Below are 44,273 nucleotides of genomic sequence, written 5' to 3'. Positions count from 1 at the left end.
TACAAACAAAAAACCTCATAATCCGCGGGCGGCGCCCCCTGCTCAACGCGCCCCGGGGGGGGGGGGGGGGGGGGGGGGCGCCCCCCCCCCCGGAGGTGGTCAGCCCCACTCGTCGTCATCCGTCGTGAACTTCGTTGCTCGGAAACCATCTCGGTCCGCGCCGCGTCCGTCACCCGTACGTAAACTCGCCTGACAGCAAGTCCTCACCGCACGGGGGAGTATCGCGGGATGTCTGAAAGCGCCCTCTCTGTTCCTGGTTTCGCCGAATTGGACGACGGCAGCGCCATGGCCTACCGCAAAGCCGTCCTGCTGGGCCGCTTTGTCCGAGAGGAGATCGCCACATCCCTGGGCACCGACACGGCCACCGTGGCGGGCATCGAGCAGGTCCTGTCCGCGCTCAGCCTGCTGCGCCCCATGCCGGGCGAGCCCGACCTGCTGGTGGCGGTGAGCCCGGACGCCGCCGCGACCGACCTGGTAGGGGCGACCGAGAGCCACATCCGTGAGCTCCAGCAGGCGGTCACGGACGTGCGCACCCAGATGCGTTCCCTGCTGCCCGCCTACTTCGAGAGCCGCCAGCAGCGCAACCAGACCGAGGCCATCGACGTGATCAGCGACCTCTCGGTGCTCCAGGCGATGCTCGACGAGTGTGGCGAGCGCTGCCGCACCGAGGTGCTCAGCGCCCAGCCCGGTGGGTCGCGGCCTTCCCCCCTGCTGACCAACGCCCGCCGCAAGACTCTGGAGCGCCTGGAGCGGGGGGTCCGGATCCGTCACCTCTACCAGCACACCGTGCGCCGGGATCTGGCCACCACCGCGTACGTACGGGCGGTCACCTCCAGCGGGGCCGAGGTGCGCACCACCGACGAACTCATCGACCGGATCGTCGTCTACGACCGGGAGGTGGCCTTCCTGCCCGAGCAGCACGTGGTGGGCCGGAGGCCCGGCGCGGTCGTGGTGCGGGAGCCGACGCTGGTGGCGTTCGTGTGCAAGGTGTACGACCACCTGTGGGCGGGGGCCACGCAGTTCAGCGCGGACGCCGAGGACACCCCCGAGGTCACCGACGACCTCAAGCGCTCGATCGTCAAGCTGATGGCGCAGGGGTACAAGGACGAGCTGGTGGCCCGGCGCCTGGGCATGTCGGTGCGCACCTGCCGGCGCTACATATCGCAGATCATGCTGGACGTGGAGGCCCACAGCCGGTTCCAGGCCGGGGTCAACGTCGCGCAGACCGGGCTGCTCGACCAGGGGTGAGACGGCCTGGGTGGGACCGCCTGTGGGACGGCGCGGGTGGGACAGCCCGGGCGGGACGGCCGGGGAGCGGGTGACAGTAGGTGTCAGAGAGCAAGTTGCCAACAGCACGGCCTGGATTCGGCCATGCGGTCGGCGCCACCCTGTCCTGGCGGGTCGCGAGGGACGCGGCCCTCTGAGGGAGGCGGCGATGAAGAGCACCGCGGTGGCTCCCTGGCCGCCGGCCGCCACCGCCGCGCGCCATCTGGTGCACCGGCGCCGTCCTCCTCCTCTACGGCCGTCGCGCCGGCTGTAGAGGAGGAGTTCGTCCTCACCGGCCTCCTCACCGGCCTCCTCACCGGTCTCCCCGGCGGTTTCCCCGGCGACGGGCCCGGCCGCTTCCACAACCGATGGTGCGGACGGCGCACCGGGCCGGGCTGTGGGCGCAGACGGTGGAACTGGCCGACGGCATGACGCGGTTCGTGGAGGCCCGGGCCTCCTGGGAGCTGTGGGAGGCGGCACACGGGCTGGCGCTGGACGCGGCCAGGCGGCTGGGCGACCTGGAGGCGGAGGCGCGGCTGCTGCGGTCGCTGGGCGATCTGTCCTGGCAGCGGCGGCGGCTGTCGACGGCCGGCGACTACTACGAGCGGGCGCTGCTGACGGCGGACGCGGCCCCGGCGGCCTGCGAGCGCGGCCGGGCGCTGGTCGGGCTGGCCGACCTCCAGCTGGACGCGGGCGCGGTGGAGGGCGCGGCGGCGCTGCTCTCCCCCGCGCTGGACGCGGTCGCCGACGATCCGCGCGGGCGCTACGAGGCCCGCCGCGTGCAGGGCCTGGTCGCCCTGGAAACGGACGGGCCGGCGGCCGCGCTCGCCCACTTCACCGCCTGCCTCGACCTGGCCGGCACGCTGGGCGACGCCCGCCTGGAGTCCTACGCCCGGCGCTGGCCGGACCGCGTCACCACCCCGGCCGCGGCGGGCGCGCCGGGCTGGTGCGAGGTCCGCCCGGGCATCTGGCGCACGGCGGCGTGACGGGGCGGGGCGAGGCGGGGCGAGGCGGGGCGAGGCGGGGCGGGGCGAGCCCTACGGCCGTCGCCGGCTGGAGGGCGTCGCCGCCTCCCCGGGCGCCTGCTGCCAGGCCCGGGGCCAGTTGCCGGAGGGCGGGGGTGGGCCCGCGATCCCGAGGTCGCGGCGCGCGCACACGTAGAACGCGTCGCGGGCCCGGCTCACCTCCTTCTCCGCGCTCGTCCACCCGGCGGGGTCGTCCCTGAGCCCGCGCGCGTACAACTCGACGTTCCACACGGCTTCGTGCCAGGCGCGAGCCGCCGCGATGGCTTCGGCATCACCCACGAGCAGCACCGACTCCCACTCGGCCGCGCGCCTCGACTCCGCCTCGGCCAGCTGCGCGAGGCCTTCGCCCGGGTCCAGAGGATCCGCCACGTTCTCGAAACCCCTGGCCGCCCCGATGCGCTGCGCGATGCGTATCTGTTCCTTCAGGGTGCTCGCGTAGTTCGCGTAGGTGAGGAACCTCTTCTCGTCCCAGCGCTCCGCCCGCGCCCGCCGCCAGCGGCTCCGCTCGGTGAGGCTGGCCACCGCGTACGAGCCGACGGCTCCGACGACCACGCCGATCAGCGCCGGAAACTGATCCCATGTCCCCATCGATCCCCCGTCCAAGAGCGCGGCCAGACGAAAGCACAATGCACCATGCCGTGCCCGCGGGCTCTGGGGAAACACCCCCTCCCGCATGAACCCGGGGGAGGCGACGCACGGCCCGGCTGCGAGACCGGCTCAACCGCGCTCTGTGGCCCGGGGGTGGCCCGTGCCCGCGAATGTGATCCAGCAGGTGTCATGGGCGGTGTCCACGAGGTACCAGATGCGGCCGCCGCCGGTTACTTCGATCTGCCACTGCTCGCAGGTCTGTCCGCGGTGGGTTCCGTGCGCCAGTTGGCCCTACAGCTGGTGGTGGCGAGGCGTTCCGGTGGAGGGCCTCGGTCCCGTGCGCATGGTGACCGGCGCAGGGGGTGCGGCGCGGTCGCCGCGGCCCGGCGTCATGCGACCGTGCGCGGATCGGCCGCCGGGCCGTAGTCCGTGTCGTTGTCACGGGTCAGCGCCGCCAGCAGCTCGGGGTCGGAGTGGACCTCGGCGGTGTGCTGCCATGCAATGAGCATGTGAGCGATGGACGCGTTGTTGCCGATGGAGTCGGCGGCGCGCATGGTGTCGACGAGTTCGACGGCGAAGGCGTGGACATCGGGCTCGGGGAGGAAGCTGACCCAGGGAAAGGCGTCCGGCAGCACGTCGAGGAGCAGTTCCATGCTGCCGGGCTCCCGCCGCGCCATCGCAGCCAGTATCCGCGTCGCGGCCGACACCACGCTCTGGTCTTGCTCAGCCCGTGCCACGGTGGTGAGGACCAGGTCCTCGCCGTCCCTGCGGTGCAGCAGCAGCCGTGGTGACTCTTTGAGCCGGGCGAGCGTTTGCTTGTTCTTGTTCACCAGCTCGGAGAAGTTCACGGCAGCGTTCTCAGTGCTCATGACTTTGAAACTATTTCGAAATTGATGGGGCGGCCATCACCCGCACGAGGGACACGGGCGAGGCCGGGGGTACCACGGTTCCTCCAGCGGGACGGCGGCGTTGCGAAGTGATTTTCGCCAGAACGTGCAGCCGATTGCTTGGGAGGGCTGAAGCGGGCGCGTGGCGGCGGCCCAGGCCGGGCGGCCGAGCCGGGGCGCCCGGGCGGTAGGGGGCGGGTCCCCTTTAGCGGCGTCTTAGGACGGGCTGACGCAATGGGCGGTAAGAAAGGAGCTTTTCCATGACCCGATACCTGATCAGCTTCGCTCCCTGGATCGCGTACGCCTGCATCGCCACGAGCGATGAGTGGCGCAGCGGCGCCCAGTGGGGCCTGGCGATCGCCTGCATCGTGCTCTTCCGAGGCCGCCGCTCGGGCAAGAAGTGGGACGAGATGGTGATCGAGTTGAGCGCGGCCGTGTTCTTCGCCGGAATCACCTTGCTGTCCTACAAGCAGCCCGATTCCTCCCTCATCCCGTACGGCCCGGCCTTGGTCGACGTGTGGCTGGCGGCGACCGCGTTCGGCTCGCTGCTGATCGCCAGGCCCTTCACTCTGGGCATCGCCCGCACGATGGTGCCCAAGGAGGTCTGGAAGTCCAAGGTCTTCGTCCGTACCAACACCGTGATCACGCTGGTGTGGGGGCTGTCGTTCGCGGCCGCGGCCGCGCTGCTGTGGGTCCTGATCCACAACGATCCGAAGGCGACCGCGGTGGCCATCGCGATCAAGGTCGTCACCTTCGTCATCCCGGTGATGTTCACGATCAAGTACCCGGCCGTGGTCCGCGCCCGGCAGGGCCAGGCCCAGCCGACCCGGTGAGCGCCGTGCGTCCGGCGCCGCGACGACGCCGCTGTCCTCGCCGAGGACGGCGGCGTCGTGGTGCTGCTGCGGGGCCGGTCCGAGGAAGGTTAGGTGGGGTCGAGCGGGTGGATGCCCGTGCCCTCGTACGCCTCGGGGGTGAGGGAGAGAACGGTGACGGGCTCACCCGTCTTCGCCGCCTGCCAGGCGATTGCCGCCGGGTGGGTGAGGGCCCAGTCGGTGGTGGGCCAGGCGGGCGGCGTCCGGGGCGTGCGTGGCGGTGAAAGGGATGGTCTCGGCGAAGCGCAGGCGTGCGGTGGGCCGCCGGCGCCGGGCGTCGCCCGCTCTGCGGCAAGGACTGACAGGGCCGGGATCAGGACCCGGCCGGTGCCCCTTGACGACTCGATGTAGAGGCGATCGAGCAGGTCTGCCCGGGCCCGCTGGCCCGCTGTCCGGCTGCTGACGTCGGCCATGCCCGCTCCTTGAAGGTTCGCTGGAGGTGCCGGCGCGGGCCGGGACGGATGGGAGGTCTCGGACCGCGCGGGCCGAGCGTAGGCATCGGGCGGGTGCGTGCAGTCCCCCTGCCCGGACCCCTACCGGCCGCGCGGGACCCGCGCCCGCACGGGTCCGCGTACGCCGTCGGCGGCCCTCGCACCACCGCCGACCAGGGCGGTTGGGCCCGGCGGCGCAAGCCGTAACTATCTGCCGTGCAGCTTGCTGCCACCGTTCTGCGCTGGCAGGAAGGAGACACGGCTCCGCACGCTTGGACGTGCAAGGGGCCCGGCCCGGGGAAACAGGTGACCCGTGCCCGGGCGCACATGGCCGCGGCCCCGGGGGACCGCCTGTCGCCGCACGACGTCGCCGGCCCGAGGAGACACCATGACGGTCGCATCCACCACCGCCCCCGAACTGGGGCACGGCACGGCCACGCGCCACCTCATCCACTGCCCGCCCTCCTGGGACCGGTACCTGCTGGAGGCGCCGGGCAGCAGCGAGGAGCACTTCGTGCTCGCCGGGGACATTCCGGCGGCCCACCCGCTGTTCAGCGACGGCCCGGGGCGTTTCCACGACCCTCAGCTGCTGACCGACACGGTGCGGGAGATCGGCGAGTTCGTCGGGCACCAGTACTTCGGGGTGCCCGGGGACCGGGTGGGGCTCTTCCACCGGTTCGCACTGGAGCTCACGGACCTGGCCGGCTGGCGGACCGGAGCGGACCGGGCGCGGCTGCTGACCCGGATCGCGGTGGCGCCCGTGAACGTGGTGGGCGGGGTGCCGCGCGGGCTGGAGTTCCGCCTGGAGGCGGCCATCGACGACGTGGTGTGCGCGGCGGGCAGCGCGGGCCTGGTCTTCCTGATGCCGGTGCTGTACCGCAACCACGTGGCGCAGAGCCGGCGGGCCCCGGACGGCCCGGCCGCGCCCGGCCCTTCGTGGCCGGTGGCCCCGGCCGAGGTGGGCCGGCGCAGCCCCGGCAACGTGGTGGTGCGCGAGGCCGCGCCCGTGGCGCCCGGACCCCGCGCCGACTACGGGCCGGGGCCCGGCCGGCTGGACACGTGGATCGTGCCGCGCCCCTGCGATCCGGTGTTCGCCGGGCCGGGCGGGGGCGGGCTGTCGGGTCTGCTGCTGCTGGAGGGCATGCGCCAGAGCGCCCTGCTGGCCGCCGCGCGCACCGGCGGGATCGAGGCGGGCCGGGCCGTGCAGGACTCCTTCGAGGTCCGCTTCAGCGGGTACGCGGCGGACGACGTGGCACTGCGGTGCGCGGCGGTGGTGCGGGCGGGACGGACCGCCGCGGAGGTCGCCCTGACGGTGACGCAGAACGGCCGGCCGGTCGCGGACGCACGCGCACGCGTGGTCCAGGACTACTAGGAACGGCCGGTCTGATGGAGTTCGGGCTGCTCGGCCCGGTGGAGGTCACCGGCGAACCCACGACCGCGGGGCGGGCGCACGCCCCGAAGGCCGCGAAACTGCGGGTGGTACTGGCCGCCCTGCTGATGCGCGCCGGCGAGGTGGTCTCGGCGCCCGCGCTGATCGACGAGCTGTGGCCGACCGATCCGCCGCGCACGGCGACGACCACCTTGCAGGTGTACGTGTCCCAGTTGCGCAAGATGCTGTGCGCGGCCGACGCCGAGCACGGTCCGCGGACCCTGCTGACCCGGCCGCCCGGCTACACCCTGCAGCTGGGGCCGGCCCGCCTGGACGTCGCGGAGTTCGAGCAGTTGCACGCTCTGGGGCGGGCCGCGCTGGCCGCCGGCGATCCGGAGCGGGCCGCCGCGCTGCAGCGCCGGGCGCTGGCGCTGTGGCGGGGGCCGCTGGCAGCCGACACCCCGCACGGGCCGCTGCTGGAGGCCGCGGCCGTGCGGCTGGCGGAGACCCGGGCCGCGGCGCTGGACACCCGGCTGCGGGCCGAGCTGGCCCTGGGGCGCCACCACGAACTGGTCGGCGAGCTGGGGGAACTGGCCGCGGGGCAGCCGCTGCGGGAGGAGCTGCACGGGCAGTTGATGCTCGCGCTGTTCCGCTGCGGCCGCCAGGCGGAGGCCCTGGAGACGTTCGCCCGCCTGCGCCGCACCCTGGTCGCGGACCTGGCCATCGAACCCGGCCCCGCCCTGCAACGCCTCCACCACCGCATCCTCACCGGCGACCCGGCCCTCCTGCCCACCTCCCTGCGGACACCCCCCTGCACCTGCCACGGCTCTCCGGCGCCGGCCAACTCGTCACACCCGCGGCCCGCACCGTCCGGCGGCGAACCGCACGACCCGGCGGAGGCAGCACCCGCCCGGCTCCGGGAGCCGACACCGGCCCCGTCGGCGCGGCCCCGCGTCGGGGCGCCCCGACGCGGGACCCCGGCGTGGGAACGCCCCGGCCACTGGCTCGGCCCAGAAAACGAACCGGATGCCCTGGTTCCCCCCAACTCGCCGCAGCCCCACAGCCCGGCGCAACGCCACAGCCCGGCCTCGCGGCACAACTCGCCGCAGCAACACGTCACGGTGCAGCCGCACAGCCCGGCACAGCCGCTCGGCCCGGCCTCGCCGCAGCCCCACAGCCCGGCACAGCCGACCCGCACGGCCCCACTGGACAGCACGTCGCCGCCGCTCCCCTCGGCCCCGCCGCACGGCCCGGCGCAGCCGACCGGTACGGCCTCGCTGCACAGCACGCCGCATCTGCTCGGCCCGGCGCAGCCGCACGCGGGTCCGCCCGCCCCGCCGGGAGGCCCCTGGCGGGCGGCGGAGCCCGGGACCGCCGCGCTCGCCGGCGCGGTGGCCGAGGCGCACGCCGCCGGGCTGTGGGCCAGCGTCATCCGGCTCGCCGACGCGCTGACCGCGCCGGTGGAGGCGGGCGCGGCCTGGCCGGAGTGGGCCCACACCCACACCCTGGCCCTGGACGCGGCCCGCCGCTGCGGCGACCGCCCGGGCGAAGCCCGGATGCTGCGCTCGCTCGGCGATCTGGCCTGGCAGCAGGGCCGGTCGGCGGCCGCCCACGCGCACTACGAGGAGGCCCGGCTGACGGCCCACCACTGCGGGGCGTACGAGGAACACGGCCGCACCCTGGCCGCACTGGCCGACCTCCGCCTGGAGGAGGGCGCCCGCGAACGGGCCCGCGAACTCCTCGACCAGGCCCTGACCCAGTGCCCCGGCCCCGGCCGGGCCCGCTTCGACGCGCTGCGTGCCACCGCGCTCCTGGCCCTGGACGAGGGGGACGGCCCGGCCGCCGCCCGTTGCTTCGCCCAGGCCCAGGACGTGGCCCGGGCGCTGGGCGAACAGCGGCTGGAGGCCTACGCCCGACGTGCCGGCCGGGCGGTGTCCGACGAGGCCCGCCACCGGGAGGTCCGCCCGGGCATCTGGCGCCTGCACGCCCCCGCCCCGCGCCCGGCGGCCGTCCAGGTCGGTGAAACCTCCGCGTAGCGTTCGCCGCCGCATGCACACCACCCTTACCGAGCACGCCCGGTGCGTCTGGGGCGACGAGTACGGCCCGACGCCCCCGTGCGAAGCCCGCGAGCACCACTGGATGTACTTCGCGGAAGAGCTGACCTTCGCCGACGCCGAGACGATCCTCGCCATGCTGCGCGAACTGTGCCCGCACGTGATCGACGGCTTCCTGCCCGTGTGGGTGCGCAACCTCGTCTACCGGCTGATCCTGTTCCAGCGGCCCGACGACCCGGCGATGATGCGGGAGGCGTCCCTCAACCTCGTGGCGCACGGCCCTTCCTGGGACGGCATCGCCGACGACCTCCGCGCCCGCGCGGACGCCCTCGACCCGGAGGGAAGCAAGCCGGGGCGGATCCCGGGGTAGGCATGCGTCCGCCCGGCCCGGCTTCGGCCGCGCTTCGGCCGCGCTTCGGCCGCGCTTCGGCCGCGCTTCGGCCGCGCTTTGGCCGCGCTTTGGCCGCGCTTTGGCCGGCCGCGGGAGGGTGGCGGGCCCGTGCCCGGCTCCGGAGCCGGCCGGGTGGGCGGAACCGCGGAGCACGAGGGGGCGCCTGATGACGGTGGAGACGTACGGGGGGACGGTAGCGGAGACAGCCGCCCGGGCGCCGGCGGGTCCCCCCACCGCCCTGGTGGGACGGGAGGCCGACGCGCGGACGCTGTCCGGCCGGCTGGCCGCCGGGCGGCTGCTGACCGTGACCGGGCCCGGCGGCGTCGGCAAGAGCGCGCTGGTGCGGGCCCGGCTCCCGGAGCTGACCGCACGCTTCGGCGCCGTCGCGCACGTCGACCTGGCCGCCGTCGGCACGGAGGCCGAGGCCGCCGCGCTGGTGCGCTCCGCGCCGCCCGGCGGCCTGCTGGGCTGGACGACTGCACGGTGGGCGGGCCCGTACTGGCCCGCGAGCTGGCGCACTCGGCCGCCACCGTACTGGTCACCGCGCGCCGCCCGCTGCGGGTGTCGGGCGAGCAACTGCTGGCGCTGGCCCCCCTCGACGTACCGCCGCCGGGTGCGGGCGCGGCGTGGGATCCGGCCGAGCTGGAACAGGTCGCCTCCGTCGCCCTGTTGGTCGCGCGGGCCGCCGAGGTGCGGTCCGGTTTCGCCCTGACGGAGGAGAACGCCCCGGCCCTGGCCGGGCTGTGCACCCTGCTGGAGGGGCTGCCGCTCGCCCTGGTCCTGGCGGCGGAGCGGCTGCGGCTGTTCACCCCGCAGGTGCTGCTGGCCCGCCTCGCCCAGGGCGGCAGCGCGCTGACCGGCCTGGCGGGCGGGCCCGCCGACGCGCCCGCGCGGCACCGCGCGCTGGGCGCGCTGGCCGCATCCCAGCTGGCCGGGCTGGAGCCGGCCGAACGGCACCTGCTGGAGCGGCTGGCGCCGTTCGCTCCCGGATTCGGGATGCGGATGGCCGGCCGGGTCCGGCCCGCGGGGCACGCCCCGTTCGAGCCGGTGCTCGACACCCTGCTGGACGCGCACCTGGTGACCGGGGCCGACGGCGGCCCCGAGCCGCGCCTGACGGTGCCCGAGCCGGTCCGCTCCCACCTGCTGGAGCAGCTCGGCCAGGACCGGCGCCTGGAGGACGTACGGGACCGGCACGCGGAGGCGTACCAGCAGCTCGTACTGGCCGCCGAACCGCGTCTGACCGGCCCCGAGGAGGTCCGCTGGCTGCGGATCCTGGACGCCGAACACGCCAACGTGGCCGGCGCGCTGGACCGGCTGGAGGCGCGCGGGGACCGGGAGTCGGCGGCCTCGGTGCTGCTGGCGCTGTGGACCCCGTGGCTGGCGTACGGGCACCTCGCCGAGGGGCTGCGCCGGTGCGAGCGGCTGCTCGCCGAGCAGCCCGGGCGCCCGGCTCCCGCCGAGTCCGTACAGGCCCGGCTGATCGACCTGTCGGCCTCCTTCACCCTCGCCCCGGGCGATGCGGACCTCGCGGTACGCCGGCACCGGCGCGCCCTGGCGCTGTGCAAGCGGCTCGGGGACCGGCGCCAGAGCGCGCTGGTCACCGCCCGCCTCGGGATCGCCCTGCTGCACCTGCCCGACGCCGAGGCCGCGGAGGCGGCGCTGCGGCCCGCCCTGACCGCGCTGGAGTCGCTGGGCGCCGCCGCCCCGGCGGCCGAGGCGGCCACCGCGCTGGCCCGGGCCCTGCGGCTCGGCGGCGGGGCGGGGCTGCGCAGGGCCGCCGAGCTGCGGGAACAGGCGCTGGACACGCACCGCCGGATCCGGGGCGCCTGCGGGCTCGCCCATGCGCTGACCGAGGCGGCCGCCGCGGCGCTGGACCCCGGCGCCGGGGAAGAGCCGGACGACCTGGGGGCGTTGAGGGCCCTGCGGGAGGTGCTGGAGCTGTACGCGGGGCTCGGGGAACGCACCCGGCTGCCGGCCGCCTTGGAGACGTACGCGCTGGTCATGCTGCGCGCATCACCCCGCACCGGTCCACGGCGCACCCGACCACGCTCACCGGGCACTACACCACCGAGAACGGGATCATCCTGACCACGCTGACCATCCCGAACAACGGCAGCTGAGCCTCAAGCGTTCTCAACCGTTCTCAAGCGGTCGCAGGCGTTCTCAAGCGGTCTCGGGCGTGTAGAGCGCGGCACCGATCCGGAAGCCGCCGGGCAGTTCCGCCGAGTGGAACAGCCATTCCTCGCCCCGGCCCACCGAGCCGTCCGGCCGCTGGACCCGTACCGGCCGGCCGTCGGGACCGAAGCCGAACTGTCCGAACGGGAATCCCGCGCCCCAGCCGACGGCCTTGCGGTACGCCTCCTTGAGCGTCCACAGCCGCACCAGTTCGCCGTCCCGCTCGCGCGGCGCCAGCCGGGCCAGCGACACCAGCTCGTACGGGGTGCACACGCGGCGCCCGGCGCCCGAGCCGTAGAGCGGCCGGTCCGACCTCTCGACGTCGACGCCGACCAGGCCCCCGCCGCTCACGCCGACGAGCACGATGCCCGCCGCGCAGCTGACGCTGACGTCGACTCCCTCGCATCCGGCCAGCACCGGACGGCCCGCCACGCCCCAGTGGACCGCCCCGCCCGCGTCGCCGCCGATCGCGCGGCCGAGCCGCTCCAGCAGCGTCCGCGCGCCCGTGTACCGGTCGCGGTCCTCCGGGGAGACGAGTCCGGCCCGCCGTCCCGCGTCGGACTCCGGCCCGGCCGGCAGCCGGTCCAGGCGTGCGTAGAGCAGGGCGGAACCGCCCTTGCGGACGAGCTCACCGGCCCAGTCCCATTCCGGCCCCGCCTGCGGACCCGACGCAGTGACCTCCACCGGTCCGTCCAGCACCACCGACACCCGCCCAGCCGACACCATGAGCCCCACCCCACGCCCGCCCGCGCCGACCTCACCGGCGGCGGGAATACGGAATTTCTGACAAACCATCCCAATCCGGTACCCCTGAGGGCCCAGTCAGCCCTCATTCTCCGACCGCGGGCTAAACGACTGCTAAAAGCCCCGGCGCCCTGCCGCAGGATGTGCGGCATGACATCCGATCTTGTTATCGAAAGGGCGGGCGATGAGGCCGCCCTGCGGGACTGGCGCCAGGTGCACAACCTGATCATCCCGACCGCCCCGCTGTCGCCGCAGGAGGTACGGGAGCGCTCGGGGCGCAACCTGCTGGACGTGGCCCGCCTCGGCGACGTGCTCGTGGGCTGCATGACGGTGCGCCCGCCGGCGGACGACCCGGCGACCGCCACCGTGATCGCGCGGGTCCTGCCCGAGTACCGCGGCCGGGGGTTCGGCCGCGCCCTGTACGAGCACGGCCTGGCCCAGGCACGGGCACTCGGGGCCACGGTGATCGAGACCGTGGTCCTGGAGTCCAACACGCAGGGCCTGCGCTTCGCCGTGCGCCACGGCTTCACCGAGACCGACCGGTACGTCCTGCCGGGCGACACCCTCGCCTTCGTCGACCTGCGCCTGGAGCAGGAGCATGTCTGAGCTCGACGCGGCGTCGTGGGTCCGTCTCGAACTCGACGCGGCGGCCTTCGACGCCGCGCGGTTCGCGCCGTACGTGGAGAACTGCCGGGCCGCCGGGATCGGCTCCACGACGATGGCCGCGCTCGGTGACGGCCCCGAGCCGCGGCGGGCGCTGTACGAGCTCAACAAGGAGTGCTCGGCCGACATCCCGGGGCGCGGCGCGTTCTCCTCGTACGAGGAGAACGTACGGGTCCGCTTCGAGGCGCCCTCCTACGATCCGCGCGGGGTCGTGATCGCGTACGACGGCGATGCGTGGATCGGGATGTCGGCGACGTCCGACCACCGCGCGGACGGCTTCGTCTTCAACGAGATGACCGGCGTCCGGGCGCCCTACCGGGGCCGCGGGATCTCCCTCGCCCTCAAAACCCTCGGCATCGCCTTCGCCGGCCTCTGCGGCGTCTCCAGGATCCGCACGGTCCACCACGCCGCCAACACCCGTGCCATAGCCATGAACCGCCGCCTCGGCTACACGGACGCCCCTACTCCAGCAGCTCGTTGACCTCGGCGTACGGCAGGGCGTCCGTGGCGAAGGTGAAGGTGCCGTCTTCGGTGATTTCGCGGGCGGCGCGGGTGAGTGCGCCCAGGGCGGTGCGGGAGAGGGCGGAGCCGGTGCTGATGCGGCGCACGCCCAGGGCGCCGAGGTCGGCGACGGAGAGCTTCAGGGCGCCGCCCATCAGGACGTTGACGGGTCGGGAGAGTGCGGAGCAGACCGCGCGGATGGCGTCGGCGTCCGGCAGGGCCGGGGCGTAGAGCACGTCGGCGCCGGCCGCCTCGTAGGCCTGGAGGCGGCGGATGGTGTCGTCGAGGTCGGGGCGGCCCTGGAAGAAGTTCTCGGCGCGGGCGGTGACGGTGAAGGGGAAGTCCAGCCGCCCGGCCGCCTCGACGGCGGCCGCGACCCGTTCCACGGCTTCGCCGAGCGGGCGCACCGGGTCCTCGTCGCGGCCGGTGGAGTCCTCGATGGAGCCGCCGACCAGGCCGGCGTCGGCGGCGAGCCGGATGGTCTCGGCGACGTCATCGGGGCGCTCCCCGAAGCCGCTCTCCAGATCGGCGGTCACCGGCAGGCCGGTGGCGTCCACGATAGCGCGGGCATTGGCGAGGATCTCGGCGCGGCCGACCCGGTTCGCACCGTCGGGCCGCCCGAGGCTGTGGGCGAGTCCGGCCCCGGTGGTGGCCAGGGCGGCGAAGCCGAAGCCCGCCAGGAGCCGCGCGGTACCCGCGTCCCAGGGGTTCGGCACGACGAAGGGACGCGGCCCGGCGTGCAGGTCCCGGAAGGCGACGCCCCGCTGGTACTGGGCTTCGGCTGCGGCGGTGCGGTTCATGTCGTTCTCCTGGAAGTGCGGGCAGCGGTACGGCGGCAGTTGCGGAGGTCAGTCGGCGGTGCGCACCGGTTCCCCGCCGCCCGGCGGGGCGGCCGGCGGCGCGGCGGGGCGCCTGCGGGAGACCCCGACGCCGGCCAGGCAGATCGCCCCGCCCAGCAGGGTCAGCCAGCCGGGGATCTCGTCGAGGGCGACCCAGGCGATCAGTACGACGAGGGCCGGCACCGCGTAGGTGGTCGCGCCCATCTTCCCGGCGGTGGTCCGCGCGAGCGCGTACGTCCACGTGGTGAAGGCCAGGGCCGTCGGGAACAGCCCCAGGTAGACCATGTTGAGGGTGGCGGTGAGCGGGGCGTCGGGCAGTTCGGCGACGAGCTGCCCGGCGAAGGGGAGGGTGACGGCCGTGCCGACGAAGCAGCCGTACGTCGTCACCTGGATCGGACTGGCGTGCTTCAGCGCCGGCTTCTGCGAGACCACCCCGGCCCCGTAGGCGAGGGCCGCGACCAGGCAGAGCAGCACGCCGGACAGTGAGGCGGATTCGCCGTTGGAGGTGGACACGCCCACGACGGCGGCGCCCGCGAAGGAGACCCCCATCCCCGCCAGCAGCATCGGCGGGAAGCCCTCCTTGAGAAGCCACCCGCTGAGCAGGGCGATCACGATCGGTCCGATGTTGACGACCATGGCCGCCGTCCCGGCGTCCACGAGCTGCTCGCCCCAGTTCAGCGTCACCATGTACAGGCCGAACCAGAGCACCCCGGAGGCCAGGATCCCGGGCCATGCCTCGCGGGCGGGCAGCGGTACGCGCTTGACGAGCAGGACGATCCCGAGCGCGACCGAGGCCGTCAGCAGCCGGCCCAACGCCAGCGCCCCGGGACTGAAATGGGCGGCCGAGGAACGGATCGCCACGAAGGCGGAGGCCCACAGCACGACGGTGATGCCTGCGGCTATCAGGGCACGCTGATCGCTTCTGGCATCGCCAGCCGTTTGCTCCATGCGAGCAAGTTACTCACAGCAGCCCCACCTGCCCACTTGGTTTCCCCGCGTCACGGCGCGGTGAACAGTGCGCGCAGCACGGCCGCGTACGCCCTCGGGTGGGTGGTGTTGCCGTTGTGCCCGCCCGGGAAGCTGCGTATCTCCGTGCCCAGCAGATCCGCCAGGGCCGTGGCGCACCGGCGGTCGAAGACGGTGGAGGGGGTGGCCGCGCCCACGGCCGGGACGATCCGCGTGGTGGTGGCGGCGAGGGCCCTCAGGTCGAGGGTGGCGTCCTGGATGACCGCCGAGAAGTCGTGCTCGACGAAGTACGCGAAATTGGCGCGGCGCCGGTCGTCCATGGGCTGCGGGGTGAGGCCGGGCTCGGTGTCGGGGCGGGACAGGTCTATGCCGACGGCCCGGGCGATCTCCGGGAAGACGGCGCCGAGCCCGCCCGAGCGGTGTATCTCCTGGAGTTCCGCGAGTTCCGCCTCGTGGCGGACGCGGTCGGCCGCGGGCAGCAGCCGCGGGGCGACCGGCTCGTGGGCCACGAGAGTGGCGACCCGGCCCGGGTGCCGGGCGGCCAGGTGCAGTCCGATGACGGCGCCGAAGCTGCAGCCGAGCATCAGGGCGGGCTCGTCGGTGAGGGAGGCCAGCAGCCGGCGCACGTCCTCGGCGTGCTCGTCGAGGGACGTGGTCCGCCCGGGCTCGTCGAGCCGGCTGCGGGAGAGGCCCCGGCGGTCGTAGGTCAGGACGGTGAAGTCCCCGGCGAGGTGCGATACCAGGTCGATGCTGCGGTCGGCGTCCCCCTCGCCGCTCTGCGCGATGAGCAACAGCGGCCCCGAGCCCTCGAGTCGGTAGTGCAGGGCGGCGCCGGGCACCGGCAGGGTCCCGGTGGTGGCAGCGGTGGTGGCAGCGGTGGTCGTGGTCGTGCGGGACATGGTGGCTCCCTCTCTCTTCGCATGTCGCTTCGGATCTCCTTCTCTGCGATCAGGCTAACCCATCGAAACAGATACATCAATAGCGATGGATCGGAATCGATGCGTCTGCGGTAGCGTGGAGCCGTGGATGGAATCGAACTGTTCCTGCTCGGCCGCGCCCTGATGAAGCTCGGCGAGGAGGCCCTGCCCGAACCCCCCGGCGGATCCGGCCAGTACGCCGGAGGCACCCGCTCCGTGGTCATCGTGGCCGGGGACATCGCCGCGCACCCGGACACCACCGTGGGCGAGACGGCCCAGCGGACGGGCCTGCCGCAGAGTCAGGTCTCGGGCGCCGTCGCCCGCCTGCGGGAGGCCGGCTCCGTGGAGACGGCCCCCGACCCCGCCGACCGCCGCCGGACCCTGGTCCGCCCGGCGCCCGGGACGTCCGCGCGGGTGGCCGCCGTACGGGCCGCCGGCACCTCCAAGGTCGAGGAGGCCCTCGCCAAGGCGCTCGGCGACGCCGCCGCGCAGGCCCAGGTGGCCGGCGCCCTGGAGGTCCTGGCCCGGTACCTGGTGCCCCGCGGCGCGGCGGCCGGCGAGGCCTAGAACCCGTCCGTCAGCAGCAGCTTCTTCTGTGGCTTGCCCATGGCGTTGCGCGGGACGGCGGAGACGAAGCGGACCTCGCGCGGGCGCTTGTGCACCGACAGGTGGGCGGCGACGAAGTCGGTCAGTTCGGCCCCGGTGACCCCTTCGGCGACGACGAAGGCGACGATGCGCTGGCCCAGGTCGGCGTCCGGGACGCCGACCACCGCGGCCTCGGTGACCTTGGGGTGGTCCAGCAGGGCGTTCTCGATCTCCCCGGCGCCGATCCGGTAGCCGCCCGACTTGATCATGTCGATGGAGGCGCGGCCCACGATGCGGTGGACCCCGTCGGTCTCCTCGACGGCCGCGATGTCGCCCGTACGGAACCACCCGTCCTCGGTGTACGCGGCGGCCGTCGCCTCCGGGCGGCCCAGGTAGCCGGAGAACAACGTCGGCCCGGTGAGCTGCAGTTCGCCGATCTCGGCACCCGGCTCGGCTGCGATGCGGGTACGGATGCCGGGCAGCGGGGTGCCGACCGTGCCGGGGCGGACCGCGCCGCCCGCGCGGCCGCTGACGGTGATCAGCGTCTCGGTCATCCCGTAGCGCTCCACGGGGCGCAGGCTGGTGAGGCGTTCCAGGTCCCGGAAGACGGGCGCCGGCAGCGCGGCGCTGCCGGAGACGAGCAGGCGGGCGCCCGCGAGCGCGGCGGCCTCCCGCGGAGCGCGGGCGACGCGGGACCAGACGGTGGGGACCCCGAAGTAGAGGCTGCCGGCGGCCTCGGCGTAGGCCTCGGGGGTGGGGCGGCCGGTGTGCACCAGCCGGCTCCCGGTGCGCAGGGCGCCGAGGACGCCGAGGACGAGCCCGTGCACGTGGAACAGCGGCAGCCCGTGCACGAGGGTGTCCTCGGCGCTCCACTGCCAGGCTTCGGCGAGGGCGTCGAGATCGGCGGTGATCGCCGCGGCGGACAGGACGACGCCCTTGGGCGGGCCGGTGGTGCCGGAGGTGTAGAGGACGAGGGCCGGATCGCCGGGGGCCGCGGCGGACGCGGGGGTCCGGTCGGAGCGCCGGGCGAAGTCGACGTCGAGGAGCTCGGCGCCCGAGTCCCGCAGGATGTGCTCGCGTTCGGCCGGTCCGGCGTCGGGCGGCAGCGGTACGAGGGGCACGCCGGCCAGCAGTGCGCCGACCGCGGCGGCGACGGTCTCGAGGGTGGGGGTCGCGGTGACGGCGAAGGCCGGGGCGCCGGCGACGTCCGCGGCCACGGCCCGGGCCGCGCCGAGGAGTTCCTCGTACGAGGCGGTGCGGCCGGCGACGCTGACGGCGTCCGGGCGGTCTCCGTATGTGCCGGTGAGTGCGGTGAGCACGGGCGGCGTCCCCCTGCGGTGTGCGATGTGGCTGGTCGGGGCCAGGGTACGGCGCAGGCCGCACCCCGCACCCCGCCCACCGCCCATCGCCCGCCGCCCGCCGCCCGCCGCCGTCAGATCACGCCCTGGGCCAGCATCGCGTCCGCCACCCGCTCGAAGCCGGCGATGTTCGCGCCCGTCACGTAGTCGCCCGGCGCGCCGTAGCGGGCGGCCGTCTCGTACGAGACCTCGTGGATGTCGCGCATGATCGAGGCGAGTTCGTCCTCGACGCGCTCCGCGCTCCAGGCCACCCGGCCGGCGTTCTGGCTCATCTCCAGGGCGCTGACCGCGACGCCGCCCGCGTTCGCCGCCTTGCCCGGGCCGAAGGCGACCCCGGCTTCCTGCAGGAGGCGGACGGCGTCGGGGGTGGTGGGCATGTTGGCGCCCTCCGATACCGCGCGGACCCCGTTCGCGATCAGCAGCCGGGCGTCCTGCGCGGTCAGTTCGTTCTGCGTGGCCGACGGGAAGGCCACGTCCGCCGGGACCTCCCACACCCGGCCGCCGGGGACGTAGCGGGCGGAGGAGCCGCGGCGCTCGGCGTACTCGCTCACCCGCCCTCGTTCGACTTCCTTGATCTGCTTGAGCAGGGCGAGGTCGATGCCCTTGTCGTCGACCACGTAGCCCCGGGAGTCGGACGCCGTCAGCGGGTTGGCGCCCAGCTGCTGGAGCTTCTCGATGGTGTGGACCGCCACGTTGCCGGAGCCGGAGACGACGGCGGTGAGGCCGTCCAGGGCGGCTCCGCGCCGCCCCAGCATCTCGGCGGCGAACAGCACGCTGCCGTAGCCGGTGGCCTGGGGGCGGATCGCGGAGCCGCCCCAGCCGCGGCCCTTGCCGGTCAGCACGCCGGCCTCCCAGCGGTTGGTGATGCGCCGGTACTGGCCGAAGAGGTAGCCGATCTCCCGGCCGCCGACGCCGATGTCGCCGGCCGGGACGTCGGTGTGCTCGCCGATGTGGCGGTGGAGTTCGGTCATGAAGGACTGGCAGAAGCGCATGACCTCGGAGTCCGACCTGCCGTGCGGGTCGAAGTCGCTGCCGCCCTTGCCTCCGCCGATGCCGAGGCCGGTCAGCGCGTTCTTGAAGATCTGCTCGAAGCCGAGGAACTTCACCACGCCGATGTCCACGGACGGGTGAAAGCGCAGGCCCCCCTTGTACGGTCCGAGCGCGCTGTTGAACTCGATGCGGTAGCCGCGGTTGACGTGGACGCGACCGTGGTCGTCCTGCCAGGGGACCCGGAAGATGATCTGCCGCTCGGGCTCCACGAGCCGTTCGACGAGCCCCGCCGCCGCGTACTCGGGTCGCGCCGCGAACACGGGGGCCAGGGTGTCCAGGACCTCCCGTACCGCCTGGTGGAACTCGGGCTGGGCGGGGTTGCGGCGTTCGATGTCGGCCCGCAGCGCGTCCAGCCGGTCCTTCGGGTCCTTCACGATCTGCTCCTTTTGTGGGTCGGGCCGGCGCCGGCTCAGGCTGGCCGGCGCCCGCTCAGGCTGGTCGGCGCCAGCTCCCGGCATGGCGGAAGTCACTGGTCCGGATCCGGTCCCAGCCGGAGGCTACCGTGCGCGGCTGCTCCGTTCCCGGGTCTTCGGACCTGCTCAGCAGGGCCGTCAGGACCGCCATCACGGCGGCCGTCTCCGCCGCGTCGGGATTCCCGCCGGTGATCCGCCACGGCTCCGGGGCCCGCCCCGCGGCCGGCTCGCCGTCCGGGGCCCGCTCCGCCGCCGTCATACCGGCGGGTTGCCGTGCTTGCGCGACGGCAGGTCGGCGTACTTGGTGCGGAGCATCGCGAGCGCCCCGACGAGCACCGAACGGGTCTCGCCCTGGTCGATGACGTCGTCGACGAGGCCGCGTTCGGCCGCGTAGTACGGGTGCATCAGCTCGGTGGTGTACTCCTTGATCTTCTGTGCGCGCATCGCGTCGGGGTCGTCCGCGGCGGCGATCTCGCGACGGAAGATGACGTTCGCCGCGCCCTCGGCGCCCATCACCGCGATCTCGTTGGTCGGCCAGGCCAGCGCCAGGTCCGCGCCGATGGACCGCGAGTCCATGACGATGTACGCGCCGCCGTACGCCTTGCGCAGCACCAGCGAGATCCGGGGCACGGTGGCGTTGCAGTACGCGTACAGCAGCTTCGCACCGTGCCGGATGATCCCGCCGTGCTCCTGGTCCACGCCGGGCAGGAAGCCGGGGACGTCGACGAGGGTGACCAGCGGGATGTTGAAGGCGTCGCAGAACTGCACGAAGCGCGCCGCCTTCTCCGAGGCGTGGATGTCCAGGACGCCCGCGTAGCTGGCGGGCTGGTTGGCGATGAAGCCGGTGACGTGCCCGTCCATCCGGGCGAGGGCGACCACGACGTTGCTCGCCCAGGCCGACTGGACCTCGAAGTAGTCGCCGTCGTCGACGATCTCCTCGATGACCTTGCGGATGTCGTACGCCTGCTGCGGGTTGACCGGGACGATGCCGCTGAGGGCGTCGGTGCGCCGGTCCGCGGGGTCGTCGGTGGCCTCGTGGGGCGCCATCTCGCGGTTGTTGGCGGGCAGCAGCGAGATCAGGTGGCGCACCTCCTCCAGGCAGGTCTCCTCGTCGTCGTACGCGAAGGCGGCCACCCCGGAGGTGCCCGCGTGCACGTCGGCGCCGCCGAGGCCGTTCTGGGTGATCTCCTCGCCGGTGACGGCCCGTACGACGTCGGGGCCGGTGATGAACATCTGCGAGGTGTCGCGGACCATGAAGATGAAGTCCGTGAGCGCCGGGGAGTAGGCGGCGCCGCCCGCGCACGGTCCGAGCATGACCGAGATCTGCGGGATGACTCCCGAGGCCTTGGTGTTGCGCTGGAAGATGCCGCCGTAGCCGGCCAGCGCGGAGACGCCTTCCTGGATACGGGCGCCCGCGCCGTCGTTGAGCGAGACGAGCGGGGCGCCGGCCGCGAGGGCCATGTCCATGATCTTGTGGATCTTCGTGGCGTGGGCCTCGCCGAGCGCCCCGCCGAAGATCCGGAAGTCGTGCGCGTACACGAAGACCGTGCGGCCGTCCACGGTGCCCCAGCCGGTGATCACACCATCGGTGTAGGGGCGCTTGGCTTCCAGTCCGAAACCGGTCGCGCGGTGTCTGCGCAGGGCCTCGATCTCGTGGAACGAGTCCGGGTCGAGCAGCAGGTCGATCCGCTCGCGGGCGGTCAGCTTGCCCTTGGAGTGCTGGCGTTCGGTGGCCCGCTCGTCCGGCCCGGCGAGCACCTGGGCCTTGATCTCGGCCAGTTCCGCGGCACGGTCCTGGGCGGGTATGGGTGGCGCGTCGATGATGGTCATGTGGCTCCTCCAGGTCTGCGGCCGGATTCCAGCCACCGTCGCGGGCGAGGCTCAAGACGCCTTGGAAGGACACTCGAATCCCACGCGACACCGGGTCCTGAGGCCCTTATGATCGGCTGACTTGACCATTCGATGACCTTGATGACCTTTCCCTGACCAACGGGAGCGACGAGGGGGAATCGGAGGAAGCGGACATGGATCTCGCTCGGCTCGCGTCGCTCGTCGCGGCGACCCTCGCCACGGGCCTGGTCGCGGGGCTGTTCTTCGCCTTCGACGTCTCGGTCATGCCGGCCCTGAAGCAGTCCGACGACCGGACCCTCATCGCGGTGATGCAGCGGATCAACGTCGCCATCCTCGGCGGCTGGTTCCTGCTCGCCTTCCTCGGCGCCCCCCTCTTCACGGGACTGGCGCTCGCCCTGCACCTGCCCGCCGACGGGCACGGCGCGCTGGCACCGCTCGTCGGGGCGCTCGTCGCCCACGCGCTCGCGCTGGCGGTGACGGGGCGGGTGAACATCCCGCTCAACAACGCCCTTGAGGCGGCCGGGCCGGTCGAGAGGATCGCCGACCCCGCCGCCGTGCGCCGGGCGTTCGAGGCGCGCTGGGTTCCCGCCAACCGGTGGCGCACCGTGCTGTGCACGGCGGCCCTCGGCTTCCTGGTGTGGGCCCTGCTCGCACACTGAGCCCGGCCCGCCCCGCCTGCCCCAGCCCCCGCCCTGCCCCGCCCTGCCCCGCCCTGCCCGCCCGTACGGGTATCTCAGGCGCTCTCCACCGCCACGAGCGCCCGGCGGGCGGGGACCGCCGCCGCGGTGACGGCCGGCCGCTCCTCGCGCAGCACCTCCCGCAGGGCGAGCGCGAAGCGGTCGATGTCCGCGGGGGTGTTGTCGTGGTGGACGGAGGCGCCGACGGCCGTGGCACCGGCGGCCGAGGCCGGGTGCAGCGGGGTCTCCTGCGCGACCGCCTTGCGCACGACCACCCCGCGCCGGGCCAGCCCGCGGCGGATGAGGGCGGCGGGCACCTCGTCGTGGCGGAAGCCCACGATCCCGGCCTGCTCCCGCCCCGGGGCGAGCAGCCGGATCCCGGGCAGCCGGCCGACCGCGGCACGCAGCCGCGGCAGGAGGCTCTCGTACGGGTGGGACGCGTCCGCCTCGTGCCGGACGAGTGCCTCGTGCAGCGCGGCGACGGCGGCGGCGACGGGCGGCCGCGCGAGCGACTCCCCCAGGCCCGGGTCCACGTAGCCGAACCCGATGCCGTCCGGGCCGCGCAGGAACCGCCACCCGTCGGCGGTGAGCAGGGCGCAGCCGATGCGCGCGGCGTCGACGGGGAGCTGGCCGACGGAGTGGGACGCGTCGACGGCGTACAGCGCGCGGTGGGGGGCGAGGAGCCGGCCGACGGCCTCGACCGGGTTGACGGTTCCGCAGGCCGAGGAGACGTGGACGACGGAGACGAGCGCGACGTTCTCATCGAGGTGCTCGCGCATCCAGTCGAGGTCGAGGTCGCCGTCCTCGCGCAGCGGCACGACTTCGAGGGTGCAGCGGGTGCGGTCGCGCAGGGCGACGAGCGTGGCCAGGTGGGCCACGCCCTCGTGCGGGGTGGTCCAGATCCGGTCGCCGGGGCCGAGCGGGAGGCGCGAGACGAAGGATTCGAAGCCGTCGGCCGCGCCGGTGAACAGGGCGGTGTGCCGGGCCGGGACGCCGAGCAGCGCGCCGAGGCGCTCGTGGATGCCGGTGTCGAGGACGGGGCCGAGGCTCTCCTCCAGCACGTAGGGCCCGAAGCGGTCGTCGCGCGCCGTGCAGTCGGCGAGCACGGCGTGCACGGCCGCGGGCATCCGGCCCGTGCCCGCGGTGTTCAGGTGGGCCGTCGGGGCCCGGTGGGTTGTCTGCGCGTTCACTTCGGGGGCCTCCCCTCGCTGTTGGGGCGTACCGGATGTTGCCATCTGTTCTGGCAATACATTGCCCAGAATCAGCGAGCATTGGCAACGGCCGCTCCGGCGGGACTCTAGTTCCGGAGGCCAGCCCCTCTTGTGCCAAAAGAGGTTGGCAATAGTTGGCAAGCGGGCGTGCCGGTCCTGCCAGGACCAATGTTTCCGCAGGTCAGATGGGGTGCACAGGAGGCGAGACAAAGGTCCGGGCAGGGCGAATCCAGGGGGTTTTCCCGGGATGTTGAGCGCATCTCCAGCGAATGCCGAGTGAATCCCGAGGAGGCGTTGCCAATCTTCTTGGCAGAGAGGTTGCCAAGCAGGAACGAAACACTTGCCACGGAGGAGTCACCATGAAGAACATCGCCCGCGTCTTCGCCACCACCGCCCTCGTCGGCGCCGCCGTCCTGACCGCCGGCGGCATCGCCCAGGCCGACAGCGGCCCGAACACCGACTGGCCCTTCGCCCTGGCCTCCTCGGCCTCCGGACCTGGCACGGACTGGCCGGTCGGCCCCAACACCGACTGGCCGGTGGCCCCGAACACCGACTGGCCGTAACCGCCCGGACGCGTCGCCCCGGCAAGGTTTTGCCAGACCGACCGCAGCCCGCCGTCGCCACCGTCCGCACCATCACCGCCGCACCGCCGCACCGCCCCCCAGCAGCCGAGTCACCCAGCCAGTCGCTGTCGAAGGAGCACGCCCAGATGTCACTCTCCGGCCTCATCGCGCGACACGCACTCGCGCGGCCCGAGGCGATCGCCGTGACCTGCCCCGCCCCCGACGGCGGCGTCCGCTCGCTCTCCTACGGAGAGTTGCACCGGTCCGCCGACCGGCTCGCGGCCCACCTCACGGCCCTGGGTGTCGTCCCCGGCGACCGGGTGGTCACCGCGCTGCGGCCCGGACCCGAACTGGCGACCGCGCTCCTGGCCACCCTGCGTGCCGGAGCCTCCTACCTGCCCGTCGATCCGGACCTGCCCGGCCTTCCCGGCGAACGCCTGCGGACCGTCGTACGAGGTGGCGCGGCGCGCGCCGTCCTCACCGACGCGGCCACCGCGGCGCAGCACGCCGAAGGCCACCCCGACCTGGGGGCCGCGATCGTCCGCGTGGACACCGACGCCGCCCTCATCGCGGAGCGGCCCGCGGCCCCGGCCGGCGCGCACGCCGACGGCCGCGACCCCAGAACCGACGACGCGGCGTACGTCCGCTGGATCACCGGCCCCGACGGCGTCGCCGACGCCGTGGCCGTCTCGCACCGGGCCCTGCTCGACCTCGTCGGCTCGGCCGGCCCGGTACGGGTGACCCGCGACGACGTGGTGGCCCAGACCTCGGGACCCGACTCCGCCGCCTTCGCCTTCGAGCTGTGGTCCACCCTCGCCGCCGGCGCCCGCCTGGTCGTCCTGGACAGGGCGGGCGTGGCCGACCCGGCCCGCTTCGAGCGCGCGGTCGCCGAGCACGGGGTGTCCGTACTCTTCCTGGCGACCAGCCTGTTCCAGCGGATCGCCCGCGAGCGGCCCGGGGCCTTCGCCCCGCTGCGCACCGTCCTGTTCGGCGGCGAGGCCTGCGATCCGCGCACCGTGCGCGGGGTGCTGCGCGCCGGGGCCCCGCGGCGGCTCGTCCAGGTGTACGGGGCGGCCGGGTCCGCGCCGTTCGCCCTGTGGCACGAGGTCTCGGACGTCCCCGAAGGCGGCGAAGGCGAGGAAAGGACCCGCCGCATACCGATCGGGCGCCCCCGCGACGGCGTGAGCGCCGTGGTCGTGCGCGGCGACGGCGCTCAGGCGGGCCCGGGCGACACCGGCGAACTCCTGCTGGGCGGACCGGCCGTACGGGGCTTCGCGGGCCTGGAGGACCGCTGGAGCGGCAGCGGCGCCGCGCTGCGCCGCACCGGCGACCTGGTGACCGTGCGCGAGGACGGCGCCCTGGAGTTCGCCGGCCGGTCGGCGGACCGCGTCACCCTGCACGGGATGCCGGTGGAGCTCGGCGCGGTGGAGTCGGCGCTGCGGGAGCACCCGGGCGTGGCCGAGGCGGCGGTGACCCTGACCGGGGACCGCGACGACGGATGGAAGCTGGTCGCGCACGTGGTGCCCGCGGCCGATCCGCACCCCACCGTGGCGGACCCGGTGCGGATCGCCGAGTGGAAGGAGGTCTACGCCGCCCTGTACGCCGAGGCGCGCACGCGGGACCCCTACGAGCTGGAGGCGTTCGCCGACTCCATCGGCGCGGCCGACGCCCCGCCCGTGTCCGCGCAGGTGCTGCGCGAGCGGCGCGCGGCGACGGTGGACTGCGTCCGCGAGCTGGGGCAGCGCCGGATCCTGGAGATCGGCGCCGGCACCGGACTGCTCGCGGCCCAGCTGGCGGCGGACCCGCGGTGCGAGGAGTACTGGGCCACCGACTTCTCCGGCGCGGCCCTCGACGCGCTGCGCGCCCGGACCAACGCGGACGAGCGGCTGCGCGGCAAGGTGCGGCTCAGCTGCCGGGAGGCGCACGACACGGCGGGGCTGCCCGCCGGATACTTCGACACCGTCGTCCTGAACTCGGTCGTCCAGCACTTCCCCGGCCTCGGCTACCTGCGCACCGTCCTGGCACGCACCCTGGACCTGCTCGCGCCGGGCGGCTCGATCCTGCTCGGGGACCTGCGCCTGCTCGACTGGGCCACCGGCCCCGATCCCGAACTGCGTGTCGCCCCGGCGCTGTTCACTGCGCTGGCCCGGGAGTTCCCGGCCGTGCGGCGGGTGGAGGTACGGGCCCTGCCCGGCGCGGGCGACCGCTACGACGTGATCCTGGGCACCGCCGGGACTCCGGCCTCCGCCGCCACGATCGCCGCCCTCGCCTCCCTCGGCTTCACCCCCGAGGAGTGCGTGAACACGCCCGCCGCCTTCGCGCGCACCGCGGACCTGGGGGCCGCCCTGCGCGGACACCTCCAGGCGCGGCTTGCGGACCACATGGTGCCCGGCGCGTACGTGGTGCGCGCAGCGCTGCCGCTCGACGCGGACGGCAGGACCGACCGGGCGGCGCTGGCCGCGTCCGCCCCGGTGTCAGCGCCGGGGCAGGCGGCCAACCGGCCCGGGACCCCGCTCCAGGAGATCGCCCGCGACCTGTTCGCCGAGGTCCTCGGCCTGCCGTCGCGCGTCGTGCACGCCGACTGCGACTTCTTCTCCCTCGGAGGCCACGCCCCGGCCGCCGCCCGGCTGGTGGCGCGGGCCCGCGAGGCGCTCGGCGCCCCGGTGGACCTGCGCGCCCTGTACGGGGCCCCGACCCCGGCCCGTCTCGCGGCGCTGGCCGGGGACGGGCCCGCCGCCGCCACCGGGCCCGGCCGGGCCGTCGCGCGCAGCGCCGTACTGCCGCTGCGGCTGCGCGGCGCGCTGGACGTGGCCGCGCTGGCGGCCGCACTCGACGACCTGGGCCGCGGCCACGGCGCCCTGCGCAACAGCAGGATCGGCTCGGCCGGAACCCGGCTGCGCGAACTCGGCGCCGACGACCACCTGCTGGAGCTGACCCTGCCGGGCGACGAGGTCGACCTGTTCTCGCACGCGCCGCTGGCCGCCGCCCTCGCGGCGGCCTACGCGGCCCGGACCGGCGGCGGCTCGCCCGCCTCACCCCGCAAGGGTCCCGAGCCGGCGCCCCGGGCCGTCCGCGGCGACGTGGCGCCGACCGCCGCGCCGGGCAGTGCGCAGCTCGGCGCCGAGGACACCTTCGGCACCCTCACCCTCGACCTCGACGCCGCCGCGCACGGGCGGCTGACCGCGCTGGCCGCCGAGCACGGCGTCACCCTGTACATGGTGGTGCACGCCGCGCTCGCCGCCCTGCTCAGCCGGCTGGGCGCGGAGCCCCTCGTGACCCTGGCGGCCCCGGTCGCCGCCCGGGACAGCGCGGCCCTGCGCGGCGCGGTGGGCGTGTACGGGCGGGTGCTCGCCCTGACGGTGGACACCTCGGGCGACCCGGCCTTCGGGGAGCTGCTGCGGCGGGTGCGCTCGGCGGCGCTGGCCGCCTACCGGAACGGGGACGCGGCCCTGGCGCTGCCGGGCGGGATCGCCCTGAGCGTGCTGCGCGAGAGCTCCGGCACGTTCCCGGCCGGGGCGCTGACCGTACATCCCGAGTCGGAGCAGCTCCCACTGCAGAGCGCCGCGTTGGCGCTGACCCTGACCGAGCGGCACGGCCTTTCGGGCGCCCCTGCGGGGATCGCCGTCACGGCCTCGTTCTCGTACGACGCGCTGGGCGAGCAGGCCGCCGCCCTGCTGACCGGACAGCTGCTCGCGCTCCTCGCGGCGGCCCTCGACGCACCGCACGAGCCGATCGCCCGGCTGGGTCTGCCCGGCATCACGGGGGCGCCGGCCGGTGGCAGCCCGTGGAACGGCGCCCCCGGCGCCCGCCCGCAGACGCCGCCGAGCATCGCCGCGCTGCTGGCCGCCCAGGTGGCCCGCGCCCCGGGCGCACCGGCCCTGGCCGGCCTGGACTACGCCGAGCTCGACGCCCGCTCCGACCTGCTGGCGCACGTCCTGATCGCGCATCAGGCGGGTCCCGGGACCTCGGTGGCCACCGCCATCGCCTCGCCGACCGGGTTCGCGGTGGCCGCGCTGGCCATCGCCAAGACGGGCGCCGCCTGCCTGCCGGTGGATCCGGCACGCGGGCTCCCCGTCGGGGCGCGGCCGGCCGTACTGCTGCTGGACGCGGCCGCCGACCGGCTGCTGCCGCTGTATCCCGGCGCGGTGCGGCTGGTCCGCGACCGGGCCGCGGACCTGCTGCCGGCCGGCGCGAGCTGGCCGGTGCGCGACGGCGACCGTACGCGGCCGCTCGACCCCGGCGCCCCGGTGGTGCTGGCGGTCGCGCCCCGGGGACCGGTCGCGGTCGGCGGCGAGGCACTCGCCGCGGCCTGCCTGGGCCGGGCCCGCGACAGCGCCTGGCTGCTGCACGGCTATCCGGACGCGGAGGTCGCGCTGGGTCTGCTGTCCGCGCTCGTGTGCGGGGCCCAGGTGCACCTGCCGGACCCGTCGCTGGCCTACGGGACGCCGCCCGAGGTGCTGCACTGGCTGCGCGAGACGGGTGCCTCGGCGATCCTGGGCCCTTCCGACGACGTGCTGGTGGCGCTCGCCCGCGCCGAGGACACGGAGCTGACGATCAGCGCGGGCTGGCCCGAGGGGCGGCTGCTGGTCGAGCAGGTGCCCGGCGGCCCGGCGCGGCCCGCCCCCGGCTACCACGCCTACGTACTGGACGCGCGGATGCGGCCGGTGGCCCCCGGGGCGGTCGGCGCGCTGTACGTCGCCGGCGTCGGGGTGGCCCACGGCTACCCGGGGCTGCCGGGTGCGACCGGGGAGCGGTTCCTGCCCGACCCGCTGGTCTGCGCCCAGGGCGGCGCCGCGCGGATGTGGCGGACCGGGCACGCGGCGCGGGTCGCGGAGAACGGCAGCCTGTACGTCTTCGACCACCCGTGGGACGAGGACCCGTTCGCGGACGAGTTCGGCACCTTCGTCGTCGTCACGGACCCGGTGGGCCACCGCGCCCTGTGGCCGGCCGCGGTGCCGGTGCCGGCCCCGTGGCGCCGGACCCACGGCGAGGACCTGTACGAGCTGTGCCTGGACCACCTGGACGAGCAGCCCCTGGGCGACCGCCTCGGCGACCACCCGTAGCGGGCAGTCCGTCACCTCCCCGTGGCCGCCGAACCGTACGCGTGTTTCAATGACCGCCGTCAGAACGGCATTTGGTGTCAACGGGGGCGGAACGAAGATGCGCAGGTCGTACTACGCGGCACATGTCCACATGATCCTCGGTGTGGTGTCCGGGCTCTACTACCGGGAGCTCACCAAGGCGCACGACTTCACCGGAGAGACCCAGCTGGCGGTCGTGCACACCCACCTGCTCGCGCTGGGCATGCTGGGCTTCCTGATCGTCCTCGCACTGGACAAGCAGTTCGGGCTCTCCGGGTCGAAGCAGTTCACCGCCTTCTTCTGGTGCTACAACGCGGGCATCGCGATCACCTGTCTGGCGATGGTCTACCGAGGTACCCAGACCGTGCTCGGCAACACCGTGCCCGAGGGTTTCGCGATGGTCGCGGGCCTCGGGCACATCGTGCTGACGGTCGGGCTGATCCTGCTGTTCGTCCTGCTCGGCAAGCGGCTCAAGGCCGCCGAGCCGACCGAGCCGACCGAGCCGACGGAGGCAACCCAGGCTCAGGCGACCGCGGCTCAGGCGACGGAGCGGGCAGCGTCCGGTGGGCCACGCTGACGACGTAGCACTCCCCGAGCGGGTGGGTGACGAAGTCCCAGCCCTCGTCCCCGGCGTCCCCGCCGCCCGGCAGATCGGCCAGCACCACCCGGCCCTCGCCGTCGCGGGCGAACCCGAAGGCGCAGAAGCGGCGGCGCAGCCCGTGGCCGAGGGCCTTGGTGTACGCCTCCTTCAGGGTCCACAGGCGCAGCAGCCGGGCGCGGCGCTCGTCCTCGGGCAGCGCGGCCAGCTCCTCCCCCTCGCGGGGGGTGCAGACCTGGTCGCGCAGCAGCTCGAAGGAGATGTCCCGGTCGGCGGGCTCGGCGTCCACCCCGATCGGGCCGGTGCGGCTGACGCCGACCAGGATCAGTTCGTCGGTGTGGGCGAGGCTCACCTCCAGCTCACCGCCGAGCCCGCGCAGTACGGGCCGGCCGCCCAGCTGGTAGCCGAGGTCCAGGCTGCCCGCGTGCACGCCCAGGGCGAGCGCGGCGGTGTGCTTCATGACGAAGCGGGACACGGCGAAGCGCAGCCGGCCCGACGCGACCGGCGTCTGCCGGTAGCGCGGCCAGTCCTGGCCGAGCAGGGGGCGCAGTTCGGGGTCGAGCAGGGCGGAGGTCAGCCACTGGCCCCACCGGGTGCAGACGACCGCCTGGCCGGTGGTCTCGAGCCGTTCCTCGACCGCGTCCCAGGGGCCGTCGGGGCCGGGGATGTACACGGGTGCGTCGAGCGCGTCCAGGGTGGCGAGCGCGGCGAGCGCCTCGCCGAGCGCGCCGGGCGGCCCGGCCGCGCCGAGCGCGCGGTGGGCGTCGGGTCCCGCGTCGCGCAGGCCCGGGACGGCCCGCCCCCCGGTCATCGTGCGCGCCCGGTGGCGCGGATGTCACAGGCCAGGCCCTCGCGGTCGCGGTCGGCCAGTTCGGCCCACACCCGGTCCCGCGCCTCGATGGAGGCGGGTGTGCCCGGCCCGTCCGGTGCGATCCCGAGGCGTTCGGTGATCCGGGCCGTCGCGAGCAGTGCCCAGTGCGGGCTGCCGAGGAAGGGGTCGCGCCCGGCTTCGGCGGCGACGCCCTGTACCCCGAGCACGGCGGCGGCGAGCAGCACCATGGCCTGCCGGTCGGCCAGCGCCCGCATCCGGGGGTCGGCCGGGTCGGTGCCTTCGGCGAGCCGGCCCTGGCGGACCAGGGCGCGCTGCTCGCTCAGCAGCCGTCCGGCGACCCGGGCCAGCGCGGGGGTGACGTCCTCGCCCGCGCCTCCGGCGGCGGCCGCGGCGATGCGGGTGAAGCGGGCATGGGCGGCGGTCAGGGCGCTCACCAGGGTCTCGTCGCTGCCCGGTTGCGGGGGGACGATCCGCGCGGGCATCCGCTCGTCGAGCCGCAACAGTACGGAGGCGCAGGCGCCGGCGCCGGGACCACCCGGCCCGCCGGGGCCGCCCGCGTCCCAGCGCCGTCCGAACGCGGCCGCCAGGGCGGGCAGTTCCCGGGCCACATCGGCCTGCCGGGCCGCCACGTCCGCGCGGGAGGCCCCGGCGCGGTCCAGGCGGGCGAGCAGCTCGGCGAGCATCCGCCGCTCGGGGCCGTCGGGGGCGGCGAGCCTGCTCTCGGTCATGACGAGCTGCAGTTCGTCCAGTACGCCGGCCACCACGACCGGCACGGTGTAGCCGGCGGCGGCGCGCGCGCCCGGACCGCTGCCCTGGGGCAGCCCGCAGGCGCGCAGACCCACCGTCACCAGGGCCTCGCACGCCAGCAGATCGGCGAAGGCGGCCGACAGCGGGGCCTTCCAGCGCCGCCCGGCCCGGCTGCCGCGCGTGGCCTGGCCGGCGACCAGGGCCACGGTGGCGCGCAGTACCGTGCTCGCCGCGCCGGTCAGCGCCCGGGCGCCCAGCAGGGCGTCGCGCTGCTCGGCCCGTGCCACGGACTGCGCGTACCGGCCGGGCGCGGGCGGCGCGGCGGACTCCGCCGGCCTCCCGCGCACCACGGGCACCACGGGCATCTCGGGCATCGCGGGCACGACGGAAACGGCGGCCGCGACGGACCCGGGGGTCCTGGAGTCGCGGCCGTCCTGGAGCAGACCCGGCCGGGTCGGGGCCATCGACGGCCTCCCTCTCGTCCTCATCGGAGCCGGCGCACGCCGCTGCTGTTCAGGGCGTGCCAGGTCGCCAGCCGCAGGGTCTCGGCGCTCGCGCGCCCCAGCCACTCCCGTACGTACCGGCGGGCCTCCGCGAGTTCGGTGCCGCCGCCCAGGACCGGTTCGACGGCTTCCTCGCGCAGCATCACCTGCTGGGCGCAGACGACCCGTACGCCGTCTTCGTCCGGTTCCAGGGACCACTCCCCGCTGTGGGCGGCGACCAGTTCGGGGGAGGCCAGCTCCTTGTAGACGATCCGGGCGGCCGCGGGGAAGCAGAGCCGGACGGTGCGCGTGGTGACGCTCAGGCCGCCCGGTTCGGCGAAGGTGTCCATGGCGGCCACCTGGACGCCGGGCGCGTCCTCGATGACACGGGCCGCGTCCACGTGCGGGACGAGCTGCGCCCAGTCCTCGATGCGGTAGAGGAAGTCGTAGACCAGCTCGGCGGGACCGGCGACGTGCACGCTGTCCTCGAAGGACAGCAGCAGCTCGTCCAGCCGCTCCCAGCGCTCGGCGATGTTCTTGACCTGGGCCAGCTGGGCCTCGGTCTCCGCTTCCCACTCCCGGCGGCCGCGCGCGCCGGCGTCGCCCGGCAGCCCCTCAAGGGTGCGTTCCTGGCTGAGCGTCAGCAGGGTCTCGGTGTCGTCGCGCGCCTCGACCGTCCAGCGGCCGGTGGTGGGTACGCCCGGCCGGAAGGTGTCCTCCAGCTCGAAGGCGACGGTGCGGGTGTGCGGGTTCAGGATCCGGCGCATGTGGAAGGAGCGGACGCGGTCGCCGGCCACGTCCCACAGGCGCAGCCGCTCGTGGGTGCCGTCGAAGTCCATCCGCTCCACGTGGACGGAGGACGGCAGCAGGAGCGGCCAGCGCACGGCGTCGGCGAGCAGTCCGTAGACCACCCCGGCCGGGGCGGCCACCTCGGCCGTCCGCTCGCTCGCGTGGACACGCTGCGAAGAAGACATGGAACGGCCTCCCCTCCGAGTGGGTGCAGATGCACTCAAGGCTGCACCGGTCCACTCGAACTTCGCTCAAGCCCTGCGGGGGAACGGGGGGAGCGGGTGGCGGGCGCTACGCGTGCGTGGTCTGGGTGAGCGCTTCGGCGAGCATCCGCCAGATCTCCGCGGCGAGGTCGATGTTGGCGTCGTCCTGGGCCTGCTGGGCCAGGTCGCGCAGGCCCTGCACACCGGCCGGGTCCCCGTCCAGGATCTGCAGCTGGTGGCGCAGGATCGAGAGCCGGACCTGGTCGCGGTGGGTCATCCTCGGCTGGTCCCCGACGGCCTCGGCGAGGAGGGTGCGCGCGTCGTCGTACCGGGCGTCGGCGAAGGCGAGTTCGGCCTTGAGCGCCGCCTGGTACTGGCGCAGCGAGGGCGTGCCGACGAAGACGAGGGCGGCTTCGGCCTCGGTGATGCGCCGCTGCGCCTGCGCGGGGTCGGCTGGTCGCATCTGCAGGTGCAGGCGGGCGGCGGCCTGCCGCAGGCGCAGCCACAGCACCAGGTCCTCGTGGCTGCTGAAGCGGTCCAGGGCCTCCTCCAGGCAGGCCAGCGCGCCGTGGTGGTCGCCCTGGCGCATGCGGACGGCGGCCGCGGTCCACATGGCCTCGGCCCACAGGGCGTCGGAGCGGCCCTCGACGAGCGCGGTCAGCTCGTCGGCGTGCAGGCGGGCGTCGCCGGTCCGGCCCGCCTCGGCCTGGACGGAGACGAGGGCGAGCAGCACGGTGGCCCGGTCCTCGACGCCCAGGTGCTCGCGCTGGGCGAGCTGGTGGGCCTCGAAGGCCGCGTCGAGGGCGGGCAGTATCTCGCCGAGCGAGCGCAGGCAGCGGGCGAAGCGGGTCAGGCCCCGCACGCGCAGTTCGCTGACCGCGACCTCCTCGCCGAGCCCGACGAGTTCGGCGAGCTGGGCGCGCTCCGTGACGTGGTCGCCCTGGAGCCGGGAGGCCTGCGCGAGCAGCCACAGCGCCTGCCAGCGCAGGACCGCGCTCTCGTGGCCCTCGGCTGCCAGGGCGCGCCGCAGCGAGTCGATGGCGTCGGGGGAGCCGGTGGACGCGGCGAGGGTGAGGGCGTGGGCGAGGGAGCCGGTGGCGGGCTCCTCGAAGTCGGCGGGTTCCAGGCCGAGGCGGCCGGCCAGGTAGGTCACGGCCCGGTCGGTGGGCTGGCGTGCCCCGGACTCCAGCCGGGAGAGGTAGCCGGTGGACATGCCCTCGCCGGCCAGCGCGGTCTGGGACAGCCCCTTGGCCGTCCGCAGTTTCCTCAGGCGGTGTCCGAAGGCGGGCTGTCGCAGCATGAGCACCCCTGAGATCGACGGCAAAACTCTGTCGGGAACCGTCAACGAGCGTAGGCCGCCCGGCAATTCGCGGGCAAACCTTTGCCAGGTGAACCACCCCCGTCTCGTGCGGATCTCGTACGCGCCTCGTACGGATGCGGAGTGGTCGTGGGGTGTTCCTCGAGCGTTCCTCCACCGGATCGAGCCATGCTCTCCAGTACCCGGCCTTCGCACCGGCCAGGGCCTGCCCTTTTCTGAATCGAGCGCCTGGGAGTCGACGATGAGGCCATCGGTGTGCGCAGTGAGCGAGTCATGCACGCCTGCCTGCTACCAGGCCGGTGCGAAGACCGCGACGCACACCTCCGCGCACCACCACTTCGCGGGGGCCCACGCCGCCGCCCACGCGGTCGCGCACTCCGCCGCCCGGCGGACGGACGTGCTCCAGGACGCGATGCCCGACGACGACATCGGCTGGCCGCGCTAGCCCCCGGGTGGCCCGCGGCGGCCCGCGGCGCCACTTGTGCGCTCCACGGGCCGACGTCCAGGCCAAGGGCTACGGCCGCTTCGCGGTACTGACCCCCGAGGCGTAGCCGCTAGGCGGCAGCCGTGCGGAACTCCCGGGGGCTCAGGCCCCGTACGCGTTTGAAGGCCGTCGACAGCGCGAAGGCGCTGCCGTAGCCGACCCGGCGGGCGACCGTGGAGAGGGTGGCGTCCGGTTCGCGCAGGAGGTCGGCCGCGAGCGCCAGGCGCCAGCCCGTCAGGTAGGCCATCGGGGGTTCGCCGACCAGCTCGGTGAAGCGCCGGGCCAGGGCGGCCCGCGAGACGCCGACCTTCGAGGCGAGTTCCGCGACCGTCCAGCCGTACGCCGGGTTCTCGTGCAGCAGCCGCAGCGCCGGGCCGATCACCGGATCGCTCTCGGCGCCGCCGCGCTCCGCGAGCCAGGTGCGTACGACGCCGATCAGCAGCAGGTCCAGCAGCCGGTCCAGGACCAGCTCCTGGGCCGGTTCGCTGCGGGAGATCTCCGTGGCCAGCAGGGAGACCAGGGCGGTGTCCGCCGCGGAGGGCGGGCGGACCAGGACGGTCGGCAGCGCGTCCAGCAGGCGGCGGCCGATCGCGCCCGGCTCCTGGTAGGTGCCGCTCAGCATCACCACCGACCCGTCCGCCTCCCCCCAGGTGCGCACGCCGAGCAGCATGGACCGCGACACGTCCGCGCCGCCCTCCAGGCTGCAGCGCTGCTCCTCGTCCACGGTGATCCGCACCGGCGTGTCCGGGCGGTCCGCGACCGTGTACGGGACGGGGCCGCGCACGACGGCCACATCGCCGGGGCCCACCCTCACCGGCTCGCCCCCGTCGGGCAGCAGCCACGCCGAGCCGGACACCATGGTCATCACCGACAGCGGGGCCCGGTCCTCGATCCGCACCGCCCAGGGCGGGTTGAACACGGACTTCAGCAGAAAGGCGCCCCTGGCTTTGGGGCCTTCGAGGAGCCCGGTCAGTGTGTCCATCGCACCATCATCCGTCGCCTGCCCTCACGCGTTCCAGACACCCGTGGCCGCCGCCTCGCGCGCGAAGTCCGCGAAGTCCCGGGGCGGCCGGCCCAGCACCTCCTGGACCCCGTGCGCCAGATGCGCGTTGCGGCCGTCCAGGATCAGCGCGAAGAGCTCGGCGAAGTCCTCCGGCAGGCCGTGCCCGCGCAGCACCGCCCGGTAGTCCTCGTTCGAGACGGGGACGTAAGCGATCTCGCGCCCCGTCGCCTTCGACAGCTCGGCGGCGACGTCGTGGAAACTCAGCAGGCGCGGGCCGGTCAGCTCGTGGGTCCGGCCGATGTGCCGGTCGTCGGTCAGCGCCGCCACCACCACGTCGGCGATGTCCTCGGCGTCGACGAAGGGCTCCACGGCTTCGGCGGTCGGCAGCGCGATCTCGCCGGCCAGCACGGGCTCCAGGAAGAAGCTCTCGTCGAAGTTCTGGTTGAACCAGGCACAGCGCACGATCGTCCAGTCGGCGCCGGAGGCCTTCAGATTGCGCTCGCTGAGCTCCGCCGCCTCCTCGCCGCGGCCCGACAGCAGCACCAGGCGGCGCGCCCCGGCGGCCACGGCCGCCTCGGCGAAGGCGCCGACCTGCTCGGCGGCGCCCGGGAAGGCGAGGTCGGGGTAGTAGGTGACGTACGCCCGGTCGACGCCCTCGAGGGCCGGTCCCCAGGTCGCGGGCTCGTTCCAGTCGAAGGGCGGCTCGCCGGTGCGCGATCCGATCCGGACCGGACGGCCCAGGGCGGCGAGCTTGTCGGCGACGCGGCGGCCGGTCTTGCCGGTTCCGCCGATCACGAGGGTGGTTTGCGTTGTCTGCGTCATGTGGACCAGTCAACGCCGTCCCGGCGAGACGCGACATCGCCGAGAAGCTCAGGAACATGCGCGTGCGTCCATGGCCACCGACAGCTCAGACGACCCTGCGCATCCCCCGGGACTCCCGCTCCCGCAGCACCTCCAGCAGCGGCGCCGGGCGCGGGTCCGCCGGAGCCAGCGCCGCCGCGAGCGCGGCCTCGGTGAGCTCGGGCCCGCCGCCGGCCGTGTAGCCGTCGGGGCGCACCAGCAGCCAACTGCCCGCGGACATGCCCAGCACCTGGCGCAGCCGGCCTCCCGGGTCCGCCAGCAGCCGCGGCCCGGAGCGCGAGCGCACCCGGTCCGGCGCGACCGTGCGCACCGACAGCCAGGCCCCGTACCGTTCCAGCGCGGCCTGCGCCGTCTGGCGCGCCTCGCCGGTGGCCTCGGGCACGTACAGCAGGGACCAGCGCACGTCGCGCAGTTCGGCGCGCAGCCCCGCCGTTCCCGGGTCGCCCGGGAAGAGGGCCGCGGCCCCCGCCGCACGCGATCCGGCGGGCAGCCCCGGGCCGCCGGGGCCGCCCGGGCCGCCGCCCGGGCCCGGCGGCGGAGTGCTCAGCGGGCTGTCCGGGTAGCCCAGGCCCAGCCCGGCCGTACCGCAGAGCATCCGGCGCCGCACCGCCTCGCGCACGAAGGGCCGTACGACACGGTCCAGCAGCCCGGTACGGCGTACCAGTCCCAGCAGCACCGGCAGCGCCAGGCCCGCCAGCACATGGGCGAAACGGGCGAGCAGGCCCTCCCGGCCCGGCTCCAGCAGGGCCCGGCCGACCGGGACCCGCTCCCGCCCGTAGGTGTCGAGCAACTCGCGCCCGGCCCAGCCGTGTTCGACCATCGCGAGCTTCCAGCCGAGGTTGTACGCCTCCTGGATCCCGGTGTTCATGCCCTGTCCCGAACCGGGGCTGTCGCCGTGCGCGGCCTCCCCGGCGATGAAGCACCGCCCCTCGTGCATCCGCTCGGCCGTGCGCAGCTTGAAGGTGCGCACGCAGGACCACTCGGGCTCGCCGACCCGCACCTCGCGCCCGAGCCCGGCCGACAGCAGCGCGGAGTACCGCTCGTGCGCGGGTCTGGGGTCGGCGTCCGGGGCGGCCGGGTCGCCGGCCAGCAGCCGCCAGCGGCCCTCGCAGGCGTACGGCAGCATCAACAGCGAGCGCCCGCCGCCCGTGTGCACCCAGTGGACGCTGTCCTGGGGCAGGTCCTCGGCGCTGACGTGCACGTCCGCGAGTTCCCACCGCTCGGTGCCGGCCGCGCGCAGCGGAAGCCGCAGCCGTTCGCGGACGGTGCTGTGCCGGCCGTCGCAGCCGACCAGCCACGGGACCTCGTACTCCTCGTACCTCTCCTCGTGCCTCTCCTCGTACGTCTCCCCGTGCGCCCCGCCGTGCCGCAGCCGGACCCGGACCCGCTCGGCGTCCTGGGTCAGCCCGGTCAGCCGGACCCCCCACTCCACCCGCACGCCGAGGCGCAGCAGCGCCTCGCGCAGCAGTTCCTCCGTGCGGCTCTGCTCGATGACCACGGTGTACGGGAACCGGGTGGGCGGGCGGTCCGGGCCCGCGTCACCGGTGTCCAGTCGCAGGATGGGGCGGCCGCCCGCGGACACGGTGAACGCGCTGTTGCTGCGGCCGTGTTCGAGGAGGTGGCGGGCGAGACCCATCTGGTCGAGGGTCTCCAGGGTGCGCGGGTGCACCGCGACGGCCCCGCCGGCGCGGGAGGGCCCGGCCGCGGCGTCGACCAGCCGCACGCGCAGGCCCCGCCGGGCCAGTTCGTGGGCGGTGGTGAGTCCGGCCGGCCCGGCGCCGACCACGAGTACCTGAGCCTGGGCCGGTAGCGGCCGCGCGGTCACCACGATGCGACTCCCAGGGCTGTCGGGGCGGGGGGCAAGGGCCCTCCACGGTCTCCAGCACGGCTCGAAGTGGATCGGAAGCCCGCTCAAGTTGAGGAAAAGGGCCGGGAGTTGCCGTTACCAGCGGTCATCCGTCGGCGGCTACGGCTGCTCCTTGAGGGTGTGCGCGACGAGGGCGTTGGCGTGGCCGTGCCCCAGGCCGTGCCCGGCCTTGAGCCAGGAGACGAGCTCCATGTGCCCGGCGAGGGGCGAGGACCGGATGAGGTCCTTCCAGTGCGCGATCGGGTGGCCGTACTTCTTCTCGATGGAAGGGAAGTAGCTGGCGGGGCCCTTCACCGGCTCGGTCATGGCGTCTTCTCCTCGTGTCGTGCGGCGGGCGTGTGTCACAGGGGTAGACCGCGGGTCCGGCGAAAACTCATCGCCCCCGCCGCGGAAAGATCAGATGATCTTCGCATGACGTGGATCGAACGGACCGTGACCCGCGACGGCGTACGCCTCTCGTGCCGCGACTGGGGCGGCTCCGGTACGCCCGTGGTACTCCTGCACGGCCTCGCCGGCCACGCGGGCGAATGGGACGCGGCCGCGGAACATCTGCGCGGGGACCACCGGGTGGTGGCCCTCGACCAGCGCGGCCACGGCGAGAGCGAACGCCGTCCGGCGGACGTCTCGCGCGCGGCCTGCGTCGCGGACGTCGTCGAGGTCTGCGAACGGCTCGGGCTGGAGCGCCCCGTGCTGGTGGGCCAGTCGCTCGGCGGCCACACCGCCATGCTCACGGCGGCCGCCCACCCGGCGCTGGTCCGCGGCCTGGTCCTGGTCGACGCGGGCGCGGCGGCCGGCGATCCGGACACCCCGCGGGAGATCGGCGAGTGGCTGGACTCCTGGCCGCTCCCGTTCCCCTCACCGGCCGCGGCGCGGGAGTTCCTGGGCAGCGAGGCCTGGGCGGCGGGTCTGGAGGAGCGGGCGGACGGCTGGTACCCGCGCTTCGAGCGGTCGGTGATGGTGGAGACGATCAGCGAGAACCCCACCCGCGACTGGTGGCCCGAGTGGCGCCGGGTCGAGTGCCCGGCGCTGCTGGTCATCGGCGAGAAGGGCTTCGTCGGGCCGGAGGAGTCCGATCGGATGCTGGAGCTCGCGGGCCCGGACATGGCGGCGGTCTGCGTTCCCGGGGCCGCCCACGACGTCCACCTCGACCGCCCCGACGCCCTGCACGCGCTGCTGTCGGGCTTCCTCGCGGGGCTCGGGTAGCCGGACCGGTCCGGACGGGGGGTGTCCCCCGCGCGGTCGCCTCGTTCAACAGGCCATGATCAAGCGCATCGTGACCACGGCCCTCATCGCCGCCACCGCGGCTCTCACCGCCTCCGCTCCCGCCCTGGCCGCCGACACCCCGCCCGACGTCGTGACGAGCACCGTCGAGGACGTCCCGACGGACGCCACGGACGGCACGGAGGGCACGGACGGCACGGAGGGCACGGACGGCACCGACCTCACCGACGACCCTGGGGACTTCGCCGGTGCGTTCGACGCGTTCGGCGACACCACGGGCCCCCTCGGCGACCCCGCCGCCTAGGACCGATGACGCGAAGGAGCCCCGGACCTCCCCTGTGGGTCCGGGACTCCTTCGCGTCATCGGTCCTAGGCCTTGACCTCGGCGTTCTGGCAGGCCGTCAGCAGCCAGCGGCCGTCGTCGCCGCGGGTCATCACGTACAGCGGGGCGCCCTCGGAGTCGCCCTGCGCCGAGTGGTAGACCTGGCGGACCTTGACCGCGGCCACGTCGGGGCGCAGGAACTGCAGGTGCGCCACCTCGTAGGTGACCCGGCCGTCCCAGTTCGACGCGGGCAGCACGGCCCGGGTGAACTCGGCGATCGCGTCGAGGCCGATGAGCACCTTGCCGTGCGCGGTGGTCCAGAGCGCGTCCCGGTGGAAGAGGGCGAGGAAGCCTTCCGGATCCTTGGCCCGCTGGGTGCGCTCGACGGTGGCGACGACCTGCCTGATCGCTTCGACGTCCGCGGGGGCTCCGACGGACGGGTGCTGTTCGCTCATGGATCGATCGTGCTTCCTCAAGCATGGTTGAGGTCAAGCGATATGATCACATTGCCGTATGACCACGACGAAGACCCTCTACCTGCTCTGTTCCGCCGCCCCGCCCGTTTTCGACGTGGCCCGTGTGATCGAGGACGCCCAGGCCCGCGGCTGGGACGTCTGCCTCGGGCTCACCCCCACCGCCGCGCACTGGGTCTCCGGGAGCCTGGACGGGCTCGCCGTCCTGACGGGGCATCCGGTGCGGTGGCAGTACAAGTTCCCCGGGGAGGCCGACGTATGGCCGGCGGCCGACGCCCTGCTCTTCGCCCCGGCCACCTTCAACTCCCTCAACTCCTGGGCACTCGGCCTGACCGACCGGTTCGCCGTGGGCGTGGCCGCCGAGGCGGTCGGCAAGGAGGGCGTCCCCGTCGTCGCCATGCCGTGCCTGAACTCCGCCCTCTCCTCCCACCCGCAGTTCGACCAGTCCCTGGCCGTCCTGCGCGGCGCCGGCGTCACCGTCCTGTACGGCGATGACGGCTTCACCCCCGGCCCGGCCGGCCCGGACGCCCCGCCGCACTTCCCGTGGCAGACGGCCCTGGACGCGGTGACGAACGGCCGGTGAGCGGCCGGGCCAGGACGGGCCGGCTGCGCTGTTCGTCGGTCATCGGGCGATGCTCACAGACGTACGCCGCCCCGCGCACGCCATTTCACATGCCGGATCCCGCGCCCGCCTCGAGCTGCCGGAAGAAGGCCCGGACGTCCCCCACCAGCAGCTCCGGCACCTCCATCGCGGGGAAGTGGCCGCCCTTGTCGTAGGAGGTCCAGCGCACGACGGTGTCGGTGCGCGCGGCGACGTGCCGCAGCGGGATGAAGTTGTCCCGGGGGAAGTCGGCGAGCGCGGTCGGGGTGCGGGAGACCTCGGGCGGCTGCCCGTAGTAGTCGGCGTGGGCCCGCTCGTGGTAGATCCGCGCGGCGGAGCCGGCCGTGCCGGTCAGCCAGTACAGCATCACGTTGGTCAGCACCTGGTCCCGGTCCGGCGGGCAGGCCGGGTCGCTCCACTCGGCGAACTTCTCCCCGATCCAGGCCAGCAGCCCGACGGGCGAGTCATTGAGGGCGTACGCGAGGGTCTGCGGGCGGGTCGCCTGGATGTCGGCGTAGCCCTGCCGCTCGCGCGCCCAGGTCCGATACCGCTCCCAGGAGGCCCGCGTGCGCTCCCGCTCGGCCTCGTCCAGCGGCGCGAGTTCCTGCTCCGTGGGCTCCGCGGTGGCCCCGCCGCCCGGCAGCAGGTTGAGGTGGACCCCGCTGACGCGGTCGGGGTGGAGGCGGCCCAGTTCCCGGGAGACCGCCGCTCCCCAGTCGCCGCCCTGGACTCCGTACCGCTCGTACCCGAGTCTCTGCATCAGCACCGCGAAGGCGCGCGCGACCCTCTTGAACTCCCAGCCCCGCTCGGTGGTCGGCCCGGACAGGGTGAAGCCGGGGATCGACGGCAACACCAGGTGGAAGGCGTCGGCCGGGTCCCCGCCGTGTGCCCGGGGGTCCGTCAGGGGGCCGGCGACACGCTGGAACTCCACGAGGGAGCCGGGCCAGCCGTGGGTCATCAGCAGCGGCCGGGCGGCCGGTTCGGGCGAGCGCAGGTGCGCGAAGTGCACCCGGGCCCCGTCGATGACGGTGGTGTACTGCGGCCAGGAGTTCAGGCGCGCCTCGGCGGCCCGCCAGTCGTACCCGCCGCGCCAGTGGCGGGCGAGCGCGCGCACCTCGCCGAGCGGCATCCCGTACGCCCGGCCCGCGTCCGGCAGCTCGTCGGGCCAGCGGGCCCGGTCCAGCCGCTCGGCCAGGTCGTTCAGCTCGCGCTGCGGCACGTCGAGCCGGAACGGCCGCGCCCACTCACCAAGATCGCTCATGCGGTGGATGGTAGGGGTGGGCGGGGCCGCCGCTCACGCCGCATAGAGGTCGAAGGTCGACCCCCGCTTGGGACCGGCCGCCACGTCGAGCGCCGGATCCACGGTCAGCATCGCCTGGTGCAGCCGCTGCAACTGCGGCGACGGCTCCACGCCCAGGTCTTCGATCAGCCGGCCGCGCAGCCTGCGGTACACGTCCAGGGCCGTGGCCTGGCGCCCCGACCGGTACAGCGCGACCATCGCCTGCGAGTGCAGCCCCTCGTGCTGCGGGTGGCGGGCGATCAGCTCGGTGAGCTCGGCGAGCAGTTCGGTGTGGCGCCCGAGCCGCAGGTCCACATCGATCCGCCGCTCCACGGTGACCAGCCGGCTCTCCTCCAGCCGCATCACCTCGATCTCCAGGATCGGCCCCACCCGTACGTCGACCAGGGCCGGCCCCTGCCACAGCGCCAGCGCGGCGCGCAGCAGGTCCGCCGCGCTCTCGTCGTCGCCGCCCTCGAACGCCCGCTGCCCCTGGCCGACGAGGCTCTCGTACTCGTGCACGTCCACCGACTCCGGCGGGATCTGCAGCAGGTAGCCGCCGTGCCGGGTGGCCAGCACGTCCTTGGCGCCGCCGGGCTCGCCGGGGCCCATGGCGGTGCCGAGTCTGCGGCGCAGTTGGAGTATGTACGTCTGCAGGGTGGTCAGAGCGCTCTGAGGCAGGTCGGTGCCCCAGATCTCTTCCATGAGCGTGGGCACCGGCATCACCCGCCCCGGGTACAGGGCGAGGAGCGTCAGGATCTGCCGCGGCTTGCGGGCGGTCGGGACGATCGAGCCCCCGTTGACCTCAGCACTCAACGGACCCAGAACCTGAATTTTCACGGTCTCCTCCGTAAGTCGTCGAATTCCCCTCGTATTTCGGCCTTCGACTGAGGCACGGTAGCCGGGCCCTGCGCAATGTCTCCGAATTCTCGAGGCCCTTTTGAGCCCCTCTCCACGGGTCAAACCGCCGGTCGGCGGCCCTGTCAGTCCCGTGTCCCGCCCACCTCCCGTGCCGGGGCCGGTGGTGCTGGCAACCGCGGTCCGCCGGTTTCACCCGCGAATATCGCGGCGGTTGCCCATTTCGTCGACCGTGTGTCCGGTTGTGATGTGGGGGAAATCCGTTCCGGGACGCTCGGCTCGCGATCGGTCTGCTTCTGTTTCTGTTTCTGCTTTCGGCGGCTGTGGCACGGGAAGCGGTGCCTTCCACAGCGGAAGCACCGCGCCGCCGCGGGTCCCGCCCGGATCCCCGTGCCCGTACCCCTTCACACCCCGGTCCGTCAGATCCGTACGAGGCGCTCGCCGTCGGCCTCGCCGGCCGCGGCCAGGCTGTCCGGGCCCGCCATGAGGATCGAGCGCTGCAGTCGCCGCAGCGCGGCGGACGGCTCCAGCCCGAGCTCGCGTACGAGGGTGGCGCGCAGCCGCTGGTAGACGTCCAGGGCCTCGCCGCGGCGGCCGGAGCGGTGCAGGGCGAGCATGAACTGCCCGTGGAGGTTCTCGTGGGTGCGGTAGCGGCTGGCCAGCACGGTGAGCTCGGCCAGCAGTTCGCGGTGGCGGCCCAGTCTCAAGTCGGCCTCGATGCGCTGGTCGAGCGCGCACAGCCGGGTCTCCTCCAGCCGCAGCGTCTCCATGTCGAGCTGGGCCCCGCCGTGTACGTCGGCGAAGGCGGAGCCGGACCACAGTGCCAGGGCCTCGCGCAGCATCCGCGCGGCGCCGGGGAAGTCCCCGGCGTCCATGGCCCGGTAGCCCATGCCCGCGAGCCGGTCGAACTCCCGGACGTCCAGCTTGCCGCCGCCGCTGTCCAGCAGGTAGCCGCCGGGCAGGGTGACGAGCACGTCCTTCGCGGTGCGCTCGGGCCGTTCGGCTCCGTCCGCCTGCCCCGCGGCCGCCTCGTCCTTGCGCTTGCCCGCCTCCAGCGCGGTCGCGATGAGCGCGCGCAGTTGCAGGACGTAGGTCTGGAGGGTGGTGCGGGCGCTGCGGGGCGGCTCCTCGCCCCACAGCTCCTCTATGAGTGCCGCGACGGGCACCACTTGGTCCGCGTGCAGCGCCAGGAGCGCCAGCACTTGGCGGGGCTTGGGGGCGGTCGGCGTGATCGAGACACCGTTCACCCGCACCGCCAGTGCGCCCAGTACATCGATGTTCACGCTGAATCCCCCTGGTCCGTGGATGAGTCTCGCCCCACTCAAGGCTTGACCAGTAAAAAACAGGGCTAACGGTTTGTCAATATCAAACCGTCCACGCTGTTTTTTATAGGCAGATGCGAGCCCGTCGCGAGCACAGGGCACCTGACCTGCACTTTTATCCAATCCAGAAAGATCGGAATCGGGGAGCCGCCCGCCGCAGGCTCCCCATAGGTGGATCAAAGGGGCACTACAGCGACGCTATCCAAATAGAAGAGACCGATCAGTCTGTTCTATTCTCCCCCTCGGGACCCGCACCCGAACCCTCGTCCGGGGCCCGGCCGGAGCCGGCGGCCGTCAGGACTTCCAGCACCTCCGCGGCCGCGACCCGGGGCAGCAGCAGCTCCCAGAACCGGGTGACCGTGCCCGGTGCGAGCCAGGCCGCGTCCCGGGCTCCGAGCACCTCGAAGCCCACCGTCGCGGCCACCACGGCGGACACGGCGTCCTCCGGCGCCACCTCCGGCCGCAGTTCCCCCGCGACCCCGGCCAGCGTCATCGCCTCCTCGACCCAGCACCGCCAGTACTCGCGCAGGTCGGCCTGG

The 44,273-nt window shown here is 74.4% G+C and carries 43 protein-coding genes (1 of these 43 running past the window's edge); 18 read left to right on the top strand and 25 right to left on the bottom strand.

What is annotated here, in order from left to right:
* Positions 1 to 228: 228 nt before the first annotated feature.
* Together ACFWB8_RS04935 and ACFWB8_RS04930 are read left to right on the top strand one after the other, a co-directional pair.
* Positions 229 to 1,248, top strand: coding sequence for a hypothetical protein (locus ACFWB8_RS04935; RefSeq protein WP_377779155.1), 1,020 nt, complete (start codon positions 229 to 231; stop codon positions 1,246 to 1,248).
* A gap of 386 nt (positions 1,249 to 1,634) precedes the next feature.
* On the top strand, positions 1,635 to 2,252 hold the full coding sequence (locus ACFWB8_RS04930) for a hypothetical protein (protein ID WP_385222569.1): 618 nt from the start codon (positions 1,635 to 1,637) through the stop codon (positions 2,250 to 2,252).
* A gap of 51 nt (positions 2,253 to 2,303) precedes the next feature.
* Here ACFWB8_RS04930 and ACFWB8_RS04925 read toward each other — a convergent pair whose 3' ends face one another.
* Complete coding sequence (locus tag ACFWB8_RS04925) at positions 2,304 to 2,879, bottom strand: hypothetical protein (protein ID WP_385222566.1); 576 nt, start codon at positions 2,877 to 2,879, stop codon at positions 2,304 to 2,306.
* Positions 2,880 to 3,268: 389 nt separating this feature from the next.
* Complete coding sequence (locus ACFWB8_RS04920; protein WP_377779142.1) at positions 3,269 to 3,748, bottom strand: hypothetical protein; 480 nt, start codon at positions 3,746 to 3,748, stop codon at positions 3,269 to 3,271.
* A 278-nt stretch (positions 3,749 to 4,026) separates the two neighbouring features.
* Here ACFWB8_RS04920 and ACFWB8_RS04915 point away from each other — a divergent pair, with 278 nt between their 5' ends.
* A complete protein-coding gene (locus ACFWB8_RS04915; RefSeq protein ID WP_385222563.1) occupies positions 4,027 to 4,599 on the top strand; it encodes a hypothetical protein in 573 nt (190 codons plus the stop codon).
* 89 nt (positions 4,600 to 4,688) lie between these two features.
* On the opposite strand, the gene ACFWB8_RS04910 is transcribed toward ACFWB8_RS04915, so the two are convergent.
* Positions 4,689 to 5,051, bottom strand: coding sequence for a hypothetical protein (locus ACFWB8_RS04910; protein ID WP_377779137.1), 363 nt, complete (start codon positions 5,049 to 5,051; stop codon positions 4,689 to 4,691).
* A gap of 406 nt (positions 5,052 to 5,457) precedes the next feature.
* Between ACFWB8_RS04910 and ACFWB8_RS04905 the strand changes: the two genes are divergently transcribed.
* From ACFWB8_RS04905 to ACFWB8_RS04890, 4 genes are all read left to right on the top strand, one after another.
* Entirely contained in the window at positions 5,458 to 6,441 is a 984-nt protein-coding gene (locus tag ACFWB8_RS04905; protein ID WP_377779136.1) for an AfsA-related hotdog domain-containing protein, read from the top strand.
* A gap of 14 nt (positions 6,442 to 6,455) precedes the next feature.
* Positions 6,456 to 8,474 carry a BTAD domain-containing putative transcriptional regulator gene (locus ACFWB8_RS04900; protein ID WP_385222559.1) on the top strand — a complete coding sequence of 673 codons (2,019 nt, stop codon included), beginning with the start codon at positions 6,456 to 6,458 and terminating at the stop codon, positions 8,472 to 8,474.
* A 13-nt stretch (positions 8,475 to 8,487) separates the two neighbouring features.
* Complete coding sequence (locus ACFWB8_RS04895) at positions 8,488 to 8,862, top strand: hypothetical protein (protein ID WP_385222557.1); 375 nt, start codon at positions 8,488 to 8,490, stop codon at positions 8,860 to 8,862.
* A gap of 504 nt (positions 8,863 to 9,366) precedes the next feature.
* Entirely contained in the window at positions 9,367 to 10,971 is a 1,605-nt protein-coding gene (locus ACFWB8_RS04890; RefSeq protein ID WP_385222555.1) for an ATP-binding protein, read from the top strand.
* A 75-nt stretch (positions 10,972 to 11,046) separates the two neighbouring features.
* Here the strand turns inward: ACFWB8_RS04890 and ACFWB8_RS04885 are convergent, their stop codons facing one another.
* Positions 11,047 to 11,784 (bottom strand): 4'-phosphopantetheinyl transferase superfamily protein, encoded by a 738-nt coding sequence (locus ACFWB8_RS04885; RefSeq protein ID WP_385222552.1) that lies wholly within the window; start codon positions 11,782 to 11,784, stop codon positions 11,047 to 11,049.
* A gap of 168 nt (positions 11,785 to 11,952) precedes the next feature.
* Between ACFWB8_RS04885 and ACFWB8_RS04880 the strand changes: the two genes are divergently transcribed.
* Positions 11,953 to 12,408: a GNAT family N-acetyltransferase gene (locus ACFWB8_RS04880; protein ID WP_385222549.1), complete on the top strand. Its 456-nt coding sequence runs from the start codon at positions 11,953 to 11,955 to the stop codon at positions 12,406 to 12,408.
* Positions 12,401 to 12,946 carry a GNAT family N-acetyltransferase gene (locus ACFWB8_RS04875; protein WP_385222546.1) on the top strand — a complete coding sequence of 182 codons (546 nt, stop codon included), beginning with the start codon at positions 12,401 to 12,403 and terminating at the stop codon, positions 12,944 to 12,946. The genes ACFWB8_RS04880 and ACFWB8_RS04875 overlap by 8 nt, the downstream gene beginning before the upstream one ends.
* On the opposite strand, the gene ACFWB8_RS04870 is transcribed toward ACFWB8_RS04875, so the two are convergent.
* From ACFWB8_RS04870 to ACFWB8_RS04860, 3 genes are read right to left on the bottom strand one after another with little or no spacing between them, the layout of a single operon-like run.
* Complete coding sequence (locus ACFWB8_RS04870; protein WP_385222544.1) at positions 12,927 to 13,766, bottom strand: oxaloacetate decarboxylase; 840 nt, start codon at positions 13,764 to 13,766, stop codon at positions 12,927 to 12,929. The two genes, ACFWB8_RS04875 and ACFWB8_RS04870, sit on opposite strands and share 20 nt — an antisense overlap.
* 48 nt (positions 13,767 to 13,814) lie before the next feature.
* The gene (locus ACFWB8_RS04865) at positions 13,815 to 14,753 is read right to left on the bottom strand and encodes a DMT family transporter (RefSeq protein ID WP_385222541.1); all 939 of its coding nucleotides are present in this window, start codon (positions 14,751 to 14,753) and stop codon (positions 13,815 to 13,817) included.
* Between the two features lie 50 nt (positions 14,754 to 14,803).
* Positions 14,804 to 15,670, bottom strand: coding sequence for an alpha/beta fold hydrolase (locus tag ACFWB8_RS04860; protein WP_385222538.1), 867 nt, complete (start codon positions 15,668 to 15,670; stop codon positions 14,804 to 14,806).
* Between the two features lie 162 nt (positions 15,671 to 15,832).
* On the opposite strand from ACFWB8_RS04860, the gene ACFWB8_RS04855 reads away from it, so the two are divergent.
* The gene (locus ACFWB8_RS04855) at positions 15,833 to 16,255 is read left to right on the top strand and encodes a MarR family transcriptional regulator (RefSeq protein ID WP_385222641.1); all 423 of its coding nucleotides are present in this window, start codon (positions 15,833 to 15,835) and stop codon (positions 16,253 to 16,255) included.
* Here the strand turns inward: ACFWB8_RS04855 and ACFWB8_RS04850 are convergent.
* The 4 genes from ACFWB8_RS04850 to ACFWB8_RS04835 form a co-directional block, all read right to left on the bottom strand.
* Positions 16,252 to 17,592, bottom strand: coding sequence for an AMP-binding protein (locus ACFWB8_RS04850; RefSeq protein WP_385222535.1), 1,341 nt, complete (start codon positions 17,590 to 17,592; stop codon positions 16,252 to 16,254). The two genes, ACFWB8_RS04855 and ACFWB8_RS04850, sit on opposite strands and share 4 nt — an antisense overlap.
* Positions 17,593 to 17,705: 113 nt before the next feature.
* Positions 17,706 to 19,055: an NADP-specific glutamate dehydrogenase gene (gdhA, locus tag ACFWB8_RS04845; protein WP_385222532.1), complete on the bottom strand. Its 1,350-nt coding sequence runs from the start codon at positions 19,053 to 19,055 to the stop codon at positions 17,706 to 17,708.
* A gap of 55 nt (positions 19,056 to 19,110) precedes the next feature.
* Complete coding sequence (locus ACFWB8_RS04840; protein WP_385222529.1) at positions 19,111 to 19,353, bottom strand: acyl-CoA carboxylase epsilon subunit; 243 nt, start codon at positions 19,351 to 19,353, stop codon at positions 19,111 to 19,113.
* Positions 19,350 to 20,924 (bottom strand): acyl-CoA carboxylase subunit beta, encoded by a 1,575-nt coding sequence (locus ACFWB8_RS04835; protein WP_385222526.1) that lies wholly within the window; start codon positions 20,922 to 20,924, stop codon positions 19,350 to 19,352. The genes ACFWB8_RS04840 and ACFWB8_RS04835 overlap by 4 nt, the downstream gene beginning before the upstream one ends.
* A 194-nt stretch (positions 20,925 to 21,118) precedes the next feature.
* On the opposite strand from ACFWB8_RS04835, the gene ACFWB8_RS04830 reads away from it, so the two are divergent.
* On the top strand, positions 21,119 to 21,604 hold the full coding sequence (locus ACFWB8_RS04830; protein WP_385222524.1) for a DUF1772 domain-containing protein: 486 nt from the start codon (positions 21,119 to 21,121) through the stop codon (positions 21,602 to 21,604).
* 74 nt (positions 21,605 to 21,678) lie between these two features.
* Here the strand turns inward: ACFWB8_RS04830 and ACFWB8_RS04825 are convergent, their stop codons facing one another.
* Positions 21,679 to 22,812 (bottom strand): aminotransferase class V-fold PLP-dependent enzyme, encoded by a 1,134-nt coding sequence (locus ACFWB8_RS04825; RefSeq protein WP_385222521.1) that lies wholly within the window; start codon positions 22,810 to 22,812, stop codon positions 21,679 to 21,681.
* A 380-nt stretch (positions 22,813 to 23,192) separates the two neighbouring features.
* On the opposite strand from ACFWB8_RS04825, the gene ACFWB8_RS04820 reads away from it, so the two are divergent.
* The 3 genes from ACFWB8_RS04820 (at position 23,193) to ACFWB8_RS04810 (ending at position 29,054) form a co-directional block, all read left to right on the top strand.
* On the top strand, positions 23,193 to 23,396 hold the full coding sequence (locus ACFWB8_RS04820) for a hypothetical protein (protein WP_385222519.1): 204 nt from the start codon (positions 23,193 to 23,195) through the stop codon (positions 23,394 to 23,396).
* 146 nt (positions 23,397 to 23,542) lie between these two features.
* Entirely contained in the window at positions 23,543 to 28,459 is a 4,917-nt protein-coding gene (locus ACFWB8_RS04815; RefSeq protein WP_385222517.1) for an AMP-binding protein, read from the top strand.
* Between the two features lie 97 nt (positions 28,460 to 28,556).
* Positions 28,557 to 29,054 (top strand): DUF2871 domain-containing protein, encoded by a 498-nt coding sequence (locus ACFWB8_RS04810; protein WP_385222514.1) that lies wholly within the window; start codon positions 28,557 to 28,559, stop codon positions 29,052 to 29,054.
* Here the strand turns inward: ACFWB8_RS04810 and ACFWB8_RS04805 are convergent.
* The 4 genes from ACFWB8_RS04805 to ACFWB8_RS04790 all read right to left on the bottom strand — a co-directional run bounded on the left by ACFWB8_RS04805 (position 28,948) and on the right by ACFWB8_RS04790 (position 33,428).
* Positions 28,948 to 29,886: a 4'-phosphopantetheinyl transferase family protein gene (locus ACFWB8_RS04805; protein WP_385222513.1), complete on the bottom strand. Its 939-nt coding sequence runs from the start codon at positions 29,884 to 29,886 to the stop codon at positions 28,948 to 28,950. The genes ACFWB8_RS04810 and ACFWB8_RS04805 overlap by 107 nt on opposite strands.
* The gene (locus ACFWB8_RS04800) at positions 29,883 to 31,118 is read right to left on the bottom strand and encodes a hypothetical protein (RefSeq protein WP_385222511.1); all 1,236 of its coding nucleotides are present in this window, start codon (positions 31,116 to 31,118) and stop codon (positions 29,883 to 29,885) included. Before ACFWB8_RS04800 ends, ACFWB8_RS04805 begins: the two co-directional genes overlap by 4 nt.
* A 20-nt stretch (positions 31,119 to 31,138) precedes the next feature.
* On the bottom strand, positions 31,139 to 32,110 hold the full coding sequence (locus ACFWB8_RS04795) for an SRPBCC family protein (protein ID WP_385222509.1): 972 nt from the start codon (positions 32,108 to 32,110) through the stop codon (positions 31,139 to 31,141).
* A 106-nt stretch (positions 32,111 to 32,216) separates the two neighbouring features.
* The gene (locus ACFWB8_RS04790; protein ID WP_385222508.1) at positions 32,217 to 33,428 is read right to left on the bottom strand and encodes a helix-turn-helix domain-containing protein; all 1,212 of its coding nucleotides are present in this window, start codon (positions 33,426 to 33,428) and stop codon (positions 32,217 to 32,219) included.
* A gap of 280 nt (positions 33,429 to 33,708) precedes the next feature.
* On the opposite strand from ACFWB8_RS04790, the gene ACFWB8_RS04785 reads away from it, so the two are divergent.
* Entirely contained in the window at positions 33,709 to 33,891 is a 183-nt protein-coding gene (locus tag ACFWB8_RS04785; RefSeq protein ID WP_385222505.1) for a hypothetical protein, read from the top strand.
* Between the two features lie 109 nt (positions 33,892 to 34,000).
* Here ACFWB8_RS04785 and ACFWB8_RS04780 read toward each other — a convergent pair whose 3' ends face one another.
* The 4 genes from ACFWB8_RS04780 to ACFWB8_RS04765 all read right to left on the bottom strand — a co-directional run bounded on the left by ACFWB8_RS04780 (position 34,001) and on the right by ACFWB8_RS04765 (position 37,967).
* Positions 34,001 to 34,912: an AraC family transcriptional regulator gene (locus tag ACFWB8_RS04780; RefSeq protein WP_385222502.1), complete on the bottom strand. Its 912-nt coding sequence runs from the start codon at positions 34,910 to 34,912 to the stop codon at positions 34,001 to 34,003.
* A gap of 24 nt (positions 34,913 to 34,936) precedes the next feature.
* Positions 34,937 to 35,755, bottom strand: coding sequence for an NmrA family NAD(P)-binding protein (locus tag ACFWB8_RS04775; RefSeq protein ID WP_385222499.1), 819 nt, complete (start codon positions 35,753 to 35,755; stop codon positions 34,937 to 34,939).
* A gap of 85 nt (positions 35,756 to 35,840) precedes the next feature.
* A complete protein-coding gene (locus tag ACFWB8_RS04770; protein ID WP_385222496.1) occupies positions 35,841 to 37,622 on the bottom strand; it encodes an FAD-dependent oxidoreductase in 1,782 nt (593 codons plus the stop codon).
* A gap of 138 nt (positions 37,623 to 37,760) precedes the next feature.
* Positions 37,761 to 37,967, bottom strand: a complete 207-nt coding sequence (locus ACFWB8_RS04765) for a DUF4287 domain-containing protein (RefSeq protein WP_385222493.1) — start codon at positions 37,965 to 37,967, stop codon at positions 37,761 to 37,763.
* A gap of 105 nt (positions 37,968 to 38,072) precedes the next feature.
* Between ACFWB8_RS04765 and ACFWB8_RS04760 the strand changes: the two genes are divergently transcribed.
* Complete coding sequence (locus tag ACFWB8_RS04760) at positions 38,073 to 38,864, top strand: alpha/beta fold hydrolase (protein ID WP_385222490.1); 792 nt, start codon at positions 38,073 to 38,075, stop codon at positions 38,862 to 38,864.
* A gap of 55 nt (positions 38,865 to 38,919) precedes the next feature.
* Positions 38,920 to 39,186: a hypothetical protein gene (locus ACFWB8_RS04755; RefSeq protein ID WP_385222487.1), complete on the top strand. Its 267-nt coding sequence runs from the start codon at positions 38,920 to 38,922 to the stop codon at positions 39,184 to 39,186.
* Positions 39,187 to 39,251: 65 nt separating this feature from the next.
* Here ACFWB8_RS04755 and ACFWB8_RS04750 read toward each other — a convergent pair whose 3' ends face one another.
* The gene (locus ACFWB8_RS04750) at positions 39,252 to 39,659 is read right to left on the bottom strand and encodes an SgcJ/EcaC family oxidoreductase (RefSeq protein ID WP_377779102.1); all 408 of its coding nucleotides are present in this window, start codon (positions 39,657 to 39,659) and stop codon (positions 39,252 to 39,254) included.
* Positions 39,660 to 39,717: 58 nt separating this feature from the next.
* On the opposite strand from ACFWB8_RS04750, the gene ACFWB8_RS04745 reads away from it, so the two are divergent.
* Positions 39,718 to 40,260: a flavoprotein gene (locus ACFWB8_RS04745; protein WP_377779103.1), complete on the top strand. Its 543-nt coding sequence runs from the start codon at positions 39,718 to 39,720 to the stop codon at positions 40,258 to 40,260.
* Positions 40,261 to 40,345: 85 nt separating this feature from the next.
* Here ACFWB8_RS04745 and ACFWB8_RS04740 read toward each other — a convergent pair whose 3' ends face one another.
* The 4 genes from ACFWB8_RS04740 to ACFWB8_RS04725 all read right to left on the bottom strand — a co-directional run.
* Positions 40,346 to 41,539: an epoxide hydrolase family protein gene (locus tag ACFWB8_RS04740; protein WP_377779104.1), complete on the bottom strand. Its 1,194-nt coding sequence runs from the start codon at positions 41,537 to 41,539 to the stop codon at positions 40,346 to 40,348.
* A 33-nt stretch (positions 41,540 to 41,572) separates the two neighbouring features.
* Positions 41,573 to 42,394: a BTAD domain-containing putative transcriptional regulator gene (locus ACFWB8_RS04735; RefSeq protein ID WP_377779105.1), complete on the bottom strand. Its 822-nt coding sequence runs from the start codon at positions 42,392 to 42,394 to the stop codon at positions 41,573 to 41,575.
* A gap of 437 nt (positions 42,395 to 42,831) precedes the next feature.
* Positions 42,832 to 43,695: a BTAD domain-containing putative transcriptional regulator gene (locus tag ACFWB8_RS04730; protein WP_377779106.1), complete on the bottom strand. Its 864-nt coding sequence runs from the start codon at positions 43,693 to 43,695 to the stop codon at positions 42,832 to 42,834.
* Between the two features lie 259 nt (positions 43,696 to 43,954).
* Positions 43,955 to 44,273 carry the 3' portion of a ScbR family autoregulator-binding transcription factor gene (locus ACFWB8_RS04725; RefSeq protein ID WP_385222481.1) on the bottom strand. 350 nt of this gene lie beyond the right edge of the window, so only the last 319 of its 669 coding nucleotides appear in the window; its start codon lies beyond the right edge, outside the window; it ends in the stop codon at positions 43,955 to 43,957.

Source organism: Streptomyces sp. NPDC060031 (assembly GCF_042736805.1).
Lineage (GTDB): Bacteria > Actinomycetota > Actinomycetes > Streptomycetales > Streptomycetaceae > Streptomyces.
The sequence above is the reverse complement of the archived record's forward strand: the minus strand, read 5'-3'. Positions and strand labels throughout refer to the sequence as shown.

Bases quoted from the DNA above. Each gene is read 5' to 3' on its own strand.
- ACFWB8_RS04910 (WP_377779137.1), bottom strand. From the start codon at position 5,051: ATGGCCGACGTCAGCAGCCGGACAGCGGGCCAGCGGGCCCGGGCAGAC.
- ACFWB8_RS04840 (WP_385222529.1), bottom strand. From the start codon at position 19,353: ATGACGGCGGCGGAGCGGGCCCCGGACGGCGAGCCGGCCGCGGGGCGG.
- ACFWB8_RS04860 (WP_385222538.1), bottom strand. From the start codon at position 15,670: ATGTCCCGCACGACCACGACCACCGCTGCCACCACCGCTGCCACCACC.
- ACFWB8_RS04790 (WP_385222508.1), bottom strand. From the start codon at position 33,428: ATGCTGCGACAGCCCGCCTTCGGACACCGCCTGAGGAAACTGCGGACG.
- ACFWB8_RS04780 (WP_385222502.1), bottom strand. From the start codon at position 34,912: ATGGACACACTGACCGGGCTCCTCGAAGGCCCCAAAGCCAGGGGCGCC.
- ACFWB8_RS04900 (WP_385222559.1), top strand. From the start codon at position 6,456: ATGGAGTTCGGGCTGCTCGGCCCGGTGGAGGTCACCGGCGAACCCACG.
- ACFWB8_RS04875 (WP_385222546.1), top strand. From the start codon at position 12,401: ATGTCTGAGCTCGACGCGGCGTCGTGGGTCCGTCTCGAACTCGACGCG.
- ACFWB8_RS04880 (WP_385222549.1), top strand. From the start codon at position 11,953: ATGACATCCGATCTTGTTATCGAAAGGGCGGGCGATGAGGCCGCCCTG.
- ACFWB8_RS04755 (WP_385222487.1), top strand. From the start codon at position 38,920: ATGATCAAGCGCATCGTGACCACGGCCCTCATCGCCGCCACCGCGGCT.
- ACFWB8_RS04920 (WP_377779142.1), bottom strand. From the start codon at position 3,748: ATGAGCACTGAGAACGCTGCCGTGAACTTCTCCGAGCTGGTGAACAAG.
- ACFWB8_RS04775 (WP_385222499.1), bottom strand. From the start codon at position 35,755: ATGACGCAGACAACGCAAACCACCCTCGTGATCGGCGGAACCGGCAAG.
- ACFWB8_RS04740 (WP_377779104.1), bottom strand. From the start codon at position 41,539: ATGAGCGATCTTGGTGAGTGGGCGCGGCCGTTCCGGCTCGACGTGCCG.
- ACFWB8_RS04830 (WP_385222524.1), top strand. From the start codon at position 21,119: ATGGATCTCGCTCGGCTCGCGTCGCTCGTCGCGGCGACCCTCGCCACG.
- ACFWB8_RS04835 (WP_385222526.1), bottom strand. From the start codon at position 20,924: ATGACCATCATCGACGCGCCACCCATACCCGCCCAGGACCGTGCCGCG.
- ACFWB8_RS04820 (WP_385222519.1), top strand. From the start codon at position 23,193: ATGAAGAACATCGCCCGCGTCTTCGCCACCACCGCCCTCGTCGGCGCC.
- ACFWB8_RS04935 (WP_377779155.1), top strand. From the start codon at position 229: ATGTCTGAAAGCGCCCTCTCTGTTCCTGGTTTCGCCGAATTGGACGAC.
- ACFWB8_RS04810 (WP_385222514.1), top strand. From the start codon at position 28,557: ATGCGCAGGTCGTACTACGCGGCACATGTCCACATGATCCTCGGTGTG.
- ACFWB8_RS04930 (WP_385222569.1), top strand. From the start codon at position 1,635: ATGGTGCGGACGGCGCACCGGGCCGGGCTGTGGGCGCAGACGGTGGAA.
- ACFWB8_RS04765 (WP_385222493.1), bottom strand. From the start codon at position 37,967: ATGACCGAGCCGGTGAAGGGCCCCGCCAGCTACTTCCCTTCCATCGAG.
- ACFWB8_RS04885 (WP_385222552.1), bottom strand. From the start codon at position 11,784: ATGGTGTCGGCTGGGCGGGTGTCGGTGGTGCTGGACGGACCGGTGGAG.
- ACFWB8_RS04895 (WP_385222557.1), top strand. From the start codon at position 8,488: ATGCACACCACCCTTACCGAGCACGCCCGGTGCGTCTGGGGCGACGAG.
- ACFWB8_RS04925 (WP_385222566.1), bottom strand. From the start codon at position 2,879: ATGGGGACATGGGATCAGTTTCCGGCGCTGATCGGCGTGGTCGTCGGA.
- ACFWB8_RS04805 (WP_385222513.1), bottom strand. From the start codon at position 29,886: ATGACCGGGGGGCGGGCCGTCCCGGGCCTGCGCGACGCGGGACCCGAC.
- ACFWB8_RS04855 (WP_385222641.1), top strand. From the start codon at position 15,833: ATGAAGCTCGGCGAGGAGGCCCTGCCCGAACCCCCCGGCGGATCCGGC.
- ACFWB8_RS04795 (WP_385222509.1), bottom strand. From the start codon at position 32,110: ATGTCTTCTTCGCAGCGTGTCCACGCGAGCGAGCGGACGGCCGAGGTG.
- ACFWB8_RS04815 (WP_385222517.1), top strand. From the start codon at position 23,543: ATGTCACTCTCCGGCCTCATCGCGCGACACGCACTCGCGCGGCCCGAG.
- ACFWB8_RS04800 (WP_385222511.1), bottom strand. From the start codon at position 31,118: ATGGCCCCGACCCGGCCGGGTCTGCTCCAGGACGGCCGCGACTCCAGG.
- ACFWB8_RS04905 (WP_377779136.1), top strand. From the start codon at position 5,458: ATGACGGTCGCATCCACCACCGCCCCCGAACTGGGGCACGGCACGGCC.
- ACFWB8_RS04745 (WP_377779103.1), top strand. From the start codon at position 39,718: ATGACCACGACGAAGACCCTCTACCTGCTCTGTTCCGCCGCCCCGCCC.
- ACFWB8_RS04760 (WP_385222490.1), top strand. From the start codon at position 38,073: ATGACGTGGATCGAACGGACCGTGACCCGCGACGGCGTACGCCTCTCG.
- ACFWB8_RS04915 (WP_385222563.1), top strand. From the start codon at position 4,027: ATGACCCGATACCTGATCAGCTTCGCTCCCTGGATCGCGTACGCCTGC.
- ACFWB8_RS04865 (WP_385222541.1), bottom strand. From the start codon at position 14,753: ATGGAGCAAACGGCTGGCGATGCCAGAAGCGATCAGCGTGCCCTGATA.
- ACFWB8_RS04870 (WP_385222544.1), bottom strand. From the start codon at position 13,766: ATGAACCGCACCGCCGCAGCCGAAGCCCAGTACCAGCGGGGCGTCGCC.
- ACFWB8_RS04750 (WP_377779102.1), bottom strand. From the start codon at position 39,659: ATGAGCGAACAGCACCCGTCCGTCGGAGCCCCCGCGGACGTCGAAGCG.